47 protein-coding genes and 2 pseudogenes (1 of these 49 running past the window's edge) are annotated in these 57671 nt (G+C 65.8%); 26 read left to right on the forward strand and 23 right to left on the reverse strand.

Going from position 1 to position 57671, the window contains the following annotated elements; all coding sequences use genetic code 11:
- Nucleotides 1-211: 211 nt before the first annotated feature.
- Nucleotides 212-1168, reverse strand: coding sequence for a cyanophycinase (locus tag Q0071_RS00005; RefSeq protein WP_298163890.1), 957 nt, complete (start codon nucleotides 1166-1168; stop codon nucleotides 212-214).
- 130 nt (nucleotides 1169-1298) lie between these two features.
- On the reverse strand, nucleotides 1299-1649 hold the full coding sequence (locus Q0071_RS00010; RefSeq protein WP_298163892.1) for a hypothetical protein: 351 nt from the start codon (nucleotides 1647-1649) through the stop codon (nucleotides 1299-1301).
- 351 nt (nucleotides 1650-2000) lie between these two features.
- Between Q0071_RS00010 and Q0071_RS00015 the strand changes: the two genes are divergently transcribed.
- From Q0071_RS00015 to Q0071_RS00035, 5 genes are read left to right on the forward strand one after another with little or no spacing between them, the layout of a single operon-like run.
- Nucleotides 2001-2678, forward strand: a complete 678-nt coding sequence (locus Q0071_RS00015; protein ID WP_298163895.1) for a response regulator transcription factor — start codon at nucleotides 2001-2003, stop codon at nucleotides 2676-2678.
- A gap of 7 nt (nucleotides 2679-2685) precedes the next feature.
- On the forward strand, nucleotides 2686-4026 hold the full coding sequence (locus Q0071_RS00020; protein ID WP_298163897.1) for a HAMP domain-containing sensor histidine kinase: 1341 nt from the start codon (nucleotides 2686-2688) through the stop codon (nucleotides 4024-4026).
- Nucleotides 4027-4028: 2 nt separating this feature from the next.
- On the forward strand, nucleotides 4029-5363 hold the full coding sequence (locus tag Q0071_RS00025) for a TolC family protein (protein ID WP_298164089.1): 1335 nt from the start codon (nucleotides 4029-4031) through the stop codon (nucleotides 5361-5363).
- Nucleotides 5351-6382: an efflux RND transporter periplasmic adaptor subunit gene (locus Q0071_RS00030; protein ID WP_298163899.1), complete on the forward strand. Its 1032-nt coding sequence runs from the start codon at nucleotides 5351-5353 to the stop codon at nucleotides 6380-6382. The genes Q0071_RS00025 and Q0071_RS00030 overlap by 13 nt, the downstream gene beginning before the upstream one ends.
- Nucleotides 6379-9417 carry an efflux RND transporter permease subunit gene (locus tag Q0071_RS00035; RefSeq protein ID WP_298163902.1) on the forward strand — a complete coding sequence of 1013 codons (3039 nt, stop codon included), beginning with the start codon at nucleotides 6379-6381 and terminating at the stop codon, nucleotides 9415-9417. The genes Q0071_RS00030 and Q0071_RS00035 overlap by 4 nt, the downstream gene beginning before the upstream one ends.
- A 194-nt stretch (nucleotides 9418-9611) precedes the next feature.
- Here Q0071_RS00035 and Q0071_RS00040 read toward each other — a convergent pair whose 3' ends face one another.
- The 3 genes from Q0071_RS00040 to Q0071_RS00050 all read right to left on the reverse strand — a co-directional run bounded on the left by Q0071_RS00040 (nucleotide 9612) and on the right by Q0071_RS00050 (nucleotide 11606).
- Entirely contained in the window at nucleotides 9612-10370 is a 759-nt protein-coding gene (locus Q0071_RS00040) for a spermidine synthase (RefSeq protein ID WP_298163904.1), read from the reverse strand.
- Between the two features lie 3 nt (nucleotides 10371-10373).
- A complete protein-coding gene (locus Q0071_RS00045; RefSeq protein WP_298163906.1) occupies nucleotides 10374-10682 on the reverse strand; it encodes a DUF6481 family protein in 309 nt (102 codons plus the stop codon).
- Nucleotides 10683-11093: 411 nt separating this feature from the next.
- Nucleotides 11094-11606: a cytochrome c family protein gene (locus tag Q0071_RS00050; protein WP_298163908.1), complete on the reverse strand. Its 513-nt coding sequence runs from the start codon at nucleotides 11604-11606 to the stop codon at nucleotides 11094-11096.
- Here Q0071_RS00050 and Q0071_RS00055 point away from each other — a divergent pair.
- The 3 genes from Q0071_RS00055 (at nucleotide 11605) to Q0071_RS00065 (ending at nucleotide 14769) form a co-directional block, all read left to right on the forward strand.
- Nucleotides 11605-11790, forward strand: coding sequence for a hypothetical protein (locus Q0071_RS00055; protein ID WP_298163910.1), 186 nt, complete (start codon nucleotides 11605-11607; stop codon nucleotides 11788-11790). The two genes, Q0071_RS00050 and Q0071_RS00055, sit on opposite strands and share 2 nt — an antisense overlap.
- A 79-nt stretch (nucleotides 11791-11869) precedes the next feature.
- Entirely contained in the window at nucleotides 11870-13435 is a 1566-nt protein-coding gene (locus Q0071_RS00060) for a GtrA family protein (protein WP_298163912.1), read from the forward strand.
- A gap of 38 nt (nucleotides 13436-13473) precedes the next feature.
- Nucleotides 13474-14769: a PLP-dependent transferase gene (locus Q0071_RS00065; protein ID WP_298163914.1), complete on the forward strand. Its 1296-nt coding sequence runs from the start codon at nucleotides 13474-13476 to the stop codon at nucleotides 14767-14769.
- Nucleotides 14770-14905: 136 nt separating this feature from the next.
- Here Q0071_RS00065 and ggt read toward each other — a convergent pair whose 3' ends face one another.
- The 7 genes from ggt to Q0071_RS00100 form a co-directional block, all read right to left on the reverse strand.
- The gene (ggt, locus tag Q0071_RS00070; protein ID WP_298163917.1) at nucleotides 14906-16627 is read right to left on the reverse strand and encodes a gamma-glutamyltransferase; all 1722 of its coding nucleotides are present in this window, start codon (nucleotides 16625-16627) and stop codon (nucleotides 14906-14908) included.
- A gap of 4 nt (nucleotides 16628-16631) precedes the next feature.
- Complete coding sequence (locus Q0071_RS00075; protein ID WP_298163919.1) at nucleotides 16632-17033, reverse strand: MAPEG family protein; 402 nt, start codon at nucleotides 17031-17033, stop codon at nucleotides 16632-16634.
- Between the two features lie 25 nt (nucleotides 17034-17058).
- The gene (locus Q0071_RS00080) at nucleotides 17059-17484 is read right to left on the reverse strand and encodes a DUF4442 domain-containing protein (RefSeq protein WP_298163922.1); all 426 of its coding nucleotides are present in this window, start codon (nucleotides 17482-17484) and stop codon (nucleotides 17059-17061) included.
- Nucleotides 17485-17494: 10 nt separating this feature from the next.
- Nucleotides 17495-19234 carry an amidohydrolase gene (locus Q0071_RS00085; protein WP_298163924.1) on the reverse strand — a complete coding sequence of 580 codons (1740 nt, stop codon included), beginning with the start codon at nucleotides 19232-19234 and terminating at the stop codon, nucleotides 17495-17497.
- Nucleotides 19235-19309: 75 nt separating this feature from the next.
- A complete protein-coding gene (locus tag Q0071_RS00090; protein WP_298163925.1) occupies nucleotides 19310-21085 on the reverse strand; it encodes a hypothetical protein in 1776 nt (591 codons plus the stop codon).
- Nucleotides 21082-22788: an Hsp70 family protein gene (locus tag Q0071_RS00095; RefSeq protein WP_298163927.1), complete on the reverse strand. Its 1707-nt coding sequence runs from the start codon at nucleotides 22786-22788 to the stop codon at nucleotides 21082-21084. The genes Q0071_RS00090 and Q0071_RS00095 overlap by 4 nt, the downstream gene beginning before the upstream one ends.
- Before the next feature lie 84 nt (nucleotides 22789-22872).
- Nucleotides 22873-24309: a glycosyltransferase gene (locus Q0071_RS00100; protein WP_298163930.1), complete on the reverse strand. Its 1437-nt coding sequence runs from the start codon at nucleotides 24307-24309 to the stop codon at nucleotides 22873-22875.
- Nucleotides 24310-24407: 98 nt separating this feature from the next.
- On the opposite strand from Q0071_RS00100, the gene Q0071_RS00105 reads away from it, so the two are divergent.
- Complete coding sequence (locus Q0071_RS00105; protein WP_298163932.1) at nucleotides 24408-24962, forward strand: cytochrome b; 555 nt, start codon at nucleotides 24408-24410, stop codon at nucleotides 24960-24962.
- 88 nt (nucleotides 24963-25050) lie between these two features.
- Nucleotides 25051-26775, forward strand: coding sequence for an amidohydrolase (locus tag Q0071_RS00110; RefSeq protein ID WP_298163934.1), 1725 nt, complete (start codon nucleotides 25051-25053; stop codon nucleotides 26773-26775).
- A gap of 7 nt (nucleotides 26776-26782) precedes the next feature.
- Here the strand turns inward: Q0071_RS00110 and Q0071_RS00115 are convergent, their stop codons facing one another.
- Entirely contained in the window at nucleotides 26783-28066 is a 1284-nt protein-coding gene (locus Q0071_RS00115; protein WP_298163936.1) for an NADH:flavin oxidoreductase/NADH oxidase family protein, read from the reverse strand.
- Between the two features lie 112 nt (nucleotides 28067-28178).
- Here Q0071_RS00115 and Q0071_RS00120 point away from each other — a divergent pair, with 112 nt between their 5' ends.
- On the forward strand, nucleotides 28179-29513 hold the full coding sequence (locus Q0071_RS00120; protein WP_298163937.1) for an FAD-dependent oxidoreductase: 1335 nt from the start codon (nucleotides 28179-28181) through the stop codon (nucleotides 29511-29513).
- Complete coding sequence (locus Q0071_RS00125) at nucleotides 29510-31918, forward strand: penicillin acylase family protein (RefSeq protein WP_298163939.1); 2409 nt, start codon at nucleotides 29510-29512, stop codon at nucleotides 31916-31918. The genes Q0071_RS00120 and Q0071_RS00125 overlap by 4 nt, the downstream gene beginning before the upstream one ends.
- A gap of 123 nt (nucleotides 31919-32041) precedes the next feature.
- Here Q0071_RS00125 and Q0071_RS00130 read toward each other — a convergent pair whose 3' ends face one another.
- The 7 genes and pseudogenes from Q0071_RS00130 to Q0071_RS00160 all read right to left on the reverse strand — a co-directional run.
- Complete coding sequence (locus Q0071_RS00130; RefSeq protein ID WP_298163940.1) at nucleotides 32042-32401, reverse strand: EthD domain-containing protein; 360 nt, start codon at nucleotides 32399-32401, stop codon at nucleotides 32042-32044.
- 29 nt (nucleotides 32402-32430) lie between these two features.
- Nucleotides 32431-32892: an Lrp/AsnC family transcriptional regulator gene (locus Q0071_RS00135; RefSeq protein ID WP_298163942.1), complete on the reverse strand. Its 462-nt coding sequence runs from the start codon at nucleotides 32890-32892 to the stop codon at nucleotides 32431-32433.
- Between the two features lie 14 nt (nucleotides 32893-32906).
- A complete protein-coding gene (locus Q0071_RS00140) occupies nucleotides 32907-33509 on the reverse strand; it encodes a TetR/AcrR family transcriptional regulator (protein ID WP_298163944.1) in 603 nt (200 codons plus the stop codon).
- A gap of 51 nt (nucleotides 33510-33560) precedes the next feature.
- The gene (locus Q0071_RS00145) at nucleotides 33561-33965 is read right to left on the reverse strand and encodes a DUF6379 domain-containing protein (protein WP_298163945.1); all 405 of its coding nucleotides are present in this window, start codon (nucleotides 33963-33965) and stop codon (nucleotides 33561-33563) included.
- Nucleotides 33966-34000: 35 nt separating this feature from the next.
- Nucleotides 34001-34906, reverse strand: coding sequence for a TIM barrel protein (locus tag Q0071_RS00150; RefSeq protein ID WP_298163947.1), 906 nt, complete (start codon nucleotides 34904-34906; stop codon nucleotides 34001-34003).
- Nucleotides 34907-35091: 185 nt separating this feature from the next.
- Nucleotides 35092-36900 (reverse strand): IlvD/Edd family dehydratase, encoded by a 1809-nt coding sequence (locus Q0071_RS00155; RefSeq protein WP_298163949.1) that lies wholly within the window; start codon nucleotides 36898-36900, stop codon nucleotides 35092-35094.
- Nucleotides 36901-36932: 32 nt separating this feature from the next.
- Nucleotides 36933-37061: pseudogene (locus Q0071_RS00160) on the reverse strand (galactose-1-epimerase); the annotation flags it as partial.
- 179 nt (nucleotides 37062-37240) lie between these two features.
- Here Q0071_RS00160 and Q0071_RS00165 point away from each other — a divergent pair.
- From Q0071_RS00165 to Q0071_RS00200, 8 genes and pseudogenes are all read left to right on the forward strand, one after another.
- Nucleotides 37241-37615: pseudogene (locus tag Q0071_RS00165) on the forward strand (MFS transporter); the annotation flags it as partial.
- Nucleotides 37616-37678: 63 nt separating this feature from the next.
- Nucleotides 37679-38680: an AraD1 family protein gene (gene araD1 / locus Q0071_RS00170; protein WP_298163951.1), complete on the forward strand. Its 1002-nt coding sequence runs from the start codon at nucleotides 37679-37681 to the stop codon at nucleotides 38678-38680.
- 379 nt (nucleotides 38681-39059) lie between these two features.
- Entirely contained in the window at nucleotides 39060-40508 is a 1449-nt protein-coding gene (xylB, locus tag Q0071_RS00175; protein WP_298163952.1) for a xylulokinase, read from the forward strand.
- 7 nt (nucleotides 40509-40515) lie between these two features.
- Nucleotides 40516-41823 (forward strand): xylose isomerase, encoded by a 1308-nt coding sequence (xylA, locus tag Q0071_RS00180; protein ID WP_298163954.1) that lies wholly within the window; start codon nucleotides 40516-40518, stop codon nucleotides 41821-41823.
- Between the two features lie 148 nt (nucleotides 41824-41971).
- A complete protein-coding gene (locus tag Q0071_RS00185; protein WP_298163956.1) occupies nucleotides 41972-42712 on the forward strand; it encodes a FadR/GntR family transcriptional regulator in 741 nt (246 codons plus the stop codon).
- 266 nt (nucleotides 42713-42978) lie between these two features.
- Nucleotides 42979-44031 (forward strand): LacI family DNA-binding transcriptional regulator, encoded by a 1053-nt coding sequence (locus Q0071_RS00190; protein WP_298163958.1) that lies wholly within the window; start codon nucleotides 42979-42981, stop codon nucleotides 44029-44031.
- Between the two features lie 259 nt (nucleotides 44032-44290).
- The gene (locus Q0071_RS00195) at nucleotides 44291-45403 is read left to right on the forward strand and encodes a class II histone deacetylase (RefSeq protein WP_298163960.1); all 1113 of its coding nucleotides are present in this window, start codon (nucleotides 44291-44293) and stop codon (nucleotides 45401-45403) included.
- A gap of 199 nt (nucleotides 45404-45602) precedes the next feature.
- Nucleotides 45603-47111, forward strand: a complete 1509-nt coding sequence (locus Q0071_RS00200; RefSeq protein WP_298163961.1) for an NAD(P)/FAD-dependent oxidoreductase — start codon at nucleotides 45603-45605, stop codon at nucleotides 47109-47111.
- A gap of 18 nt (nucleotides 47112-47129) precedes the next feature.
- On the opposite strand, the gene Q0071_RS00205 is transcribed toward Q0071_RS00200, so the two are convergent.
- On the reverse strand, nucleotides 47130-48176 hold the full coding sequence (locus Q0071_RS00205; protein ID WP_298163963.1) for an AraC family transcriptional regulator: 1047 nt from the start codon (nucleotides 48174-48176) through the stop codon (nucleotides 47130-47132).
- A gap of 302 nt (nucleotides 48177-48478) precedes the next feature.
- On the opposite strand from Q0071_RS00205, the gene Q0071_RS00210 reads away from it, so the two are divergent.
- From Q0071_RS00210 to Q0071_RS00220, 3 genes are all read left to right on the forward strand, one after another.
- Complete coding sequence (locus tag Q0071_RS00210) at nucleotides 48479-49405, forward strand: alpha/beta hydrolase (RefSeq protein ID WP_298163965.1); 927 nt, start codon at nucleotides 48479-48481, stop codon at nucleotides 49403-49405.
- 53 nt (nucleotides 49406-49458) lie between these two features.
- Complete coding sequence (locus Q0071_RS00215; RefSeq protein WP_298163967.1) at nucleotides 49459-51870, forward strand: TonB-dependent receptor; 2412 nt, start codon at nucleotides 49459-49461, stop codon at nucleotides 51868-51870.
- 93 nt (nucleotides 51871-51963) lie between these two features.
- Nucleotides 51964-53526: a fatty acyl-CoA synthetase gene (locus Q0071_RS00220; RefSeq protein ID WP_298163968.1), complete on the forward strand. Its 1563-nt coding sequence runs from the start codon at nucleotides 51964-51966 to the stop codon at nucleotides 53524-53526.
- Between the two features lie 131 nt (nucleotides 53527-53657).
- Here Q0071_RS00220 and Q0071_RS00225 read toward each other — a convergent pair whose 3' ends face one another.
- Nucleotides 53658-54398 (reverse strand): SDR family oxidoreductase, encoded by a 741-nt coding sequence (locus Q0071_RS00225; RefSeq protein WP_298163970.1) that lies wholly within the window; start codon nucleotides 54396-54398, stop codon nucleotides 53658-53660.
- Nucleotides 54399-54410: 12 nt separating this feature from the next.
- Nucleotides 54411-54728 (reverse strand): EthD family reductase, encoded by a 318-nt coding sequence (locus tag Q0071_RS00230; RefSeq protein ID WP_298163971.1) that lies wholly within the window; start codon nucleotides 54726-54728, stop codon nucleotides 54411-54413.
- A 143-nt stretch (nucleotides 54729-54871) separates the two neighbouring features.
- Between Q0071_RS00230 and Q0071_RS00235 the strand changes: the two genes are divergently transcribed.
- The 3 genes in view from Q0071_RS00235 to Q0071_RS00245 are tightly spaced (at most 7 nt apart) and all read left to right on the forward strand, a layout consistent with a single transcriptional unit that may run on beyond the window.
- Entirely contained in the window at nucleotides 54872-56092 is a 1221-nt protein-coding gene (locus tag Q0071_RS00235; RefSeq protein WP_298163972.1) for a cytochrome P450, read from the forward strand.
- Between the two features lie 7 nt (nucleotides 56093-56099).
- Nucleotides 56100-57635 (forward strand): AMP-binding protein, encoded by a 1536-nt coding sequence (locus tag Q0071_RS00240; RefSeq protein ID WP_298163974.1) that lies wholly within the window; start codon nucleotides 56100-56102, stop codon nucleotides 57633-57635.
- Nucleotides 57632-57671, forward strand: partial view of a thiolase family protein gene (locus Q0071_RS00245; protein WP_298163976.1) — the start only. The gene runs 1211 nt beyond the window's last position; 40 of the gene's 1251 nt are visible here — the first part of the coding sequence; it begins with the start codon at nucleotides 57632-57634; its stop codon lies off the right edge, out of view. Before Q0071_RS00240 ends, Q0071_RS00245 begins: the two co-directional genes overlap by 4 nt.

The raw sequence follows: 57671 nt of genomic DNA on the forward strand, positions 1-57671 counted from the left end.
CACGGCAGCCTCAGTCACCCCGATCCACACCAAAGCCCTTTTACCCATAGACCATTGGATGGGGCCCGCGGGTTCCTCCATGTCAGGATTCCGTACGCAAGCGCCCGAAATCCTTAGACTTACCGGACGTTTCCACCCGTCATTTCGAACGGCAGCTTCCATACAAGGCCGACATTCAGCGTTGCCCAGCCCTTCTGACTAACAATCCATGTCAAGGCAGCTGCGTGATCGTCCCGCCGCCCGCGCTGTAGTCCTGCACCCGGTCCGGCTTATCGACATAGCCCGCAGGCAGATGGACCACCGATTGCTCTCCGGCAAAAGTCACCCGCACGCGCGCGGCCTGCAACGGTCCGGGCACTTTCACGCGGCCGATCCCTGCGCCTGACACGATCGAGACGCCGGTTCCTGCCACTGTCGGATAGACATGGCCCGTCCCGTCGGGCTCGACCGCCAGCGATGCACCTTCGTCGACACCCACTCCGATCAGCGGCGGGGCATCGGCCGGGCGACTTGCCTGCGCCTTGGCGATGAAGGCGAAGAGACGGCCGAGCCGGCCGCGCTCGGTGAAGTGACTGTCAGTGATGACCGCCTTGAGCAGGTCGAGATGGAGGAACCCCGTTTCTATCGTTGTGCCTTTCCCGTAGGGGTCGGCAAGGCCCTCGGGGCTCGTCAAGCTGTGTCCATCCATGCAGCCATAGAGATACTCGCCCAGCATCGCGAGACCTGCGCTGGTGCCCGCCAGTGGCTTGCCCGCCCGCACATGGGCATCGAGCGCCTCGGCAATCGGTGTGCCACGCCAGCGCCGCACATAGCGCGCCTGATCACCGCCTGCGATGAACACGCCGTCCGCCTTGCGCAGTGCTTCGAGCAGATGCTTGTCATAAGAGGCGGAGCGGCGGTGGGTGACGAACGTCTCCGCTGAAAGCACGCCGCCGAGTTCTCGATAGAACTCGGTGCTCGCCTCGCCATGCTGCGAGGCGCGCAGGATCACGATATGACCGTGTCCAGCCTTGGCGATGAACCAGCGCATGGCGTCGATATCGTGGTCGCCCCCGCCCATCAGCAGCAGCCCGCCCGAAACCGATGCAGGAGCCGGGCCGGAAGGATCGCCCTCGAGATAGACGTCCAGCGCCTTTGCCTGCACCGAACCCGCTGAAAGCGGCGCCAAGCCCGCAATGGCCAGCAAACCAATGATGCTCCGCTTGCGCACTTGCCCATCCCCTAATCCATTGATGCAACAGCCATTAAATATACAGTCGCCTGGCTTGCGAACGTCGGGCTCACCGCGGGGGCCCGCATCAGGTCGCCAAAAGTGTCTGATAAAGGCGCGATCCAGTCAAATCCTTGAACTCGAGCGAAAGGCCGGCCTTCCCGACCGTCATGGCGGCAAAACCCGATCGCGCGGCGACATTGCGGGCGATCACGCTGTCGACCTCGTCCCGGTACTTGTGGACGGTCGGCGAGGTGTCGATCACGAACAGGTCGAGCTGCGGCACGCCGGATTCTGCGCCGGAGACCTGATAATGGCGCTGCGGCATGCGCCAGCGCGGGCTGGTCCGGGCATAGTCGAGCTGCGCCTGCGGATTGCCGCGATAGTCGTGGTTGCCGATCGCGCTCGAATACGTCGCACGCGCGATGAGGGCCGGCAATCGAGCCGGCAATCTCGTAGGACGGCGGCGGCGCCGCAGCGACCAGCCCGAGCGAAAACGCGGCGAGGGACATCTGGGAGATGCGAATTCGGCGCATGGGGCAATTCGCAATCAGGGAGGGCGGGACCCCGCGTGAATGCCCTGCCCCTGCCGCGCTTGCCAGCGGCGATTGCCCGGGTGGGCAGTACATTGGGAAGATACAAGCTTGCGGTCCTGCCGCAGCGGCCGTTCATGTACATTGGGATTTTAGAAGACCATTTCGATGCATCGCCAATCTATAGCGGTGCAACACTCTGCCGGACCGCACCACCTGCGACTTCGCGGAGAACTCACATCACGAGAAAGGGGCCGGTGCGAGTTCTGATCGCCGACGATGACAGCGGAACCGCCGAGCTCGTCGCCATGACGCTTGGCGACAAGGGCCATGTCGTCGCCTGCGCCGCCACGGGCGATGCGGCTTTGCGCCTGGGCCTTGCCGAAGGCTACGACGTCATCGTGCTCGACCGCATGATGCCGGGGCTCGACGGGCTGGAGGTGCTGCGGCGATTGCGCGGCGATGGAGTCGGCACGCCGGTTCTGCTGCTGACCGCGCTAGGGGGGATCACCGACCGGGTTGCGGGGCTGGAAGCCGGGGCGGATGATTATCTGGTCAAGCCCTTTGCGATGGCCGAACTGCTTGCCCGGCTCACCGCGCTGATGCGCCGCCTACCGATCAACGAGGCGACCACGCGGCTCGAAGTGGGCGCAATCACGCTGGATCTGCTGAAGCGCGAAGTGCGGCGCGAAGGCCGCGAGGTCCATCTCCAGCCGCGCGAGTTCGCCCTGCTCGAACAGCTCATGCGCCATGCAGGCAAAGTGGTCACGCGGACGATGTTTCTCGAGAGCATCTGGGGCTTCCACTTCGACCCGCAGACCAACATCGTCGAAAGCCATCTGAGCCGCCTGCGTTCGAAGCTCAACGAAGGGTTCGGCAGCGATCCCATCGAAACCTTGCGCGGGATCGGCTACCGCATGCGTGCCCGTGGCTAGACGGCTGATGGCAAGCGCTGCCTACCGCGTGGCCTTCACCTATTCGGCGGCCTTTGCGCTGGCGATCCTCCTGCTCGGCGTGGCGGTCTACTACGCCGCCGATGCGGACTTCAGGAACCAGCAGGATATCGGCATCGCCGAGGAAACCGCAGGGCTGCAGCGCGAATTCGACGAGGGCGGCATCGCCGATCTCGCCGCCGCCGTCGCCAAGCGAGAGGCGATGAACCCTGAGGACGGATATCAGTATGCCCTGGTCGACAAGGCCGGGCACAGGCTTGCCGGCACTCTCGCGATCAACGAGGTCCGGGTGGGTGCCCAGGATCTGATGCTCGACGACCCTAGCGAAGGCCCCGACCCGGCACGGGCGCTTGTGAGTGCCTTGCCAGACGGCTCGCGGCTGGTCGTTGCCATCGACAGCGAAGGTGTCGAGCGGATCGACCGCACGATCCTCACCCTGTTTGCCGCCGCCTTCATGCTGGTGATTGCGCTCGGGGTGATCGGGGCGCTGCTGCTCGGCGGTTATCTGCGCCAGCGGCTCGCGCGGATCAGCGGCACGGCGCAGACGATCATGGCTGGCGACCTTGCCCCGCGCATTCCAGTGGGGCCGCGCGGCGACGAGTTCGACCAGCTCGCGATCGCGCTCAATGCCATGCTCGACCGCATCGGCGCGCTGCTCGACAATCTGCGGCAAGTCTCGACCGACGTCGCGCATGATCTGCGCACCCCGCTCGCACGCCTGCGCAGCCTGATCGAGGGCGCGCTCGACGGCAGCGCCGATCCACAGACACATCGCCAGGCGCTCAAGCGCGCACTAGCGCAGAGCGATGATCTGCTTGCGCTGTTCGCAGCAATCCTGCGCATCTCCGAGGTCGAGGCTGGCGAGATCAGGCGGCATTTCCGCCCTGTCGACATCTCTGACCTCGCAGCCGACCTTGCCGAAAGTTATGCGCCCGCGGTGCTCGACGGCGGACGCATCCTGACTGCCGAGATCACACCGGCGCTGGCCATCATGGGGGACCGCGAGTTGCTGGCGCAGGCCGCGATCAATCTCCTCGACAACGCCCAGCGGCACACCCCGGCCGGAACTGCGATCAACATGGTGGTCCGTGCCGAGAGTGACACCATCCTGCTTGCCGTCGCCGACAATGGCCCCGGTGTTGCCCCCGGCGATCATGCGCGGATCGCCCGCCGTTTCGCCCGGCTCGAAGCGAGCCGCACCACCCCCGGGCATGGGCTGGGGCTGAACCTTGTTGCCGCCATTGCGGCAGCGCACGGCGGCCAGCTGAAGATCGAGGACAACCACCCGGGCTTGCGGGTCACGCTCGTGCTGCCAAAGCTTGCCGCGTGATCATGCGGCCGCCTTGGCCTTTCGCCGCCGTCCTGTTGCTTTCGGCCTGTGCCAGCTACACGCCTCATCCGCTGAACTCCGCGCTGGACGACTCGGCTACTCAGCAGGCGCTGACGCGCGATGCCGCGAGCCTTGGCAGGCCCGATCTTGCGCCGGCAGCCATCGATCTGGCCAGCCCGCTCGACAAGAATGCCATCGCGACGATTGCCGTGATCGCAAACCCCGATCTCAAGGCCCTGCGCGCGCGCGCCGCGATTGCCGATGCGCAGGCCTTTGCCGCGCGCCTGCTGCCCGATCCCAGTTTCAGCCTGGGCGCGAACAAGGTGCTTTCAGGGCCAGACCCCTTCCTTGATCTCGCTGGTGCGCTCGGCCTGGATATCAATGCCTTGCGCACCGCCAGAGTGCGGCACGAAGGAGCCGAGGCGCTGGCGCGGCAGGTCCGGCTCGATCTCGCCTGGGCGGAATGGCAGATTGCGGGGCAGGCGCGACTTCAGGCCGTGCGGATCAGCAGCCTTGAGCGCTTGCTGCCGATCGTCAGTGCGTCAGAGGCAACTGCGCGGTCGCAACTGGAACGCGCAATGCGCGCCGCAGGCCGGGGCGATCTCGCCGCAGATCAGGTGCAGGCCGCCCGGATTGCCGCCTTCGATGCGCTCGACCGCCAGCGCACCACCGCGCGAGACCTGGCCGCCGCCCGGCTCGAACTGTTGCGCCTGCTCGGCCTGCCGCCGTCTACCGCGCTCGTGCTCGCGCCGCCCCAGCTGATGGCGAGCGCGCCCGAACCAGGGCGCCTGTTCGATCTTGCCAAGGAGCGCCGTTTCGATCTCATGGCCCTGCTGGCGGGCTACGGCGCGCAGGAAGCCGCGCTGCACAAGGCGATCCTCGATCAGTTCCCCAACCTCCAGCTCACGATCAACGCCGGGCGCGATTCGGGCGGCAACCTCTCGCTCGGCCCGGCGGTGAATTTCGACTTGCCGGTCTGGAACCGGGGCCGCGGCGCGATCGCCACCGAACGCGCGACGCGCGAGGCGCTGCGGAGCGAATACACGGCGCGCCTGTTCCAGACACGTGCCGACATTGCGGCGGCGGTGAACGGCCTTGCCATCGCGCGCCAGCAACGCAGCGCGGTGCTCACCGATCTGCCCGCCCTGACACGCTTTGCCGAAGCCGCCCGCAGCGCTGCAACGCGCGGCGATCTGCCGCTCGCCAATGCAGAGACCGCCGAACAGGCACTGCGCGATAAGCAGGTGCTGCTGGCGCAGGATGATCAGGCCATCGCCGAGCAAACGATCGCGCTGGAACTGCTGACCGGCACCCTGAACGAGACATGGACCCGATGATCCGAATTGCTGCACCTTTCGTTGCCCTCCTGTTGTTGGCCGGCTGCTCCACTGGCAGCGATGGTGAAGTCGCGACCGATCCGGTCGCGCTCGTTACTCTGGCACGCGCTGAACCCGGCGCCATCGCCGCCGAGGTCACGCTGTTTGGCACGGCGGAGAGCGGGGCCACCGGCAGGCAGGGACTGACCGCCGCCGCAGATGCGGTGGTGACGCGGATTGTCGCCCCTGTTGGCACGCGCGTTTCGCGCGGCGATCTGATTGCCGTGCTGACACCCGCGCCTGCCGCGCGGCTCGATCTCGCCAAGGCGGCGACCGATGCGCGCACCGCCGAGGCGGCACTGGCACGGGCGCTGCGTCTGCGCAGCGATGGCCTGTTGAGCGATGCCGACGTCGAGGCCGCACGCGCCGCTGCGGCGAGTGCGCGCACGACACAGGCGAGCCTTGCCATCCGTGCCGGGGCACTCACCCTGCGTGCGCCCACCGCCGGTTTTGTCGAAACGCTGGCGGCAAAACCGGGTGACATGGTCACAGCGGGCACTCCGATCGCAACGATCGGCAGCCTCGAGGACGTGCGGGTGCGCTTTGGAGCCGATCCTGCCACCGCGCGCGCATTACGCCCCGGAACGCCGATTGCGATCATGCCGACAGCTGGCCGGTCGGCACTGTCGGTCCCCGTCACATCGGTAGATCCCGTCGTCGATCCGCAGATCAGGTTGGCCGCGGTCTTCGCCCGCCTGCCGGCCGGCACCGGCATCGCCACTGGCGAGACGGTGCAGGGCAGGGTTCGTGTCGGCACCGGTGTAAGCGGCCTGACCGTGCCTTATGCCGCGTTGCTCGATGATGGCGGGCAGCCGTTTGTCTTCTTGGTCAGCGGGGGTATCGCGCATCGCCGCGATGTCGAGACCGGGCCGGCGACCGCTGACCGGATCGCCATCGTCAAGGGCCTTTCCGCCGGTGATCTGGTTGTGACGCAAGGCGGCACCGCACTTGAGGACGGCATGAAGGTGCGTACCAAGTGACGCGCTTGCTGACCAACCACGCGCGTGCGTTGTTGCTGGCGCTCGTGCTGCTGACCGCAGGCGGCCTTCTTGCCGCGACGCGCCTTCCGGTCAGCCTGTTCCCGCCGATCGATTATCCGCGTGTGACCGTCGCGATCGATGCGGGCGAGCGCGATGCCGCGCAGATGGCGGCTGAAATCACCCGGCCGATGGAAATCGCGCTGCGTGCGGTTCCCGGCGTCTCGCATATCCGTTCGACCACGAGCCGCGGTTCGGCCGAAGTCGCACTCACCTTCGACTGGGGGCATGACATGGCAGCCGCCACGCTCGCCACGCAGGGCGCGCTGGCGAACCTGCTTACCGATCTGCCGCCCGGCACCCATTTCGAAGTGCGCCGCTCCGATCCGACCCTGTTTCCCGTGGTGGGCATTGCACTGACCTCGCGCTCGCTCGACAGCGCCGCGCTGCGCCAGATTGCCGAACTCACCATCCGCCCTGCGTTGACTGCGGTAACCGGGGTCGCGGGCGTCGATGTGCTGGGCGGCGGACCGCGCGAATTTGCCGTTGATGTTGACCCTGCGCGGGCGCAGGCGATCGGGCTGAGCTTAGCCGATATCGCTGCCGCCATCGGCAAGGCCAACGACGTGCGCGGTGTCGGCAAGCTTGAGGACCGCCACCGGCTCTATCTCGTGCTGGCGCAAAGCCGGATAGCCGCGCTTGCCGACCTCGCCGCAACGCCGCTCAAGGCAGGGCCGACCGGCGTCGCCACGCTGGGCCAGATTGCGACGATCCACCCTTCGGTGGAACCCAGCTTCATCCGCGTCACCTCCAACGGGCAGCCTGCGGTGCTGATCAATATCCGCCAATCGCTTGCCGGGGACACGGTCAAGATCGTTCACGAGGTCGAATCCCGGCTCAAGGCGATAGGGCTGCCGCCCAGCGTCACCGTCAGCACATTCTACGATCAGTCGGAACTGGTCACAGGCGCCGCTGAAGCTGTGCGCGACGCTATCCTTTTGGGGGCGGTGCTTGCTGGCCTCGTGCTGTTCGCGTTCCTGCGCTCGGGCCGGCTCATGATCATGACCGGGTTGATGCTTCCCGCGGTGCTTGCGGGCACCTGCCTCGTGCTCGCCAGCATGGGCATGGGCTTCGACATGATGACGCTTGGAGGGATGGCGGCAGCGGTCGGGTTGGTGGTCGACGATGCGGTGGTCATGCTCGAACATATCATGCGGCGCATGCAGGACGGGACGGCGAAAGGCCCGGAAGGCCTGCTCCATGCCTCCGCCGAGATGGGCCGCCCGCTGATCGGGTCGACCCTCGCCACCATCGTCGTATTCCTCCCGCTGGCATTCATCACCGGCGTGACCGGCGGGTTCTTCAAGCCGCTCGCGCTCACGATGGTCGCGGCGCTCGGCCTTTCGCTCGTCTATTCCCGGCTGGTGATCCCGCTCGTCGCCGCCCGCTGGCTGCGCGACAAGGATGCCAAGACCGCCGAGCGGGCGGGCGGTTTCCAGCTATGGCTCGCGCGCGGCTACAGCCGCGCCGGCGACCGGGCCTTTGCGCGGCCTGCCCTGTTCGTCGCGGTGCTCGGGATCGGCATGGCCGCGCTCGGCCTTGCCGCCTGGTCGCAGGTCCCTTCCGGCTTCATGCCCGCCATGGACGAAGGCGGATTCATCCTCGACTACAAGGCGCAGAGCGGCGCTGCGCTGAGCGATACCGACCATCTTCTGCAACAAGTCGAGGCGATCATCATCGCGACGCCGGAAGTGGCGAGCTATTCGCGGCGGACCGGCGTCCAGCTCGGTGGTGGGCTGACCGAAGCGGATGAAGGGGACTATTTCATCCGCCTCAGGAACGGCTCGCGCCGCCCGATCGACGAGGTGATGTCAGATATCCGGCGCCAGATAGCCACCAATGTCCCGGGGATCGAGATCGAGACCGCACAGCTGATGGAGGACCTCATTGGCGATCTCACCGCCGTGCCCCAGCCGATTGAAGTCAAGCTCTTCGGCGATGATCCCGCTTCGCTCGAAGCCGCCGCAAGGCGGGTGGGCGAAGCCGTCGGCAAAGTTGACGGTGTGGTCGAGGTGGTCGACGGACTGCGTGTTGCCGGCGATGCGCTCAGCATCAAGCTTGATCCCGGCAGCGCAGCACAGCACGGGCTCGATCCGGACGCTGCAGCGACCCAGCTCGAGGCGCTGATCGGCGGCACCCGCGCCACGCAGGTGCGCATCGGCGAGCAGCTAGTCAGCGTGCGGGTGCGCACGCCTGAAGACCTGCGCCGGCGGGCGGCGGACCTTGGGCGGATGGTACTGACCGCGCCTGATGGCCACGCAGTCTACCTCTCCCAGATCGCGGGAATTTCGGTCATCGCCGGCCAGAAACAGCTGACGCGCGAGGACCTTGCGCCATTCATCGCCGTCACCGCGCGGCTCGAAGGGCGCGATCTCGGCTCGGCGATGAAGGATGTCCGGGCGGCCGTGGCCGGGCTGCAGCTGCCGCGGACGATACGCGTGGACTTCGGCGGGCTCTACGCACAGCAGGAGCGCAGCTTTGCCGATCTCAGCCTCGTGTTCGCCGCTGCGCTGCTGCTTGCCGCGCTGCTGCTGACCTTCCTCTTCGAACGCATGGTCTGGACGATCGCGGCCATCGCCACCGTCCTTCTATCGGCAGCGGCGGTGATCTGCGGTCTGTGGCTGACGGGTATCGAGCTTGATATCTCCGCGCTGATGGGCCTGACCATGGTGGTCGGCATGGTGGCCGAACTCGTCATCTTCTTCCTCGCCGAAATCGACCCGGCCGCGCCTGTCACGCTGGAGCGGCTCCGTGAGGCGGGCGCCCGCAGGCTCCGGCCGATCCTTATGTCGGCGCTGATCGCCATCCTCACGCTCAGTCCGCTTGCCCTTGGCGTCAGCCGCGGTGCGGGCCTTCAGCAGCCGCTCGCGACGGCGATCATTTTCGGACTGCTGGCGGCAGTGCCATTGGTGCTGCTGTTCCTGCCGGCGATGATCGCTGCAATCGGATCAGTGAGCCTGCGCGGCGTTCAGCGCTAGAACCCGGCCGCAGCGCGCTTTGTGCGCCGCGATTTCGGCCTTGGCCCGACATTGCAGCATGAGCAATCCTGGCGGCCTTCAAAGCAGCGACGCTGGTTGCGAATGGAGATGCGGCCTAGCATCATTTGGCTCCAGCGTCCGATGGCGGAGCTACGCTGCCGCAGCCATGCGCAACTTCTGTCAGGAACAGACGTTCACATTGGCTGATCCGAGCGACCGGTCTGGTCGTTACCGCGCTTGACTGCCATGATGATCACATGCTGTTCGCCGTGCCCGGTCGGGGACGCACCCGGCCCCCGATCGGTCTCGATCACCGTGACAGCGAAGCCGCTGCGGGCGAGTGCTCCAGCAAATCTGTCGTCGTGCGAGGCAGACCAGACGCCGAGAATTCCGCCCTCCTTCAAGGCAGACCATGCGGCCGCTACCCCTTCCCGGGAATAGAGCCAATCGTTCGCCCGACGCGTGAGGCCTTCTGGTCCGTTGTCGACATCGAGCAGGATGCAATCGTAACCTTGCGCCGCGGATTCAATCAAAAAGGCAACGTCGTCCTGCACCAGTTGCACGCGCGGGTCATCGAGGCACCCATCGGTGATGCGCGCCATGGGCCCTTTCGCCCACTCAACGATCTTCGGCACGATTTCCGCAACTGTCACTTCAGCATCGCGTCCGAGCGTCCGGAGAGCGGATCGCAGCGTGTAACCCATGCCGTAGCCGCCGATGAGCATGTGAACCGGGTCGCGGCCGCCGAGTTCGGCGCAGACCGCGCTGGCGAGCACACCTTCCGAGGCCGAAAGGTCGGTGCTCATCAATTCATTGTCGTCGAGCAGGATCGCAAAATCAGTCCCATTCCGGATGAGGCGGAGCCTGCTCCCATCCGGAACGAAAGCGGTGTCGACGAGGTGCTCGCCGGCATTCAAAGCGGATAGGCCGCTGGCGTTGGCAAGATGCTTCAAGCGCTACTTCTTGCGTGCCTTGCGGGCCGCATACTTTGCGTCCCGAGCCGCCTTGCGCTCCGCTTCGGTAAGTGCTGGCGCTACCTTGGCAGCGCGCTCGGCCTTCTCGGCAAGTTCCTGCGCCTTTTTCGCGGCGAGCAACGCGCGCTTCTCGGCCTGGATTTTCTCACGCGCCTCAGCCGCGGCAATGCGTTCGGCCTGCGCTGCGGGATCCAGCGGGGCTCGTGCCTTGAGCTTTGCGAGTGCCTGTTCTCGCGCAGACGCTGCCGCCGCGCGCCGGGCCTCGAGCCCGGGTTCCTTGTAACCTGCCATAAACGGGGTCGTCTCCGAAGGGGGGCGCTTGCTTTCCCGTGCGATGGGATCGCAATCCGCCAGGATGCATCTGATGGCGAGCGACGCCCACGCCTGCAAACACAACCGGCGTGGCGGCGTGGCTGCACCGACATCGCGGCGCCCTACGCCGTGTCTCGGCCTATGTCACGGATTGTTGTTCAACGGGATCCAAGCGGTGTGTACGCGCAGAGCGCGTGGTATGGCCCGTGTTGCCATAAACAGAGTTCCGACGCTGAGACTGGAATGTCGATATCTGGGGGAAAGCGGCCACCGAACCACGCATGCTCGCGAGCGGAGGTAACGCCCACATTAGCCCCTTCCAAACCCGCAACAAAAAAACGCCGCCCCCTTCCGGGAGCGGCGCTCTTTCTGTGCTGAAAGCAGCGAGGCTTACTTCGTCGCGCTGGTCAGGTAGGCGATCACGTCCGCGCGGTCCTGGCCCTTGGCGAGGCCGGCGAAGGCCATCTTGGTGCCGGGGACGACGCGGGCCGGCTTTTCCAGATACTGGTAAAGCTTCTCGGGCGTCCAGGTGATGCCGCTTTCCTTGTTCGCGCTCGAATAGGAGAAGCCGGCGATCTGACCAGCCTTGCGGCCGATGATACCGTGCAGCGACGGACCGATGCGGTTCACGCCCGGATCGATCACGTGGCAGGTCTTGCACTGGGTGAACACCTTCTCACCCGCAGCCGCATCGCCCTTCATGTCGGCGAACTTGGTGCCGTCGAGGGTGTCGGTCGCGTCGGCAGCAACCTTGGTTGCAGCAGCAGGTGCAGCAGCATCAGCAGCCGGTGCGGCCGCCGCAGGAGCTTCGGCAGGCGCCGCAGCTTCTTCCTTCTTGCCGCCGCAAGCCGCCAGGGCGGCAGACAGGGCGATCAGACCGAGGTATCCTCTCAAATTGCTCATGGCCACTCCTCTACGAAACTGGGACAGTTCAAAACTGCCGAACGATTATGACGAAAAATCCGGACCGGCAACCGACAAACGCGGCTTGGCGGCCATGGACAGGCTTCCTTACACACATTTAATCTTCACCCGGATCAGCGCCCGGGCAATTGTCCTCAAGGGCATGTCGCGCGGGGCCGCCTGATCTGCCATCGCGCCGCAGTTTTGCGCGGTGCCCAGCACCCTTTGACAGCAGCGCCGGAGCGACCGTAAAGGCGGATGGGATGAGGGTATGGCCGTTCTCGGTACTGGTTGATACGCGCACCGCAGCGGCGCGCGAAAAGCCCTTGGGCGAGCTGGCGGTTATTCTCCTGCTCAGCGCGCTGGCCGCCCTGCCCGCGATTGCAGCGCCGGTGCTGCCGCTGATCGATCTTGGCGGACACATCGCGCGCTATGCGGTGCAGCTCGATGCCGGCCGATCCGAAGTACTCCGCAATTGGTACAGCTTCGAATGGGGGCTGCTGCCCAACCTCGGCGTCGATCTGCTGGTGCAGCTGCTCGCGCCGGTCATGGGGCTGGAGCCGGCGGTGCACCTCATCGTCGGATCGATTCCGCCACTGACGGTTTCGGGCATGCTGCTGCTTTCGCGCGCAGCACACGGGCGGATCGGAGTGAACGCGCTCTATGCGCTGCCGCTCGCGATCTCGCTGCCCTATCTCTACGGTTTCGCCAATTTCGCACTTTCGATCGCGCTGGCCTTCCACGCCATGGCACTGTGGATTGCGCTGGAGCGGCGGCCGGTGCTGCGCACGGCGCTGTTCGTGCCGATCGGGTTCCTGCTGTGGGTGTGCCATCTCGTCGGCTGGGCGGTGTTCAGCCTAGTGGCGGGGATGACCGCACTGGTGGCGAACTGGCGCAGCGGTCCGGGGGGCCGCAAGGGTTTCGCAACCACGGTGATCGCGACGGGCCTGATGACCGCGCCGCTGCTGCTTGGCCCGATCATCGGCGTGCTGACGCAGCGGCCGGGCAAGGAAGCCATCGCGCTGCTGGCCAACAATGATGCGCCGCGCAAGATCGTCTGGCTGATCATGGCGATGGCGGATCGCTGGCTGGGATGGGATGCAGCCTGCGCGGGGGTGATCGCGCTGGTGCTCTATATCAGCCTGCGCACGCGCGGCTTCGTTGTGAACTGGGGGCTGATGGCCGCGGCGCTCGCGCTGCTGGGGCTCTATCTGCTGATGCCCGATACGATCATGGGATCGCGCTTTGCCGACATGCGGCTGGGCCCGGTGATTCTGGCGCTGCTGGTGCTGGCCAGCGCGCCGGGCGAACACGTCGATCCGCGGCTGACGCGCTGGCTGCTGATCGGCGGTCTAGTATTCTCCGGGGCGCGGCTGGCCACCAACACTGCGAGCATGGCGCTGGCCGGCCACCAGTTTGCCGAGACGCTGACCGCGATCGAGGCGGCACCGCGCGGGGTGAACCTCGTCTCGCTCTATATCGACGAGTGCAACGGCTGGAACACCGACCGGCGGCGGCACATCATGGGTTATGGCCTGGCGCGGCGGCACTTGTTTGACAACGGGCAGTGGCAGCTGCCGAGCGGACAGCTGATCAGCATCCACAATCCGCGCCTTGCCCCGTTCGACCGGGACCCTTCGACGATCACGTTCATGGAGCCCTGCGGCGATTCGCCCGCCCTGCCCGAAGTTGTCGCCGCGATCCCGCGCGCGGCGCGCTTCCTGTGGGTGATCCGGATCGATCCGGCGACGCGCCTGCCCGGCTGGGAACCGCTGCGCAAGACGGCGGACAGCGTGCTCTATCGTCGCTTGAAAACTCCACCAAATTGATTGACTATAATCATAACCTTCCAGAGCAGGATGCCCCGATGACCGACCTCAGCAAAGCCAAGCCCGAAACCCTCGCCCTCCACGCCGGCTGGCGCGCCGATCCGACGACCGGCTCGGTCGCGGTGCCGATCCACCAGACGACCTCGTACCAGTTCCATTCGACCGAGCACGCCGCGAACCTCTTTGCGCTCAAGGAACTGGGCAACATCTACACCCGGCTGATGAACCCGACGACCGATGTGCTGGAACAGCGCATGGCCGCGATCGAAGGCGGCGTGGCGGCGCTGGCAGTCTCGTCCGGCCAGTCGGCGACGACGCTTGCCATCCTCAACCTTGCCAAGGCGGGCGACAATATCGTCGCCTCGACCAACCTCTACGGTGGGACCTGGAACCTGCTGGCGAACACGCTGCGCGATCTGGGCATCGAGACGCGGTTCGTCGATCCGGCGGACGTGGAAGGTTTCCGCCGCGCGACCGATGACAAGACGCGCGCCTACTATGCCGAATCGCTGCCCAATCCGAAGCTGGAGGTCTTTCCGATTGCCGAGGTGGCCGCGATCGGACGTGAATACGGCATCCCGCTGATCATGGACAACACAGCGGCGCCGCTGCTGATCAAGCCGTTCGAGCATGGCGCGGCGGTGGTGGTCTATTCGGCGACCAAGTACATCGGCGGGCACGGCACCTCGATCGGCGGGTTGATCATCGATGGCGGCAACTTCGACTGGGAAGCCTTCCCCGAACGCCAGCCGCACCTCAACACGCCGGATGCGAGCTATCACGGCGCGGTCTGGGCGCGCGACATCAAGCCGCTGGGACCGATTGCCTACATCATCCGCGCGCGGGTGGTACTGCTGCGCGATCTGGGCAACGCGCTCTCGCCGATGAGCGCGTTCCAGCTGATCCAGGGGCTGGAAACGATGCCGCTGCGCATCGAGCGGCACTGCGAGAACGCGGTGAAGGTGGCGGCGTTCCTTGCCGCGCATCCCAAGGTGGCTTCGGTAATCCATCCTTCGGTTGCGACAGGCCGGGCGGCGGACCTTGCCGCCAAGTACCTGACGCGCGGCCAGGGCGGGCTGGTCGGCTTCGAACTCAAGGACGGAGCCGAAGCGGGCAAGCGCTTCATCGATGCGCTGGGGCTGTTCTACCACGTGGCGAACATTGGCGATGCGCGCAGCCTTGCGATCCATCCCGCCTCGACCACGCATTCGCAGCTTTCGGTGGAAGAGCAGGCCGCGAGCGGCGTGACGCCGGGCTATGTGCGGCTTTCGATCGGGATCGAGCATATCGACGATATCCTCGCCGATCTGGGCACAGCGCTGGACGCGGCGTAAGGGCTGCCTGCCCCCACTATCGTCATTGCGAGCGTAGCGGAGCAATCCAGAGCGTCAGGCACGACCGCTCTGGATTGCTTCGTCGCTTAGCTCCTCGCAATGACGAGGTTTGGAGGTGGGTTTGGGGTCCGCGCTCCTAGTACCCCACCGCCATGCCGTCCTTGCGGTGGTCCGAACCGGCGCGGTAGGCGCCGGTTTTCGGATCGATCATGATGCCCTGATAGCCGCCCATTTCCGAACCATCGTCGCGCATCACCTTGTGGCCGCGCGCGGCGAGATCGGTGCCGACGAGATCATAGAGGCCGCTTTCGAGGCGCAGCACGTTGGACTGCTGGCTGTGGTTGAAACGGGCGGCGTCGCTGGCGCTCTGCACATTGGCCCCGAAGGCGAGGAGGTTGGCGAGGACCTGTGCCTGCCCCTGCGCCTGCTGGCCGCCCTGCATCACGCCGAACGAATAGTAAGGCTTGCCGTCCTGCGTCACGAAGCCGGGGATGATCGTGTAGAACGGGCGCTTTCCCGGGGCCAAGGCATTGGGGCTGGCGGGATCGAGCGAGAAAGCATTGCCGCGGTTGCTCAGCGTGAAGCCGTAGCCGGGCACGGTGATGCCGGAGCCGAAGAAATCATAGACCGAGTAGATCAGCGAGACGACGTTGCCGTCCTTGTCCGCCGTCGTGATATAGGCGGTGCCGCCCAGCGCGGGCGCATCGGGGCCAATGGCGGCGGCCTTTTTCATGTCGATCCGGCTGCATTGCTGCGCGGCGTATTCCTTCGAAACGAGGCGGGCGACGGAGATCGCGGAATAGTCCGGATCGCCATTGAAGCGCTTGAGATCGGCGTAGGCGAGCTTCTTGGCCTCGACCATCAGGTGCCAGTAATCGGCGGAGCGCGGGCCGAGTTTGGCGGGATCGAGCCCGAGTTTGGCCGGGCAGACTTCGAGCATGTTCATGATCTGGAGCACGGCGAAACCCTGCGTGCTCGGCGGCATTTCGTGGATGGTGTAGCCCTTGAAGGTGGTGCTGATCGGTTCGACCCAGCGAGCGTGGATCGTATCGAAGTCCTTCAAGGCAAAACCGCCGCCAAGGCTCTGGGATTTGGCGACAATCGCATCGGCAATCGGCCCCTTGTAGAAGGCATCGCGCCCGCCGCTGGCGATGAGGCGGAAGGCCTTGGCGAGATCGGGATTGCGGAAGATATCCCCCCAGCCGAGCGACTTGCCGCCGGGCATGTAGGTCTTGGCCGAGTCCGGATCCTTCGCCAGCAGCTTCGCGCTGACCTGCCATTCGCCGCCGATCCGTTCGGTGAGCGGGAAACCCTGCTCGGCGATGCGGATGGCGGGCTGGAGCGCTTGCGCCATGCCGAGCTTGCCATAGCGGGCGAGCAGCACAGACCACCCATCGACCGCGCCGGGGACAAGCGCGGTGTGGATGCCTTCCTCCGGCATCGCCGCGCCGAACATCTTGCGGTAGCGTTCAAGGCTGGCACCGCTGGGCGCACGGCCCGCGGCATCGAGCGCGACGAGGCGCTTTTCCTTGGCGACCCACGCAATCACGAACATGTCCCCGCCGATGCCGGTCGCTTCGGGCTCCACCACGTTGATTGCGGCGGCAGTGGCCACGGCGGCATCGAAGGCATTGCCGCCAGCATGCAGCACTTCAAGCCCGGCTTCGGCGGCGAGCGGCTGGCTGGTCGCGACCATGCCGTTCATCGCCATGACTTCGGAGCGGCTTTGCGCGGTCCAGCCCCCTGCCCGGTCGCCGCGCACGGCGTCGAAGGGTACGGGATCGGCGCGGCTGGCAAGCGGGGTCAGCGCGAGCAGCGCGGTTCCAGCAAGAAGGCGAAGGTTGAGGCGAAGGGCCATCGGATCAGGCCTGCGCCGCAAGCAGCAGGCACCAGCCGGCAAGCACCAGCATCGTCAGCCACGTACCGATCACGCCGAGCGAGCGCGGCAGCGGCGGCTTGGTATCGACCGGCGCGTAGAGGCCGACGATATGCGCAGCGCGCGCGGCGAGAAACAGCCCTGCCACGACCTTGAGCCCGAGCGGCGAGGCATGCGCCAATTCGAGCACGCCGAGCATCAGAATCACGATCGGCGCATGCTCGGCCAGATTGGCGTGCGAGCGGCTCGCGCTGATCAGTTTGGCATCGCCCTTGTCACCAAAGGCGGCGCCGATCCGCATGCGCTGGCGCACGGTATCGATAGCGGTGATCAGAAGCATGATCGCACAAACGGCAGTGACGAAGGCAGTAACGGGCAGGATGATCATGCAGTGTTCCTTGTGGCGGTGCAGGTCAGGCCTTGGTCCAGCCGTGCGAGAGCAATTTTACGGTGACTTTGCCGGTGGCGACGGTGACGCCGTCTGCGTCCACCATCGGAAATTCGGCAAGATAGCCCGCGCTGCCCTTGCGTTCGAGATCAGCGAGGAGGCCTTCAAGCGCGGGTTCGTCGAGGCTGAATTCGGCGAAGACGTCGGTCGCGGCCATCTTGTGGAAGGCAACCGCGATATCCTTGATGATCGGGTAGAAGCGCTCAGGTTCGAGGATCGAAATGCCGGGGATGGCGGCAGTCGCTTCGGCCAGTACGGTGAAGGCGCCCATGTACATCACGCCGACGTGGTTCTCGTTGCCCGCAAGCGGCATGCGGTAGCGCGCATGGCCGCGCCCGGATTCGAGGAGTTGAATGCCGGTGCGTTCGACGAATTCGACGCGGTAGGTCATTTGGAGGTCCTTATGCCTTGTACTTCACGTCGCCGCCGACAAGCGTTTGCTGGACGCGGATATCCTTGATTTTTTCGGGATCGACGGCGGCGGGATCGCCATCGAGAATGACCATGTCGGCCAGCTTGCCGGGGCTGAGGGTGCCCTTGAGGTCTTCCTCGAACGAGGCGTGCGCGCCGTTGCTGGAGAGGACTTTCAGGCCTTCCATCACGGTGATCTTCTGGCTGGGGCCCCAGATCTCCCCGTTCCAGCCCTTGCGCGTGACCATGCCCTGGAGGCCCATGAGCGGCGCGAACGGCCCGGGCGGAAAATCGGAGCCGGCGCAGACCGGGACGCCCGCGTCTATCATCATGCGGTAGGCCATCATGTGTTCCATCATCTCCGCGCCGTAGAAATGGAACTTGTCGGCATTGTAGTAGGCGTAGCTGGTGAACAGCGCCGGGACCGCGCCCAAGGCCTTGATCCGGCCGACAAGTTGCGGCGAGACATTGGTGCAGTGGGTGATCTTGGGGCGGCGGTCGGCGGGGCCGAGCAGCTTCATGCCGCGTTCGTAGGCGGTGAGCACCATGGCGATGGCGACATCGCCGTTGGCGTGGAAATTGGGCTGGATCCCGGCGCGCATCTGCTTTTCGACGAGGGCATCGAGGCCCTCCTGCGTCTGCATGATATTGCCGTAATAAGCCGGCGTGCGGCCCGGATAGGGCGTGGCGCGCGACATCGTGCGTTCGGAGAAGGAGCCGTCGGAGAACTGCTCGGCAGTGGCGCCGAAGCGGATCCATTCATCGCCGAAGCCGGTTCGCACGCCATTGGCGATCATGGCATCGAGCATGGCGCCCGAGGTTTCATAGGTCACGCGGTGGTTGAGGCGGCCCTCGCGCCGGATTTGCTGGATCGCGGCGAAATCGTCGGCAAGGCCGGTACTCCCGCCGACGAGGCCCGGAGCGGTGTGGCACACGCTGGTGAGGCCGTAACGGACGAATTCGGCGCTGATCTTGGCCTGTCCGGCAATGGCGCGGGCGCGCAGCTGTTCGGGCGTGAGGTCGGGCTCCTTCGCGGCATCGCGCACGAAATTGAGTGCGGCATCGGTGAGGCGGCCAGTGAGATTGCCATTGGCATCGCGGTCATAGGTGCCGCCGAAGGGATTGGGCGTATCGCGGGTGATCCCGGCGTTCTTCAGCGCAAAGCCATTGACCACGCCGGTGTGCCCGCCGCGGTGGGTGACGATGACCGGATGCGTGGTGGAAACGCGGTCCAGATCGGCCATGACGAGCGGGCGGCCGTCCTTGATCTTGGTATCATCGTAGAATTCGCCGCGCACGAGGCGGCCCGGCGGGGTTTGCAGGGCGCGATCGCGCAGCAGCGTGATGATACGGTCGATGGTGAAGAACTCGACCTCGAACGGATTGCCGACAAGCACATCGCCAAGGAGGCTTTCACCGACGGCGTGGAGGTGCGCATCGTTGAAGCCGGGGACAATGGCTTGCCCTCCTAGATCAATCACTTCGGTGCGGGACGTGGCAAGCGACTTGAGCTCGGCCCAGGTGCCGACGCCGACGATGCGGCTGCCCGCGATGGCGAGTGCATCGGCGGACTGGATCGCGGGATCGAGCGTGTGGATGCGCGCACCCTTGTAGATGCGCGTGGGCGCGGGATCGAGCACGGCGGCCATGGCGCGGGGCGAGATGCCGGCCAGCGTAAGCGCACCGCCGGACCCGATAAAACCGCGCCGCGTGATTGCCAGTGATGCCATGGACTGCCCTCCCCCAATAAGCCTCCACATCGTGCGGGGTTGAGGCGCTACTGGCAAGGGGGATGGTGGCCGCCGCTAGAGCACGCGCAGCAGTGCAGTTCCTTCGGCGCCGCCTTGCCCATCGAGCGCGGCGCGCAGCAGGGCTCGGGTGACCTTGCATTGATCCGAGGGGCTGCCGCTGTTGCTGATCGCATCGCGCACGCGCTTTTCCGGCAGGCCGGTTACAGTGATGACCTTGCCGATGAGCGCCCCCGGAATCCGCGCGCTGGTGACCGAGGGCGGCTTTGGCGCCGCGAGCAGGCCCTTCTCGACCATTTCGGCCGCCAGGGCGCGTTCCCTGGTGCGGATTTCATCTGGCACGACGAGGTCTTGCATCTTCTCCATCTTGAGCACGCGCATGCACAGATCGGGGCCCTGCTTGCTCGCGGCGTCGAGCATCGCGAGGCGAAGGGCGACTGTCTTGCGCAGGATCGGGCCTTGCGCATTGCGGCCATCGAGCTGGGCGCGCAGCCGGACATATTCGAGCACATCGGCCATGACACCAGCTTCGCTGCGGCCTTCCCGGCGCGAGGCGCGGATGCGGTCTTCGAAATCCGAGGCGAGGCTGGCCTGCTGCTCGCGCAGTCGCTCGATCGTGGTGCCCTGACCGAACACTTCTGCAAGCGCCCTGTCGCGGATCGTGATGAACTGCGGATCGGGCGATGCGAGGGCAGCTGGCGGGCCGAACACGTTGGCGGGCGGCGCAACAGGATCGGGCGCGATGCCGCGCAGCACGGCCATCAGGATCTGCAAGCCGACGACCACCGAGATCGCGTAGCCAGAGTTGAAGGTGAAGCCGGTGCCAAAGATGCGGAACACGCCGAAGCCCTGCCCACGCGCCGCCGCGCCGTCGTCCCACGAAACCACGCGTTCGCGCGGGAAGTGGTTTTCGAGTTCGGGGAAGTGCTTGCGCACGCCTTCCAGAAGCTGGTTGATTTCGGCGCGTTTGACCCGGAACCTGTCGATCACGGTGGCGCTGCCCGGGCGCGTCAGTTCGGTCCAGGCCTTGTGAAGCTGGTGATCGGGCTCGGTCACCTTGTCCTGGAAGCGCAGCCCGCGCAGGCGCGCGTTGAGCCAGGCGATCGAGGGTCGCTCGGTGATCTGGCCGCGTTCGTTCTCCCAGCCAAACGCTTCGGCACTGGGGCGCAGAAGCGGCGCGCTGCGGGGCCAGGTTTCGGCGAGGAGATCAGCGAGCCACTCCTCGATCCGCGCATGGCGGGTAAGATCGGCGGTGGCCGCTTCGGCGAGCAGCACTCGCAAGCAGCGCTGGGCGAAGGCATCCTGCTCGTCGGTCAGCGGGCCAAGCTCCGCCTCAGGATCGTGGAGCAGCCGCGCCAGATCGCCATCGGGGTGGGCGAGATAGCCGACATCGGCGCGCAGCGGCTGGGCGCTTTCGATGAGCGGCGGACCGGCGATCGCGCGCAGGGCGGCTGCGGGGGTCGCGGGGGCGTGGATCGGCTGCGGCGCGAGCACAGCGGGTTCGGCATGGGGCACCGCCCCTGCATTGAGGAGCGGCAGGTCCGCCGCCTGCGGGTGCGCCAGCGTGGGCGCTCCATAGAGCCACGGCTCGGCCGGGTGCGCGGCGGTTTCTTCGGGCACATCCGCAGCTTCGACCGGCTGCTGAGGCGGCGGGGCAGCGGCGACCTTGGCGGCGCGCAGGGCAATGTCGCGGGCCTGACGCAGGCGCGCGTAGCCTTCCGGATCGGCATCCGGGTCCATTGCCTTGTAGAGCGCGGCATAGGCCTTGCGGATGGCGGGGACATCCGCGCCGGCGCGAAGCCCAAGGTGCCGGAGCGCGGCGGACGGCGTCACAGCAGCGAATTTCCGCTGGCCGCCTCCAGCTGCTGCTGAAGCAGGCCGCGCGCCTCGGCGATGCGGCGGGGATCCTGGCTATCGAGCGCGCCGGCGAAATCGGTGATCCACTGGCCGATCATCCGGCGCTCCTCGCCCACGAAATCTTCGTAGATGCGTTCGGCGCGGGCCATCAGCGCAACGTTCTCGGCATCCTCGCGCGGATGGAACTTGAGTTTGGCCAGCGCATCGCGCCGCGCGGCAACTTCGCGGTCGGTCAGCGTCTCTGCCTCGCCCGCGATCACCAGAGTGCGGGTGACGCCGGTTTCGTGGACAGTCACATCCACTTCGAGCAGGCCGCTGCTATCATAGCTGAAGCGCACGTCTGCCCCCGCTTCGCCCGCCGGGCGCGCCGGCACCGGTACCTTGATCGCGCCGAGGTGGATATTGCCCGAAACCTCGCGCGCCTCGCCCTGATAGATGTTGAACAGGATTTCCTTCTGGTTGTCCTGCACGGTGCGGTAGTTGCTGACCCGGCTGACCGGGACGGGCGTGTTGCGATCGATGATCGGCGAGAATACGCCGTGCTGCATGCCGCCGCGCGAATCGCGTTCGACCGAATCGACGCCGAGCGTGAAGGGGCAGACATCGGCGATGCGGATCTCATCAAGCGCGGCATCGCGGCTGAGCAGGCCCGCCTGGATCGCGGCACCCAGCGCCACCGCGTGATCCGGGTGGACATTGCTGTTGGGGAAGCGGCCGAACATGCGCGTGATCGCCTTGCGCACGATGGGCATGCGGGTCGACCCGCCGACGAGGACGATATCGCCCAGTTCCGCCACATCGAACGCACAATCGCGCAAAGCCCGCGCGACAGGCTCGCGTAGGCGGCGCAGCAGGTCTTCACAGGCAGCCTCGAACATGTCGGCAGAGACTTCCGCGGTCAGGCGGTCTTCGCCGATCACGACAGCGAAGGTGGCCTTGTCCTCGACCGAGAGCTGGCGCCGGGCGGTTTCGGCAGCGCGGTGGAGCATCGCCTCGCGCTGGCGGGCGTCGAGCTTTTCCAGCCGGCCTTCGGGATCGACCAGCGGGCGCATGCGCGCGGCGAGCGCAGTGTTGAAATCATCGCCGCCGAGCCGGTTGTCACCCGCCGAGGCGCGCACTTCGACAACGCCTTCGAACTTTTCGACGATCGAGACGTCGAACGTGCCGCCGCCGAGATCGAAGACAAGGAAGGGCTCGCGGTCTTCCTGATCCTGCAGGCCGAAGGCGAGCGCGGCGGCAGTCGGTTCATTGATCAGGCGGCGCACGGTGAGGCCGGCAAGCTCACCCGCATGGCGCGTTGCCTTGCGCTGGCGGTCGTTGAAATAGGCCGGGACGGTGATCACCGCTTCAGTCGGGCGGCTGCCGAGGTAGGCCTCCGCATCGTCGCACAGCGCGCGCAGGACGAGCGCGGAGAGGTCCTCCGGCCGCCAGTCCTTCTTGCCGAGCCGCAACTTGCGCTCTGTCCCCATGTAGCGCTTGAAGCTGGTCGCGGTGCTTTCTGGCTGAGTCGCCAGCCGGTCGAGCGCAGCAGCCCCGACATAAGTCGTGCCGTCGCGGCCGACCGAGACCGCCGAGGGCGTGAGCATTTCGCCCAGCGCATTGGGGATCAGCTGCGGTGCATCGTCCTGCCAGACGGAAATGGCGCTGTTGGTAGTCCCGAGATCAATTCCGACGATCATGCCGCGCGCTTGCCCCTGTCCCCGCATCGGCCAAGGACTTGCCCAAGGGCGGCGGTCAGCGCAAGCCCGCGGTGCGCCCGCTCTTCAGGCCTGATGCTCCAGCGCGCTGCGGGTGGCGCGGGTCCAGGTTTGGCTGCCGGTGAGGAAGGCGTACCAGCCGAGCGCGGCGCCGGCGTGGCGCAGGAGCTGGAAGCTGAAGGGTTCAAGCAGCGCGGCGACGAGTGCGGGGCCGAAGCGCAGGCCCTCGGGCCGGCCGGTCCAGCGCTTGTAGATGCCGAGCGACCAGAGGTGGAAGGTCAGGTCGATCACGATCTTGGCGATCATCACGAGGAGGATCGGGAAGGCGAGATAAAAGCGGCCCGTCACCACGAGAAAGATGAGGATCGCGAAGGCGGCGAGGCCGTAGATCGGCTGCAGCGTATCGAGCGCTTTAACCGGCAGCATGCGCGTGCCGACGAGGCCGTAGCGGCTGTTGCCGACCATATCGCGGTTCCAGTACTGCGTTTGCAGGAAACCGCCGAACCAGCGCTGGCGCTGCTTGAGGAAGCCGCGGATGGTGGCGGGGGCATCGGTGCGGGCGAGCGCGCCGCCGACGACGCTGACCTGCCAGCCAAGGCCGTGATCGTTGGAATGGCGGTGGAGGCGGTGGATGAGCTCGTAATCCTCCACCATGCAATCGGGATCGAACCCGCCGACGCTGAGCACCGCCTCGCGCCGGAAGGCGGCGAAGGCGCCCGAGATCAGCAGCAGTCCGTTGAGTTGCATCCACGCGTGGCGCGAGAGGAAATTGCGCACGTATTCGTAGGACTGGAACCATTCGAACAGGCGGCCCGGGAGCGACGGCCCGCAGATCGGCTGGAGCACGCCGGTGGCGGCGACCAATGCGGGATCGCGCAGGAAGGCGGTGCGCATGGCGGCAATCGCGCCGGGCTCCAGCAGGGTATCGGCATCGACGGTGAGCACGACATCGGTGCGCGCGTGCTGCAGCGCCTGATTGAGCGCGCGGGCCTTGCCGCCATGGGGCAGGCGCAGCCATTGCAGGCGGGTCGCGCCGATCACCGTCTCGGCCATGCCGCCGATGCAGGGCGCGGGGAGGCCGTAAGTCTCGAGCATGACCGCGGGGGTGGTGTCGGTGGAGCCATCGTCGGCGATGAGGATCGCCTCGGGCGGCTGGGCCTGCGCGAGGAGGCGGTTGATCGTGAGGTGGATGACGCCCGCTTCGTTATGCGCGGCGACGATGACGCCGAGGGAGGGCGCGTCAACCGTGTGGGGCACCGGGCGGCTGGAATCGGCCACCAGCTTGCGGATCTGCCACGCGGTGAACAGCAGCAGCGCGGTATCATAGAGGATATAGGCCACACCGACCGACCACATGCCGAGGCCCTGCCGATAAAACGCCTGCGCGGTGAGCAGGATGAACAGCAGCGGCGCGGCGATCCCGATCAGGCGGCTGACGAGCGGAATGGGGCGCGGGGTGAAGCGCGGGGACTCGGCGAGGAGAACGGCATTGAGTGGCGGCATGGGTGCGGGCCATAGCCTTGCCAACCTGAACCGGCTATTGCGTTTGAAGGGCAAGTACGTGAACAATCGGCAATGGTCCGATCGGAGCTGAGACTATCATGATCAAGAAATACAGCGGCGTAGCCATTGCTCTTCACTGGATCATCGCGCTGGGCATTCTGGTGAACCTGCTGCTGCCCAACATCTGGGAAGCGGTGGGCGACGAGAACGTGCGGCCGCTGATCGATGCGCACAAATCGATCGGGGTGACGGTGCTGGGCCTTGCCGTGATGCGGCTCTTGTGGCGGCTGACGCATACCCCGCCTGCGCTCCCCGCCAGCTACAAGCCGTGGGAAGTAAAGGCGAGCCATGTGGCGCACTGGGCGCTCTATGCCTTCATCTTCGCGATGCCGCTGACGGGCTGGATCATGGATTCGGCATGGAAGGACGCCGCGACGCATCCGATGCAGTGGTTCGGCCTGTTCGAATGGCCGCGCATCAGCATGGTGATGGGGCTCGACGAGGTGACCAAGAAGAGCGTGCACGACAGCTTTGGCGAAGCGCACGAGATCCTGGGCTATGCGCTGTGGGCGCTGTTTGCGCTGCACGTGATCGGCGCGCTGAAGCACCAGTTCCTCGACGGCGAGAAGGAATTGCAGCGCATCATGCCGTGAGGGGCGGCCCGCACAGTCCCGTCGCTGCTTGACAGCGCGGGGCGTGGGCGTACCCCTTGGCGCATCGGGTGGCTGAGGGGGCATTGTGATGCGGAAGATCGCGGTTTCGGGCGCGCTGGCGTTGGTTCTGGCGGTGTCGCCAGCGGGGGCGAAAACTGCGCCGGCTGATACCGTGCTGCGCGGCGGGACGATCCTGACAGTCGATGCCAAGGACCGCGTGGTGGAAGCCATGGCTATCCGGGGCGGGCGGATCGTCGCGCTGGGGAGCGACAAGGCCATCCGCGCCTACATCGGCAAGCGCACCAAAGTGATCGATCTGGCGGGCAAGACCGCGACGCCGGGGATGATCGATGCCCATGCCCATGCGCTGGAAGGCGGGATCGACGAGGTTGCGAACCTGCAATTGGGCGAGGCTTCCTCCGTCGCCGATTTCCTCGCGCGGGTGAAGGCGCGCGCGGCGGAATTGCCGGCGGGCGCTTGGGTGACAGGTTCGGGCTGGAACGAGAGCCGCATTGCCGAGCACCACCCGCCGAGCCTTGCCCAGCTGGACGCCGTTTCGGGCGGGCATCCGGTCGCGCTGGGGAACACGACGGGGCACTATACGCTGGTCAACAGCGCGGTGCTCAAGCTGGCGGGGGTTGACGCCAAGACGCCCGATCCTGCGGGCGGGCGCTTTGACAAGGACGCCAGCGGCGCGCTGACGGGTGTGATTTATGACAGCGCGCAGGACGTGCTCGACAAGCTGGTGCCACCGGTAGATGCGGCGACACGGACCAAGGGGCTGACCCATGTGATCGAGGGCGCGCTGTCCGAAGGGCTGACCGGCTTCAAGGACCCGCGCACCGGGCGTTTGCAGTGGGATGTCTATGCCGCTGCGGCGAAGCAGGCGCCGCTGAACGTCCATGTCTGCACGCTGACGTTCGCGCAGACCGACATGACGGCGGCGCGGGCGGCAGTGGATGACTATCGCCAGCGTAAGCGGGAATTGCTCGCGCTCAAGGGTCGCAACCTTGATGTGTGCGGGGTGAAGATCTTCCTTGATGGATCGGGCGCGGGGCGCACGGCGTGGGTTTATCAGCCGTTCGAGACCGATGCTTCGCATGCTAATCCGGGCACGGGCTTTCCGATGATGGGCACCGATGTCTACCGCCAGATGGTGGACCTGTTTACCAGGGAAGGCATGCCGATCGGCACCCATGCGATTGGCGACCGGGCGATTGATACGGTGGTCGATGCCTATGCCGAGGCGCTGAAGAAGTGGCCGAAGCAGGGCCTGCGCCACAGCCTGATCCACGCCAACTTGCCGACCGACCACGCCATCGACGTGATGGCCGACCTGCAGAAGAAGTACGATTCCGGCTATCCCGAAGCGCAGGCGGAATTCCTGTGGTTTCTGGGCGATGCGCTGGCCGCGGGATGGGGGCCGGAGCGCAGCGTCAAGATGATGCCCTACGCGACCTACGTGAAGCGCGGCATCCTCTATAGCGACGGATCGGACTATCCGGTGACGCCTTATGCGCCGCGCTATGGCCTGTGGTCCTCCGTGGCGCGTGAACCCGATGGCAACCGCTTTGGCAAGGCACCGTTTGGCACGGCAGAAGCGGTCGATATTCACACGGCGATGAAGAGCCACACGATCTGGGCGGCGCGGCAGCTGTTCCTCGAGAAGGAGACGGGCTCTCTCGAGGTTGGCAAGCTGGCGGACGTGGCCGTGTGGGACCGCAATCCCTATGCGGTGCCCACGGCGAGCCTCAAGGACATGACCTGCATTATGACGCTGTTTGGCGGAAGGGTTGTGTTTGTGAGGAAGTGAGGCTCCCTCATCTGCGCGCCTTGAGCCACGCCTTCCCGGCATTCTGGATCGTAAGCAGCGCCTTGAAGGGCGAGATGCCGATATTGGCCTTGCCGGTGCGGGCGATGGCATCGATCTGGGCGTAGTACCAGTAGGTGACGGCAAAGCCCTCCACGGCGCGCATCATCTTGAGGCCGCCGAGGAACGAGAGCCACGGGGGCAGCAGCTTGAGCTTGTTTTCCCAGCGGTCGAGTTCGTCCGCGCCTGCGAGCAGCTTGGCGGGGCCGGCGGTATCGACGCAGAGCGGGCGGCCGAGGCCGATGACGTCTGCCCCGCCCTGCTCCAGCGCGGTGTTCATGGCGCGGCGGGTGCGGAATCCGCCGGTGACCAGGAGGGGCATTGTGAGCGAGGCGCGCATGGTCTTGGCGAAATCGACGAAATAGGCCTCGCGCGCGGCGGTTGAGGCCTTTTGCGGAGGCGCATCAGGGGCTTCCATGCCCTGAATGTCCATCATCGCGGGCTGTTCGTAGGAGCCGCCCGAGATTTCGAGGAGATCGACGCCCGCATCCTGAAGCCAGCGGGCCACGATCACGCTTTCCTCGAAGGCGAAGCCGCCTTTCTGGAAATCGGCGGAATTCAGTTTCACGCCGATGGGGAATTCCGGGCCAACCCCGGCACGGACGCGCGCGACGACGGCCATCAGCATGCGCGCGCGGTTTTCGAGGCTGCCGCCCCATTGATCGCTGCGCAAGTTGGAACGCGGGCTGAGGAACTGCGAGAGGAGATAGCCGTGTGCGCCATGGATCTGGACGCCGGTGTAGCCGGTGGCCTTGGCGATTTCTGCCGCCACGCCGAAGCGTTCGATGAGATCGAGGATCTCCGGCTCGGTCAGCGCTTCGGGCAGGCCGAATTGCTTGCCGGGGAGGCCGACGGCGACGGCGGAAGGCGCCTTGGGGTGCGGGTTGACGGTGACCTGCGTCTGGCGGCCGGCGTGGCTGATCTGCATCCAGATGTGGCCGCCCGCGCGCGTTCCGGCGCTCGCCATGGCGCGAAGGCCCGCAAGCGCGGCTTCGTCCTGCGTGCCGTGGATGATCACGTTGCCGGGGCGCTCAAGGTGGTCGCGGTCGATCTGGACGTTGCCGGTGATGAGCAGGCCAGAGCCGCCATCGGCCCACAGGCCATAGAGCCGCGCGAGTTCAGGGGTGGCGCGGCCTTGCGGATCGGCCAGCCCCTCGGTCATCGCGGCCTTGGCGAGGCGATTGGGCAGGACCGCGCCGCAGGGGAGAACGAGGGGTTCGGCGATGGACGGCATGGCTGGGCTCTCCGGATAGGCCTCACTCGCGGAGACCTTGCGCGCACTCTTTAAGCGCGGTTGCGCCAGACCGACAATTCGCGTTTGCTGTGCTTGAACAGGTTTCGGGGGAATGATGGTGCGGCAGTTGCGGGCTGATGTGCTGGTGATCGGCGGGGGCACGGCGGGTTTTGGTGCGGCGCTGGGCGCGGCGCGGCAGGGGGCGCAGGTGCGGCTCATCGAGGGGACCAGCAAGATCGGCGGGGTGATGGCGTTCTGCCCGGGGATGCCCTGGGGCGGCGGCTATCCGACCGGGCGGAGCATCGGCGGCGTGTTTGGCGAGTTGACCGACCAGTTGCTGGCGATGAACCCGCCAAAGGCCGAAGTGCGGCCCTCCACGCTGGAAAACTTTGGAGCCGAAGTGATCTACGACCACGAAGCGGCTGTTTTCGCGATGTTCCAGATGCTGGAGGATGCCGGCGTCGAGGTGCATCTGGGCACCTTTGCCGGCGCGCCGGTGCTGGAACAGGGGCGGATTGCCCGCGTGGAATGCACCGACCGCACCGGGCCGATGGTGATCGAGGCCGGGATGGTGATCGACTGTTCGGGCGACGGCGATACCTCGGCGCGCGCCGGCGTGCCCTTCATGGTGGGCGACGGGCGCGGGAACATGATGGGCGTGACGCTTTCGTTTTCGATGGTGGGCGCGGACTGGGCGCGCGTGTTTGCAAAAGGCGATCCCTATTTCGAGGAAGAGGCCGCTGCCGGGATCGCGGCGGGGCTGCTCCATCCCGATCTCGCCAAGCTCTATCTGATGAAGGGTTTTCACCGCGACGCGGTGTTCTGCAATTCGGTGCATATCCGGGGGGTAGACGGGACCGACCCGCAAGGCGTAGCGCGCGCGACGCAGGAGGGGCGGCGCAGGTGCCATCAGCTGGCACAGTTCCTGGTGGGCCATGTGCCGGGGTTTGAGCGGGCGCGGATGAGCGAACTGGGGCCGACCGTGGGCGTGCGCGAGACGCGCAAGCTGGAGGCGGTTCACCGCATACTGGCGCGCGATCTGCGTGCAGGGGCCAAGCCCGCGGACGGCATCGTGGCCTGCGACAATCCGATCGATGACGTGATGCGCGGGGATGCGGACATGACCCACGATGCGATCGTGGCCGATGGCGATTACTACACGATCCCCTTCCGCGCGATGGTGCCGGAAGCGCCCGCCAACCTGCTGTTTGCCGGGCGGCTGGTCTGCGCCGATCCGGCCGCCTTCGCCTCGGTACGCGGGATGCCGCAGTGCATGGCGATGGGGCAGGCAGCGGGGACGGCGGCGGCGCTGGCGCTGGCGGAGGGCATCGCGGTGCAGGCGCTTGATCCGGCGCGGGTGGTTGCCTCGCTCGCCGCGCAGGGGATGCGCGGGATCGGCGGGGATGCGCTGGTGCGGCATGCGCGCGCGCTGGAGGACGTGGCATGACGCGGCGGCGCTGGATGCTGGCGCTCGCGCTGGCGGGGCTGCCGACCGGAGCGCCGGCGCAAGAGGCGCCCTCCCCTGCCCTTTCCGTGCGGATTGACCGCGACGGGTTTGGCGTGCCGCACGTGTTTGGCGAGACTTCGGAAAGCGTGCTCTTTGGCGCGGGCTATGCCGAGGCGCAGGACCGGCTGGCCGATATGGAGCAATCGCGGCGGCGGGCCTTGGGGCGGCTGGCCGAAGTGCTCGGACCTTCGGCGGTGGCTTCCGACGTGGTTTCGCGCCAGCGGTTGCCAGACAAGGCCGAGCTTCTGCGCATGTATGGTGCGCTGGGGGGCGAGTATCAGCGGATGATCGCGGCCTATGTGGCAGGGGTGAACCGCGCGATTGCCGAGATCGAGGCCGACCCGTCGAGACGGACGCCGTATGAATTCACCCAGTGGGGCGTGAAGCCCGAACGCTGGGTGCTGACCGATTTCCTCGCCATGATCGCAAGCTTTCCACGCGGGCGCGGCGGATCGGAAGTGACCAACCTCGCCTATCTGCAGGCGATGACCCTGCAGCATGGCGAGGCCAAGGGGCGGCAGCTGTTCAACGATTTGGTGCCGGTGCGCGATCCCGAGACGCCGACGGTGATCCCGCCGGGCGAGGATCTGGCCCCTGCCCAGCCCCTGCCGCAGGCCACATTCCTGACGCTGGCACCGCGTGCCAAGCCTGCCGAGCCGATCCCCGCACCGGGCAAGGATCACAGCCGCTGCCTCGTGCTAGGACCGCAGCGCACCGCGAGCGGCAAGGTGATCATGATGGAAGCGACGGCGGACGGGCCGGAAATCCATCTGCACGGCGGGGGGTTTGACAGCGCGGGGTTCACGATCCCGGCCTTTGGCGTGCCGATCATGGGGCGCGGGCCGCATCATGGCTGGCTGGTGACATCGGGCCATGGCGACACGACCGACACCTTCGCCGAGAAGCTCGATCCGAAAAATCCGGACCGCTACTGGTTCAAGGGCCAGTGGCGGCAGATGGTGCGGCAGACACAGACCATTGCCGTCAAAGGCGCAGCGCCGGTTGTGCGCGATATCCGCTGGACTGTGCACGGGCCGGTGGTGAGCGAGGACCGGGCCGGCGGCGTTGCCTATGCCCAGCGCTTTGCGATGCGCGGGCATGAGCTGGAGAACTGGGCAGCGTTCGTTGACATGCAGCGGGCGCGGTCCCTGGCCGAGTTTGGCGCGGCGATGGGCCGGGTCTCGACCAATTTCGGCATTTGCTATGGCAATGAAGGCGGCGAAATCGGGTTCTGGGAGACGGGGATGATGCCCCGGCGCGCGCCCGGCACCGATCCGCGCCTGCCCACCCCCGGCACCGGCGAGTACGAGTGGCAGGGCTTCCTCTCGCCCGCCGAGCGGCCGCACATGGTGAACCCGAAACAGGGCTGGATACACGCGTGGAACAGCAAGGCGACCACGTGGAGCCGCGAGGGCGATGACGCACGGATGGGGGCGACGTTCCGCACCTGGCTGGGAGCCAAGCTGGCGGCGGGATCAAAGGGCGCGACGCTCCTCGACATGGTGGGCTACAACCGCCAGATCTGGAACGCGTTTGGCGCGCGCGACCGGGCCAATGCGCCCCCTGCCATGTTTGCGCCATTCTTGCGCGCGGCCGCGGCGAGCGCGGATGATCCCGAGGTGCGGGAAGCGGTCGAACTGATGATCGCGTGGAACGGACGCTATGAAGACCGCGATGGTGACGAACGCTATGACAAGGCGGGGCTGACGCTGTTCCGCGCCTGGCTCGAGATCGCGCCCGAGGTGCTGTTCGGCCCGGTGATGGGCACGTGGTGGAGGGACATCGACGCCAAGCGCTATCAGAAATACCGCACCGCGCTGCTTTACCGCGTTCTGCAGGGCCCGGTGGCAGGCCTGCCGGTGGAGTTCGACTATCTTGCAGGGCGCCCGCGCGAGGCTGTGGTGGCCGAGACGATCAGGCGCACGATTGCGGCAGTGCGGCCGCAGTTCGGCTCTGCCGCGATGGCCGAGTGGAAGCGGCCGATCTTCTGGAAATACTTCACCGACGATGCCGAGGACCCGGCCCGCCCGCCGCTGCCCGATGATGACGAACGCGGCAAGGCGCTGTGGGGCGAGCTTGGTCTGGGGCCGAAGATGATCCCCCTGAACGGCGGCGAAGGCTGGGTGGGGATGATGGAGCTGACCCCGGGCGCGCCCGCGATCTACACGATCACCGAAGTGGGCGGGCAGAACCAGTTCATCGATCCGGCGGGGCGCGGCACGGTGCACCTGACCGATCAGGTGCAGATGCATGCGCAGAACAGGTTCAAGCGGATCGATCTGACGCCTGAAGCGATTGCGGCGGGGCGGGAAAGTTCGGTGACGCTGACTTACGCGCCCCAATAGTCCTGCCGGAACCCTCCACCACAACCCGCTCACCCTGAGCTTGTCGAAGGGTGTTGGCGCGACTGTTGCGCCTTATGCTTCGACAAGCTCAGCATGAGCGGGGTTGGGAACCCCTGCTCGGAGCTAGAAGATCACGTGTTCCTGACCCAGCCAGAGGGGGGAGCGGGGCAGATCGATGAACTTGCGTTCGTCTTCCAGCAGGAGCGCGCCGGCGGCGATGGCTTCGGGACTGCTGCTGGCGAGGTCTTCGAGGCTGTCCCACCACAATTGCGCGACGCCGTCGTAGGGCTCGGGCGCACCGCGGGCCATGGCGAAGGGGGCGTTTTCGGTATCGGCTAGCGAATGAAGCTGGACGTAGCGCCTGATCTTGAGCGCATCGCGGACGCTGGCAACGAGGGGCCCGTGGGTATTGAGCCAGTAGTCCTGAAATTCGGCGCGGCTGAGGTGCGGCAGGCGGTGGAGGCAGAAGGTGAGCTTGATCATGGCTTTCTCCCGGATGGGCTGGGCGGCAATCACATCGGTGGCAGCGGCAGGCTGGTGGTGTGCTTGATCCGATCAAGCACCACGCTGGAGCGCACGCTGGCGACATCGCCGTGGCCAAGCAGCTGTTCGTTCATCAGCTTGGAATAGCTGGCGAGATCGCGCGCGACGATGCGCAGGAGATAATCGGAATCGCCAGTGGTGGCGCGGCAATCGAGCACTTCGTCAAGCGCGGAAATGCGGTTGTGAAAACCGCGCACGACATCGGGCGCGTAGCTGGCCATCGCAACGGCGACAAAGGCTTCGACCTGCAGGCCAAGCGCCGCTTCGCTGAGCAGCGCGACGGTGGCGCGGATATAGCCTTCCGCTTCAAGCCGGGCGATGCGGCGGGAGACCTGGCTAGGGGAGAGATTGACCAGCTTGGCAATGTCGGCATGCGCGCGCGAAGCATCGACCTGAAGCAAGGCGAGCAGCTGGCGATCAAGTTTGTCCATGCGCAGGGTCCTTCCTAGCCGGCCAGCGCGGCGACAATGGCGCGCTCGACAATCGCGCCGGCCAGATCGGCAGTGGTCATGGCGCCGGGCATGGGGCGGATCACGCCCTTGCGGCGCATCGAGGCGAAACCGTAGATCGCGGACCAGAATGCAAGGGTGCGCAGGTCTGCCGCTTCGCCATCAAGGCCGGGCATGCTGGCAGCGACTGCCGCGCGCACAGCGGCGTGCCCGATCTGCTGGAACGCAAGAAGATCTGGATCGAGCGCGGGGGACGTCAGCTCGCTTTCATACATCAGATCAACGAGATGCGGGTTCTCTTCGGCAAAGCGGATGAATTGTGTGCCGAGCGCGCGCAGCTTGTCCGCAGGGTGATCGGCAGTGGCCGCAACCGCGTCCGACCGGGCGAGCATTTCGCGAAAGCCATCGAGCGCGAGCGCGAGGAGGAACGCGCGGCGATCCGGGAAGTGGTGATAGGGCGCGCCGGGCGAGACACCGACCTGCTGCGCAAGGATGCGCATCGAGAGGCCGAGATGGCCGTGCGCTTCCACCCAGGCGCGGCCGGCCCTCAGCAGATCGCCCCTCAGGTCTTCCTTGTGGTACGGCTTCTTCGTGGACATGCGCCTTCCCGGTCGTGACGCATCCGTACCATGTTTGCAGCGAGGCGCCAGTCAGGCCACGCAGAGCGTCGCGAGGCGGGCCTCGTGCATCGGGAACACGTGTACGTCGGGCGGAAAATAGGAATAGCGGATGCGGGCGAGCACTTCGACCTTGTGAATGCCGGGTTCGAGGCCGCCGGGCTTGTCGACGAGGATTTCGCCCCATTCGAGCAGGCCCCAGCGCGCGGTGGTTTCCTCGCGCATTTCGGCGAGCACATAGACTTCATCGCGGATACCGAGGCGGTTCTGCTCGAAGCCGTAGACCTCGCCATCGACGGTGACGGTGAAGCCATCGAGCTGCGAGAGGCGAGTGCCGTGGTAGTTGGGGATGCGGATGCGGACCGCAAAGCCGGTGCGCGCGCCGACAGGGCCGATGTTGCGGAAGCCGGTGCTCTGGATGAGCTGGTGTTCGAGCATCTTGATGTTCCTATGGATTGTGCCGAGGGGTGCGCTCAGGCGAGCAGACCGAGATCGTATTCGCGCTCCAGCTTGCGGAGCAGGACCTGCTGGCGGCGGACCTGATCGATGGCGCGCCAGGGGCTGCGCAGGCCTTCGTATTCGCTGGAGAGGTAACCGGAGTAGCCCGAGCGCTTGATCGCCGCGATGACCGGGCGCCACGGGATGTTGAGGTCTTCCAGAGTGTCGTCGATATCGTGGAACTTGGCCTGAATGAACACGACGTACTGCGCGATATCGAGGAACTGTTCGGGCGGCACCTTGATGCCGTTCAGGAAAGCCATGTGCTCGCGCATCTCGTCGTTGATCTGGTGCGAGCCCCAGTGGGTGAGCGGACGGTCCTGAAAGATGCCGGTATCGATCATCAGGCCGAAGTTCCTGGTGCCGGTGCGCTCGATGAAATCGATATAGCCTTGGGTGACGCGGTGCTTGATCGGCGTGGGCGCGTGGATTTCCGGGCAGATGATGATGCCAAGCTGGTGCGCGAGATCGAGGTTGCGCTCGACATAGGCCTGCCATTGCGGATCGGGATCAAGCTCGTGCGAAGTGACGCCGAACTTGGGGCGCAGGAACTTGAAGCCGAGGCGGTGGGCGAGCCGCAAGTCCCGCGCCAGCTCGGCCGCGCCTTCCGCGATGGTGAGATTGCGGGTTAGCGTGATGCGGGTATCGACCCAGGCACAGAAGTTGGTCGGTTCGAGCTTGTAGCGATCGACGAGCGCGAACCATTGATCGAGCCACGCCGATGACGGCTCGGGATAGCCTTCGACTTGCCCTTCGCCAAGGATCTCGATGCCGGTCGCGCCGGTATCGGCGATGTGATCGAACGCGTCTTCCAGCGTCATCACCGAACCGTAATCGTTGACGTAGCTGTAGACCGAGACGCCGTATTGGAGAGAGCCCATTGCCTGCAAAACCCCTGCGCGCACGAGGGCGCGATGTGTGGACGGCAAGGTGCCGTCGGCGCGACATCTAATCGCTGATTAAATTGCGCGCAAGCCCTGCCATTCGGGCGCTGTGCCGGAAAAACAGCCCAACTCCGTCTGAAGCACTGCGTGACGGAAAGCCGATCCGCGTAAAGTCGTCAGGCTCAGTGATTGTCGCGCGGTAGACCCATGGTCTGCGCGATGCGCTGGTACTTTTCCGCGCCTTCGAGGATGCCGCCGGCTTCGAGCTGGCCAACGCGCTCGCGGTAGATTTCCTGCCATGGCGTCTGCGAAGGGGGATAGGGATAGCCCCCGGCTGCTTCGAGTGCGGCGCGGCGGGAGGCGAGTTCGCAATCCGGCAGCAGGATATCCGCCGTGCCCTTGCGAAGATCGATGCGCACCCGGTCGCCCGTCCGCAGCAAGGCAAGGCCGCCCATCGCGGCGGCTTCGGGGCTGGCGTTGAGGATAGAGGGGCTGCCCGACGTGCCCGACTGGCGCCCGTCACCGATGCAGGGGAGCGCATTGACCCCGGCCTGGATCAGATAAACCGGCGCGCGCATGTTCACGACTTCGGCCGAGCCCGGATAGCCGATGGGGCCAGTGCCGCGCATGAACAGCACCGATTCCGGGGTGATCCCGGTCGCCGGATCGTCGATGCGGGCGTGGTAATCCTCCGGCCCATCAAACACCACGGCGGGGCCTTCGAAGGCTTCGGGATCATCGGGGTTGGAGAGATAGCGCGCGCGGAATTCCGGGCTGATCACGCAAGTCTTCATGATCGCCGAGTTGAACAGGTTGCCCGAAAGCACGATGAATCCGGCATCGTGGACCAGCGGCTGATCGAACGGACGGATCACGCGCTCGTCCTCGATCTCCGCGTCGCGGCAGTTTTCGCCGATGGTCCGGCCATTCACGGTCATCGCACCTTCGGCGATCAAGCCCTGCGCCATCAACTGCGCGACGACGGCAGGGACACCGCCGGCGCGGCAATAGTCCTCACCGAGGTATTCGCCCGCCGGCTGGAGATTGACCAGTAGCGGCACCTTGTGGCCGAGCCGCTGCCATTCGGTGAGCGGGAGATCGACGCCAACGTGGCGGGCAATCGCGGCCAGATGGACCGGCGCGTTGGTCGAGCCGCCGATGGCCGAATTGACGACAATGGCGTTGTGGAAGGCCTCCAGCGTCATGATGTCGGACGGCTTCAGATCTTCATGCACCATTTCGACCGCGCGCTTGCCGGTGCGCCAGGCGCATTCCTGCCGGTCGCGGTAGGGAGCAGGGATGGCGGCTGAACCGGGCAGCATCATGCCGAGCGCCTCCGCCAGGCTGTTCATCGTGGTCGCCGTGCCCATCGTGTTGCAATAGCCGGTCGAGGGCGCGGAGCTGGCGACGAGCTTGATGAAGCCCATCTCGTCGAGTTCGCCCTTGGCCAGCAGCTCGCGCGCTTTCCACACGATCGTGCCCGAGCCGGTGCGCTCGCCCTTGAACCAGCCATTGAGCATGGGGCCGACCGAGAGCGCGATGGCGGGAATGTTGACCGTCGCTGCGGCCATCAGCAGCGCGGGCGTGGTCTTGTCACAGCCGGTGGTGAGGACGACGCCGTCGATGGGATAACCATAGAGCGCCTCGACAAGGCCGAGGTAGGCGAGATTGCGGTCGAGCGCGGCGGTGGGCCGCTTGCCGGTTTCCTGGATCGGATGGACCGGGATTTCGAGCGCGATGCCGCCCTCCTCGCGGATGCCTTCGCGCACGCGCTCCGCGAGCACGATATGGTGGCGGTTGCAGGGTGAAAGGTCGCTGCCCGTCTGCGCGATACCGATGACCGGCTTGCCGGAGCGCAATTCCTCGAGGCTTAGCCCGAAGTTCAGATAGCGCTCGAGATAGAGCGCGGTCATGTCGATGTTGGACGGATTGTTGAACCAGGCCTGCGAGCGCAGCTTGCGGGTGGGCGGGACGTCATGCGTATCGGTCATGGCAGCTTTCCAGGGTCTTGATGCAGCAGGTATCAGCGGGCCTTGGCCGCCTTGCCGACGCGGAAGATCATCACGTGGCGATAGGGCTTGCTGGGATCGACGCGGGCAGAAAGGAAGCCCGGCTGTTTGGGCGCATCGGGGAACTTTTGCGCCTCCAGTGCGCTGGCAGATACGAAGAGCCTTGCGCCGCAGCGCGGTCGGCCTCTGGATTCCATCCTGGTGTCCCTCTTCAACCCGCGCCGCAAAGCACCATTGACGCTTGCTTATCCCGAATATAGTCTGACAAATGGAATGCGCGCAAGACCGATGCTCTTCGCCCCGCGCAAGGACCGAGCAGAGGATGCGACCGCCCATGCCGCCTGCGGCCCCAGCCCAGACTAATGCCCAGATAACCGAGGAATCCACCCAGAACTCCGGCCCGGCGCTGACATTGCTGGCGAGCCTTTTCTTCATGTGGGGCTTCATCACAGTGATCAACTACACGCTGCTGCCGCACCTGCGCAGCGTGTTCGATCTCAACTATACGCAGACAATATTGATCAAATCCATGTGGTTCATCGCCTACTTCGTCGCGTCGATCCCTTCGGCTCGGCTGATCGAACGGGTGGGTTACAAGAAATCGCTGGTGATCGGCCTTGCCATCATGGCGGCGGGCGCGCTGGGCATGGTGGTGGCGGCCTCGATCCCGTCCCACGACGTGACGCTGGCGATGCTGCCCAGTGCGACGGCGCGCCGCGCCTGATCGACGGCATGCTCACACTCTGAAGGACTGCACACCATGGCAAATCGTCTGCTTCAGCACCGCGCCGAGGACGGCACGAGGTCGGTCGTTTTCGCCGAGGGTTCGGCGGCTCATGTGCTGCTCGGCGTGGGCTCGGTGCGCGAGCTCGCGCTCCGTGCGATTGCGGGCGGCATCAGCCTTGCCGCAGCCGCGCGGGCCTGCGGCACGGGCGCGGTGGTCGATCTGGCGGCGGAGTTTGCCTCGGGGCGCTTTCTGGCACCGATCGACCATGAGGACCAGGCGCATCTGGTGCTGAGCGGCACCGGTCTCACCCATCTCGGTTCTGCCGAGGGGCGCGACAAGATGCACCGTGAGGCGGCGGTAGCGGCGCACCAGACCGATTCCATGCGCATGTTCCTCGAAGGGCTGGCGGGCGGGAAGCCCGCTGATGGCGGCGTCGGCCAGCAGCCCGAGTGGTTCTACAAAGGCGATGGCGGCCAACTGGTGGGGCCGGACGAAGCGCTGGAAATGCCGTGCTTCGCGCAGGATGGCGGCGAGGAACCGGAGCTGGCGGGGATCTACCTGATCGGGCCGGACGGTACGCCCTTCCGCCTGGGCTTCGCGCTCGCGAACGAGTTTTCGGACCATGTGACCGAGCGGCACAACTACCTCTGGCTCGCGCATTCCAAGCTGCGCCGCGCGGCGCTTGGGCCGGAACTGCTGATCGGTGAGGCGCCTGCAGATATCCGCGGCACCAGCCGGATCGTGCGCGGCGGCGGGGTGATCTGGGAGAAGCCGTTCCTCACCGGCGAGGCGAACATGAGCCACAGCCTCGCGAACCTTGAGCGCCATCACTTCAAGTATGGCCTGTTCCGCCGGCCCGGGCAGGTCCACGTGCATTTCTTCGGCACCGCGACGCTCTCTTACAGCGACGGCGTGCGCACCGAGCCGGGCGATGTGTTCGAGATCGCGGCAGCGCCGTTTGCGCTGCCTTGCCGCAATCCGCTGACCCGCGCGGCGGGCGATGCGGCGGAGGTGCAAGGTGTGACGGCGCTTTGAGGCGATGATGCGGATTGGCGTCATCGGGCGGGGCAAGATCGCGCGGGATCAGCATCTGCAAGTGATTGCCGCGAGCGAAGCGGACTTTCGCCAGCGTCGAGGCCCTGCTGGCAAGCGGCATCACCATCGCTTGCCGAGCAGAATAGGTAGCGCTATCATAAATCGGCAATCGAGCGGCATACCGCAAGAAAAAGTGCCGGATACGAGGAGGGATGCGGGGCAATGAAGGCAGGACTCACCCTGGCAGCGCCATGCCCTTCCCGCGCTCTGGCCGCTGCTGCGTGCACGCAGGCCGCAACACCTGCCCCGGGCCCTGCCCCGAGCAATGCGGACGGCACGATCCAGACGATCGATCCGCTGAAAGCGAAGTAGGCCGCGCATGCACCTTGGCATCGATATCGGGACGAGCAGCGTAAAGGCGGTCGTCACGGCCGAAAGCGGCGAAGTCCTCGCGCAATCGAGCGCGGACCTCACTGTTTCCCGGCCCCATGCCCTGTGGTCCGAACAGGCACCGGCGGACTGGATTTCCGCCACGCACAAGGCCGTGCTCGGGCTCGATGCTGCGTTGCGCGCGGGAGTGCGCGGGATCGGCCTTGCCGGGCAGATGCATGGTGCGACCTTGCTGGGATCGGACGACAAGCCGCTGCGGCCGGCGATCCTGTGGAACGACGGCCGCAGCTTCGCCGAATGTGCGACGCTGGAGGCGGACGAACCGCGCAGCCGCGCGATCACCGGCAATATCGCAATGCCCGGCTTCACCGCGCCCAAGCTGGCGTGGGTGCGCGCGCACGAGCCCGACGTCTTTGCCGCGACGCGAACGGTGCTGCTCCCCAAGGACTATGTGCGGCTTGCCCTGACCGGCGAGAAGGCGAGCGATATGTCTGACGCGGCGGGGACGCTGTGGCTCGATGTGGCGGCGCGGGCATGGTCTGGCGAAATGCTGGCGGCGACGGGCCTCGATGAGACCCATATGCCGCGCCTTCACGAAGGACCGGACGTGACCGGAGTGCTGCGCGAGGATGTGGCGCGCGACTGGGGCATGGAGCGGGTGCCGGTGGTGGCGGGTGCGGGCGATAATGCGGCGGGTGCACTCGGCGTCGGCGTGCTGGGTGAAGGCCAAGGCATGCTTTCGCTCGGCACTTCGGGCGTGATCTTCGTGGCGAACGATGCGTTCCGGCCCAATCCGGCGCAGGCGGTGCATGCCTTTTGCCATGCGCTGCCCGGGGTCTGGCACCAGATGAGCGTGCACCTGTCGGCGGCCTCGTGCATCGATTGGGCCGCGCGCGCGTGCAACGTTCCGGGTCCGGCGGAGTTCTTTGCGCTCGCCGAACAGGCTGGCGCTGCTTCAGGGCCGGAGCTCTTCCTCCCTTACCTTTCGGGCGAGCGCACCCCGCACAACGACCCGCATATCCGCGCGGCGTTCCTCAGCCTCGACAACGAAAGCACGACACCGCGCATGGCCGCAGCCGTGCTCGAAGGCGTGGCCTTCGCGCATGCCGACGGAATCGACGCGCTACGCAGCGCAGGCACGGTGATCGAGGAGCTTTGCGTCATCGGCGGGGGTTCGCGCTCGGCGCATTGGGGCCGCATCCTGGCCAGCGTGCTCGGCGCGCGGCTGGTCTACCTCCACGGCGGCGAAGTCGGCCCCGCGCTTGGCGGTGCGCGGCTGGCGCAGATGGGCATCACAGGTGCCAGCGCCGCCGAAGTCTGCACCCGCCCACCCGTTAGGGCCGTGATCGAGCCCGATCCCGATCTCGCCGCCCGTCTCGCGCCAAAGCGCGCCCGTTTCCGTGCTGCCTATCGGGCGCTTCGCGCCATCCAGGAGTAACTCCGCCATGTCTGCTGCCTACTTCGATGCCTTTCCGACCATCCGCTACGAAGGCACTGATTCCACGAATGATCTGGCCTACCGCTGGTACGACAAGGACCGCGTGGTCTTCGGCAAGCGCATGGAGGACTATCTGCGCTTTGCCGTGTGCATGTGGCACACCTTTTGTTGGCCGGGCAGCGACGTGTTCGGCGCGGGCACTTTCGATCGGCCCTGGCTGAATGGCCCGCAGGACGAGGCAGCAGCGCGGGCCAAGCGCGAGGCCGCGCTAGCCTTTGTCGAAAAGCTCGACCTGCCCTTCTACTGCTTCCATGATGTCGACGTGATGGCGCCTGCCGAAAGCATCGGCGCGTTTCGGGCCAGCTTTGCCCGCGCGGTCGATCATCTGGAGGAACTCCAGGCCGCGCATGGCCGCAAGCTGCTGTGGGGCACGGCGAACCTGTTTGGCCATCCGCGCTATCTGGCGGGTGCGGCGACCAGCCCGCGCCCCGAAGTCTATGCCTGGGGCGCGAGCCAGGTGCGCGATGCGCTTGAGGCGACGTACCGGCTGGGCGGTGCAAACTACGTCTTGTGGGGCGGGCGTGAGGGTTATGACACGATCCTCAACACCGACCTCAAGACCGAGCAGGACAACTTCGGCCGCTTCCTCAGCCTTGTCGTCGAGCACAAGCACAAGATCGGGTTTGCCGGGACGATCCTGATCGAGCCCAAGCCGCACGAGCCGACCAAGCACCAATACGATTTCGACACGCAGACGGTCTACGGCTTCCTCAAACGCTACGGGCTGGAGGACGAGGTCCGCGTCAATATCGAGGCGAACCACGCCACGCTTTCCGGCCATACCTTCGAGCACGAGATCGCGATGGCCGGCGCGCTCGGCATTTTCGGTTCGATCGACGCCAACCGCGGCGATCCGCAGAACGGCTGGGACACCGACCAGTTCCCCAACTCGGTCGAGGAGCTGACGCTCGCCTGCATCGAGATCGAGCGCGCGGGCGGGTTCACCACCGGCGGCTTCAACTTCGATGCCAAGGTCCGCCGCCAGTCGGTTGATGCGGAAGACTTGTTCCACGGCCATATCGGCGGGGTGGACGTGATCGCGCGGGCGCTGCTGCGCGCCGAGGCGGTGATCGCGGATGGCCAACTCGATGCCTTCCGCGCCGCGCGCTATGCCGGCTGGCAGGGCGAACTGGGCCAGACGATCAAGAGCGCGAGCCTCTCCGAAATCGCCGACCTTGCCGTGGCGCGCGATCTGGCGCCGGGGCCGGTTTCGGGCCGGCAGGAGTGGCTGGAGAACCTGCTGGGCCGCTTCTGATACATACGATTCTGGCTGCGGCCAGACCTGCCGCCCGCACCGGTTGTGCCTCGTCGGTACGGGCGGCTTGAACCGGCCCGATATCCCTGCAAGCGCTGGACTTTGGCGAATTTGCGCCCAAATAGAGCGAGGGCGCAAGGAGCACAGGGTGTCGCGTAGCAAGGAACAGGGCGGAGACGGGATCGACCGGTCTGACAAATCGCTGCGCCTGCACGGGAGCATCGCGCGCGATCTTGGCATCGCGATCGTCACCGGCGAATACCCGCCCGGCCACGTGCTGAGCAGCGAGCTCGATTTTGCCGAGCGCAACCAGATCTCACGCACCGCCTACCGCGAGGCGATCCGGATTCTGGCAGCGAAAGGTCTGGTGGAAAGCCGGCCCAAGGCGGGCACGCGCATCACCGATCCTTCGCGCTGGCATATCCTCGACCCCGATGTGCTGGCCTGGACTTTCGCGGGCGAGCCGAGCGTGACGGCGATCAACGACTTGTTCGAACTGCGCATGATTATCGAACCGGCAGCGGCGGAACTCGCGGCAAAACGGCGCAATGGCGCGCAATTGGCGCAGATGGGGCATGCGCTGGAGGAAATGGCGAAACACACGCTGGCCTCCCCGCTGGGGCAGGCGGCGGATCAGGCGTTCCACACCACGGTGCTCAAGGCGACCGGCAATGCGGCGCTGATCGCGCTCGCCAGCACGATTTCGGCAGCGGTGCGCTGGACCACGATCTACAAGCAGCGCAAGCGCAAGCTGCCGCGCGATCCGCTGCCCGATCACCGCGTGCTGTTCGATGCCGTGGCCAATGGCGATGGCCCCGGCGCACGCACCGCGATGCACAGGCTGATCGAGCTGGCCCTTGCCGATATCGACTTGCCCGAACGACAGTAGATCCGGTGCATCGGACCGGGCTTTCGGCAGTATAATCGTACTTATTCTGCAGGGGCGCGGAGTGATCCACCTAGTGCCCGGCTGAGTCCTGTTTCGGCAGATCGACCACCGAGATCGGCGGGGCGGAATTGGGCGAGGAATCGTTGCCGCACAGCACGCGCGTCGCATCGCCTTGCGGGCCGCCCATGCCCGTCATTCCTGTAGCAATCGCGCTTGCCAAGGGGCGGCGGCACAGTCAGGAAATCGCCAGCCGGAGCTCTTGCAACATGAACGAACCCCGATCGCGCCGCCGCCAGTCTGGCCGCCCCACTGTCAGCGATGTGGCGCGCCTCGCGAAGTGTTCGCAGATGACGGTGAGCCGCGTGGTCAACGGCGGCGCGGGGGTGCGAGAGGAGACGCGGCTGGCCGTGGAGGCCGCGATCAAGGAACTGGGCTACGCACCCAACCGGGCTGCGCGCAGCCTTGCCGGCGCCTCGCAGCTGCGGATCGTGCTGCTCTATTCGAACCCCTCCGCCGCCTACCTCAGCGAACTGCTGATCGGCTGCATGGATGCGGCAACCCGGCTCGATGCCAACCTCGTGGTCGAGCGCTGCGATCCGGAGCGCGACCAATCGCGCATGATCCAGCGGCTGATCGAAAGCGCCGTGGACGGCTTTCTGCTGCCGCCGCCGCTGTGCGACGACACCGCGCTGCTGACACGCCTGCGCAGTGCAGGCACCCATGCCGTGCTGATCGGGCCGGGGCAGGCCGAGGCGCACCACGGTGTAGTGATGATCGACGACTATCAGGCCGCGCACGACATGACGCGGCATATCCTCGGACTAGGGCACAAGCGCATCGGCTTCATCATCGGCAACCCGCAGCAATCCGCCAGCGCGCTGCGCCTTGCCGGTTTTCGCAATGCCATGGCCGAGGCGGGTGCGGATGTGGACGAAGCGCTCGTGCGGCAGGGCCAGTTTACCTATCGCTCCGGCCTTGATGCAGCGATCGACATCCTGGCGCTGCCCACCCCGCCAAGCGCGATCTTCGCCTCGAACGACGACATGGCGGCGGGCTGCATTGCCGCCGCGCACCGGCGCGGGCTCGATGTGCCGCGCGATCTCACTATCTGCGGGTTCGACGATACCGCGCTCGCCTCAACCATCTGGCCCGAGCTGACCACGATCCGCCAGCCGATCCGGCAGATGGCAGAAACCGCGCTCGATCTGCTGGCGCAAGAGATCCGCAGCGACCGCGCGGCCGATGCGACAAGGCCGCGGCTTGCAACGCTCGATTACGAGCTGGTGCAGCGCGATTCCGACGCACCGCCGCGCACCTGAATCAAGACGCGACGGGCAACTGGAAGCCGGGAACAGGCAAGACCCGCTAAGTCGCTTCACCCGCCGCATCGCAGATTGGCCACTGCGGCCAAGCCAGAGCGCCGGGTGCCCCGTCCTAATGCCAGCCCAGACAGATTCGGCAGGACCATCCACGCGCCGAAAGCTGATAAGCATGCCGGTGGGCACAATCACCGGACCAAGGTGCTGGCACCACATACGGCGGGGACCAAGGCGTGCTCCGCGAGCGAGGGGAAACCGAATGAGCGACGCGACACTGTTCCTGACCGACGAGCGTACCTTCTGGCATTGCACCGGGGTGCAGGCGCTGTTCTTCCCGATCGGCGACTGGGTCGAGCCGCCTTCGGGCAGCTACGGTGCCGATACGCCGGCCTCGAAGCGCCGCCTGCTCAATCTGGTGCGCGCGGCAGGCCTCGATCAGCATATGGAAGTGCGCAGCGCCGCACCGGCCACGCGCGAGGACCTGCTGCACATCCATCCCGCCAGCTATATCGACGAGTTCAAGCGGGTGAGCGATGCCGGCGGCGGCGAGCTTGGCCTGTTTGCCCCCTTCAGCAAGGGCGGCTTCGAACTTGCGGCGCTCTCTGCCGGGCTTGCCATCGAGGCGGTGGACGCGGTCGTGACGGGCCGCGCGCGCAATTCCTATGCTCTGTGCCGTCCGGCGGGGCACCATTGCCTTGCCGATCAACCGATGGGCTTTTGCCTGCTGGCCAACATTCCCATCGCCATCGATGCGGCCAAGGCGCGGCACGGGCTCGGCAAGGTCGCAGTGGTCGATTGGGACGTGCACCACGGCAACGGCACGCAGAGCATTTTCTATGATCGCGGCGATGTGCTGACGATCTCGATCCATCAGGACCGCTGCTTCCCGCCGGGCTACACCGGCCATGAGGATCGCGGGACAGGCGAGGGCCTGGGTGCCAACCTCAACGTGCCGCTCCCCGCCGGTAGCGGCCACGAAACCTACCTCAGGGCGCTGGACCGCGTCGTGATCCCGGCGTTGCAGCGCTACCAGCCCGATCTGATCGTGATCGCGAGCGGGCTCGACGCCAATGCCGCCGATCCCCTCGCCCGGCAGATGCTGCATTCGGAAAGCTTCCGGGCAATGACCGAACGCATGATCGCGGTGGCAGACGAACTGTGCGGCGGGCGCCTCGCGGTGGTCCACGAAGGCGGCTACTCGGAAGCTTATGTGCCGTTCTGCGGCCTTTCGCTGCTCGAGGCGCTGACGGGCGTGAAGACCGAAGTCGTCGATCCCGAAATGGATTTCTTCGGGCCGCAGCAGCCGGATGAGCGCATGCTGGCGTTCCACTTCGAACTGATTGAGGAAATGCGCGCGGGCGCAGGGCTGTAGAGCCCCTCACCGCTGCCGCGCCGGGCCGGTTCACCGCATGGGGACCGGCCCGGCGCAGCAATGCCGCAAGGCGAATGGCAGCCCCGGCCAGTTAGTTGGCAGGCTGCGACGTTGCATCGCGCGTCATCTTGGCGAAATTCGTGACCATAGCCGGAGCGATACGTGTCGCGACCGGACTCAGGCCGAATGGGAGCGTGATGTGACCGATGTAATGGAAAAGCCGCAGCTGGATACGAGCGCGGCAACGCAGGATTTCGACGTCCTGATCGTGGGTGCCGGTATTTCGGGCATCGGCAGCGCCTATCACCTCAAGACCCAGAACCCCGGCAAAAGCTTCGTGATCCTCGAGGCGAAGGACGACATCGGCGGCACGTGGCACACCCACAAGTATCCGGGCGTCCGATCGGACTCCGATCTCTATACCTTCGGCTACCGCTTCAAGCCCTGGATCGGCCCGCCGATCGCCACCGCCGAGGAAATCCGCAAGTATCTGCGCGATGTGCTGGCCGAGAACGATCTGGACACGGCCATCCGCTTCGGCACACTGATCACGCGCTGTTCGTGGTCCACGGCCGAGAAGCTGTGGACCGTGGAAACGCGCAAGACCGATGGCTCGGCCGGGCCGACCTATCGCGCCAACTTCCTGTGGATGTGCCAGGGGTACTATGACCACCACAACCCCTATCTGCCCGAGTGGCCGGGCATGGCGGACTACAAGGGGCAGCTTGTCCACGCGCAGTTGTGGGACGACAGCATCGACTATGCCGGCAAGGACGTTGTCGTCATCGGTTCTGGCGCGACCGCTGCAACGGTGATCCCGGTGCTGGCCGACAAGGCGAAGCACGTGACGATGCTGCAGCGCTCGCCCACCTACTTCTACTGCTATCCCAACCGCAGCGATCTGGCTGACAAGCTGCGCGAGATCGGCGTGGACGAGGATACCGTGCACCGCGTTGTGCGGCTCGATTATCTGCACAACCTCAAGATGCTCGATCACCGCGCGCGGGCCGAGCCCGATCTGGTGTTCGAGGAACTGAAGGAACTGATTCGCCAGTATGCCGGGCCGGACTTCGAGTTCGAGCCGCACTTCACCCCGCGCTATCGCCCTTGGCAGCAGCGGCTGGCATTCATCCCCGATGGCGACATGTTCGAGCGCATCCGCGACGGCAAGGTCTCCGCGATCACCGATACCATCGACCATTTCACCGACAGCGGGATCAAGCTCGGCTCGGGCGACGAGCTCAAGGCCGACATCGTCATGGCGGCAACCGGCTTCAAGCTGCTGATGATGGGCGGCATCGAATTCCAGGTGGACGGCAAGACCATCGATTGGTCCGAGAAGGCGACCTATCGCGGCATGATGTTCGAAGGCGTGCCCAACATGGTCTGGGTCTTCGGCTATTTCCGCGCGGCGTGGACGCTGCGGGTCGATCTGCTCGGTGATTTCGTCTGCCGGATGCTGCGGCACATGGACGAGAAGGGCACGTCCGAAGTCAACATCGTGATCCCGCCCGCGCTGGCGAATGAGCCGCTCATGCCGTGGATCGAGGACGACAACTTCAACCCCAGCTACCTGATGCGCGACATGGACAAGCTGCCCAAGCGGCTTGGCGAGCAGCCGGAATGGCGCCACACGCAGGATTACTGGCGCGAGGCGGAAGACATCCCGGCTATCGATCTGGAAGGCGCCGAGTTCGCCTACAGCTGATATCCTCGGCGGCAGGCCTCAGGCGAGACGTGTGTTGCTCGTCTGGGACTGCCGCCGGAATTCCAGGGCGCCCATGCCCGACCAGCGCTTGAACGCGCGGGAGAAGCTCGACGGTTCGGCGAAGCCGACCGCAACGGCGATCTGCTCGATCGCCATGTGCCCTTCCATCAGCAATTCACGCGCGCGGCAGTAGCGCGCTTCGTCGATCATCGCCGAAAACCGGGTGCCTTCCTCCGCCAGCCGCCGGTGCAGCGTGCGTTCGGAAAGGGCGAGCATGCGCGCCGCCTCACCGGCGGTCGGAAAATCGCTGTCGCTGCGGCTAAGCCGCGCGGCGAGCCGGCCCTTGATCGTGGCATCGGTCTGCGCGCGGCGCAGCATGGTGTCGCACCGCGAGCTGTAGAGCGTGACGAGATCGCTGTCGGCCATCGGCAGCGCCAGGTTCGCCGCGCCCGGCAGGAACAGCCACTGCGTCTGATCCGCGTTGAACTGCACCGGGCAGGGGAAATGGTGCTGCTGCTGCGCCCAGTCCGGCGGGGGCGGCGTGGTGAGGGTGACGCGCTCGAGCGGCAGAACGCCCCCCATCAGATCGGCCACAAGCGTGCGGATCGCGCCAAGATCGCGGTAGTGGGTGAAATCGTGCAGCGGCCCCGCCAGCTTGCTGCAGCTGCCGATCAGCGCGAGAGCGCCATTGGGCGCAGAGGCATAGCGATAGTTGATCAGCGAATACGTGAGCGACTGGCAGCGGCAGGCGATCTGCATGGCTTCGCCCAGCGTACGCGCCGTCATCATCGCAAGCCCAAGCTCGCCATACTTGATCGCCCGGTAGCGCAGGCCGATATCGAACCAGATGTTGCGCGCACCCGCCGTGCAGGCCGCGAACGACTTCTGCAACTGCAGTTCCTCCTGCGCGAGAAGCTGCCCCGAATAGGCGTCGAAACGCACGGGCCGGACATGGCTGTTGCGGCAGAAATCATCCCAATCGACCCTGGTTTCGCTCGCCAGGGCGCTGCGCATGATCCGTGCGCTCAGATCCGGCAACGTCGCGTAGAGTGCATTGGAGTCCATGCTCCATCCCCTCCTCTTTACCCTTGTGCTGCCTTTTTTGGAGGAACGTAGCGGGCGCTGGCCACATCCGTCAATAACTTGGCGCGCAGCGACATGGTGCCCAGCCGCCCATTCGCCTAGCTTTCCTGATACATGCATGTAGCTTTTGGAGTTACTGTTATTTTTCAGATGTTTGCCGCAAGACCCGATCAGATGGACTCCTTCAGTCCAAAACCGGCCGGGATGCGGCAATTCATCCTCGGTGCCCGCGCGCCTCTCCGCAGCGGGCTGAACGTGTTTTTGCAGATGGCAGGAGCCTCTTGATGGAAGAACCCTTTGTCTTGCCCGAGACGGCGGCTGTGCTGGCGGGAATTGCCGAACAGGGCGGCCCGCACCTGGCCGATCTCTCGGCGGCGGACATGCGCGCGACCTACCTGCAGATGGGCGCGCTATTCGATACGCCGCCCGAGGAAGGGGTGCGCTGGAAGGATATTGCGGGTCCCACCTGCATGCTCCGCGCCTATTTCCCCGGTGAAGCGGCAGCGGGGCCGGTCGTGCTCTACATGCACGGCGGCGGCTGGGTGATCGGAGACCTCGAGACCCATCATCCCGTCTGCACGACGATTGCCGCGATCACCGGGCTGCGCGTGGTCGCGGTCGATTATCGCATGGGGCCGGAAGCCCCCTTCCCCGCCGGCCATGACGACTGCGTAGAGGCCGCGCGCTTCGTGCTCGGCAGCCCGGCGGACATGGAAGCGCCGGTCACCGGGCTCGCCACAGCGGGAGACAGCGCGGGCGGCAATCTGGCATTCTACGTGGCAGCCGCGCTCGGCTCCGCTGCGGTCAAGGCGCAACTGCTGGTCTATCCCTGGCTCGATTGCACGGCCCCGGATCGCGGATCGTACAAGGCCTTCGGCGAAGGCTTCATCCTCGATGCCAAGCTCCTCGCCCGGTTCGCGGCGGATTACCTGCCCGGCGAAGGCATGACCGCAGGCGCGGCTGCATCGCCGCTGCTGCACCCGCTGCCGGCAGACCTTGCCCCGGCGGTCATTCTCACCGCCGGGCTCGATCCCTTGCGCGATCAGGGCCGGGCCATGGCCGGCCGCATGGCAGAGGCCGGGATGGAAGTTCATTTCATGGAAGCGAAGGGCCTGATCCACGGGCTTGCCACGATGCGGGCCGCCTTCCCGACCGCCGATCGCATCCTGCGGCGCGCCATCGGCGTTTTCGGAGATCTGGTGAACGGCTGACCACAACAACAACTGACCACAACAAAAAAACGACAACCCAAAGGAGAGGGAAAATGAGCAAAATCAGGCGCACCGTTCTGGTGGCATCCACGGCAATCGGCTTGGCCGCCATCGCGCAGCCGGCATTCGCGGCTCCGGCGGCGGAAACCGCTGCCGCCGCAGAGGAAGCCCCCGTCGGCGAAATCATCGTTACCGCCAACAAGCGCAGTGAAAGCATCAGCAAGGTCGGCGCGAGCGTCGCCGCGTTCGACACCACCTTGCTCGACAAGCGCAACATCGTGCGGCTGGACGAACTCGCCAAGGCCGTGCCGAACCTCGCGCTCGCCCCGTCCACCCACGGCACGCCGGTGTTCACCTTGCGCGGCATCGGCTTCAACTCTGACTCGCTCGGCGTCTATCCGGCGGTCAGCCTCTCGCTCGATCAGGCACCGATGCCCTTCCCGGTGCTGGCAGGCCACTCGCTTTATGATCTGGAGCGCGTCGAAGTGCTCAAGGGTCCGCAGGGCACCCTGTTCGGCCAGAACTCGACCGGCGGTGCAATCAACTTCGTCGCGGCCAAGCCAACCAAGGAGCTGCAGGCCGGCTTCAACCTTGATTACGGCCGCTTCAACGAAGTCCACGGCACGATGTATATCAGTGGCCCGGTCAGCGAGACCGTCGGCATGCGCCTCGCGGTCGATGCGATGCACCGCGATGACTGGCAGTACAATTTCACGCGCAAGGACTCGAATGGCGAGCAGAACTACATCGCCGCCCGCCTGATCACCGATTGGCAGGCCTCCGACAAGCTGAAGTTCGAGCTCAACCTCAATGGTTCGGTCGACCGGTCTGACCCGCAGGCGCTGCAGATCATCGCCTCGCTGCCGTCGAACCCCGCCGCCCCGACGCCCGAGGAGCTCAATGCGCCGCTCGCCCCGCGCGATCTGCGTGCGGCCAACTGGTCCAATTCGGGCCGCCGCGGCGTGGGCACGCAATCGGATACCGAATCCGCCCGCCCGCGCGGCAACCGCAAGCTGTTCCAGGCTTTCCTGCGCGCCGACTACAACGTGACCGACGATGTCGCGCTGACGTCGATCACCACCTACAACCACCTCAAGCAGAACATGGCGTTCGACCTCGATGGCTCGCAGTACGAACTGGTCGACAACCCGCGCGGTGATGGCACGATCAGCGATTTCAACCAGGAACTGCGCCTCTCGAACGCTTCGGCGCCGGGTGCGAAGTTCCGCTGGACCGTGGGCGCAAACTACAACCACAGCAAGGTCGACGAACTTCAGATCATCACTTACGGTGCCAACTCGCTGAGCAATGCCGGCACCAACTTCATCCACGAATCCAACGTGCAGAACCGCGGCCGGATGGACAACTACGCCGCCTTTGCCAACGGCGAGTACGACCTGACCGACCAGCTGACCTTCAAGGCCGGCATCCGCTACACCAGCTCGAAGAACAAGAACCGCATGTGCGGCTCGGACACCACGGGCGACCAGCAGCTTTCCTCGCTGTTCCGGCTGCTCGGCAATCTGCTGGGCGGGAAGGACATCCCGATCGGTCCGGGCGATTGCATCTCGCTCAACGCGCAGAACCTGCCGGGCGATCCGATCAACATCACGCTGAAGGAAGACAACGTCTCTTGGCGCGCGGGGCTGGACTTCAAGCCCAACTCCACCACGCTGCTCTATGCGAACATTTCGCGCGGGTACAAGGCGGGCGCGTTCCCGGTGATCACCGGCGCGACGCAGGAAGTGTTCACGCCGGCCAAGCAGGAATCAGTGACTTCGTATGAAGCGGGCGTGAAGACCCGCCTGATGAACAACGCCATCTCGCTCAGCGGCGCGGTGTTCTATCAGGATTACCGCGACAAGCAGATCCAGGGCACGGTCAACACCGCGCTGTTCGGCCTGCTCCAGCGGCTCGACAACGTGCCCAAGTCGCACATCTTCGGCGTCGAGGCTGAAGTGACCATTCGTCCGACGGCAGGCCTGACGCTGTCGGGTTCGATGAGCTACCTCAAGACCAAGGTCGACGAATACTCGGGCATCACGGTGTTCGGCGATCAGCGCAACTTTGCCGGCAGCCGCCTGCCCTTCGCGCCGTCGTGGTCGCTGGTCGGCGATATCGACTACCGTGTGCCGACCAGTGCCGGCGGCGAAATCTTCGTGGGTGCGGGGATCAACTACCGCACCTATCAGGATGCCTACATCGCCGGCAGCCAGTTGCAGATCCCCGACAACGGGGTGAACCGCTGGATCGACCGCACCGCGTTCCGCATCGAAGGCTATGCGCTCGTCGATGCCCGGATCGGCTACGTCTTCCCGGGTGAGAAGCTGACCGTTTCGGCCTGGGGCAAGAACGTGTTCAACACGTTCAACGTGCAGAACAAGATCTCGTACAACAACATCATCACCCAGGCGACCGGCATGCCGGCCACCTATGGTGTCTCGCTCAAGGTGCGCTTCAAGTAAGCACCGGCTTCAAGGGGGGAGCAGTGCCGCTGGCGCTGCTCCCTTTTTGCTGCTTATCGCCCCCCTCTCCACCAGCCATTTCAAAGGGTTCCCATGTCAGCGGAAGCGCATTCTGATCCGGTTATCGCCCGCGCGCGGGCGCAATCGCTTTCGGCCATGCTCACCCGCGCGGCGGAGCGACATGGCGCAAAGACCGCGATCATCTGCGGCGATGTAACGTGGAGCTATGCCGGTTTTCACCGCGAAGTGGAGCGGCTGGCTTCAGGCTTGCGCCGGCTGGGGCTGCAGCCGGGCGACCGCATCGCGATCCTCGCGCGCAACAGCCATGCCTTCATCGCGCTGCGCTTTGCGATTGCGCGGGCCGATGCCGTGCTGGTGCCGATCAACTTCATGCTGAACGCAGAAGACGTGCGCTATATCCTCGATCATTCGGGCGCGCGGGTGCTGTTCGTGGATGAGACCACGCTGGCGACGGGCCTTGCCGCGCGCAGCGCTGCTGTAGAGCACATGTTCGGCATGGCGGGTGAGCTTGTGTCACCGCCGGCGGGCCTTCCTGCCTGGACCGAACTGCTGAGCGACGAACCGCTCGCCCCGCAGGAGCGCGGCGGCGAGGACCTGTTGCAGATCGTCTATACCAGCGGCACGGAATCGCGGCCCAAGGGCGCGATGCTTTCGCACAACAGCGTGCTGTGGGAATATCAGAGCTGCATCATCGATTGCGAATGGACGGCGGGGACGGTCGCGCTCCACGCCATGCCGCTGTTTCACTGCGCGCAGCTCGATTGCATGATCGGTCCCGCGCTACATGTCGGCGCGACCAACGTGATCACCGGATCGCCTGCTGCAGACAACGTGCTGCAGCTTCTGGCGCAGCACAGGATCACCTCGTTCTTCGCACCGCCGACAGTGTGGATCTCGCTTTTGCGTTCACCGCTGATGGAGACCTGCGATCTCTCGGCGCTCGAAAAGGGCTACTACGGCGCCTCGATCATGCCGGTCGAAGTGCTGCGCGAAATGAACGCGCGGATCCCCCAGCTGCGGCTGTGGAACCTCTACGGCCAGACCGAAATCGCCCCGGTCGCCACGATCCTGTTTCCGGAGGAACATGCCGCGCGGCTGGGTTCGGCAGGGCGGCCGACGCTGCATGTCGAGACGCGCATCGTCGATGACGTGATGGAACCGGTGGCGCCCGGCGAAGTGGGCGAGATCGTCCACCGCTCGCCGCAATTGCTGAGCGGCTACTGGAACGATCCAGAACGCACCGCAGATGCCTTTGCGGGCGGCTGGTTCCACAGCGGCGATCTCGGTGTGGCGGATGCCGAAGGCTACATCACCGTGGTCGATCGCAAGAAGGACATGATCAAGACCGGCGGCGAAAACGTCGCCTCGCGCGAGGTGGAGGAAGTGCTCTACCAGCACCCCGCAATCAGCGAAGTGGCGGTGATCGGGATGCCCGATCCCAAGTGGATCGAGGCAGTGACCGCCGTGATTGTGCTGCGCGAAGGGCATGCGCTGGAAGCCGAGGCCGTGCTGGCCCACTGCGGCGAGCACCTCTCCGCCTTCAAGATCCCCAAGAAGGTGGTGTTCGCGCAGAACCTGCCGCGCAATGCGAGCGGCAAGATCTTGAAGCGCGAACTCAGGCTTTCGCTGCTTTAGCGAACTATCCCTCCACATTCGTCACCCCCGCGAAGTCGGGGGTCCAGAGCGGCTTGCGCATTGGTTGCGGCTCTGGATTTCCGCCTGCGCGGGAGTGACGAAGGGCTTTGAGGGCGAACGGCGGTCAGACGCTACGCCGCGAGATATTCCCCGCCCGTAACGAACACCACCTGCCCCTGGATCATCGCCGCCGAGGGGCTCGCGAGGTATTCGATCAGGCTGCAATAATCGTCATGCGTCACGTTGCGCCCGCTCGGGCTGGCGGCGGCGGCGGCGGCAAGGATTTCCTCGGTCTTCTCGCCGTAAACCTGCCGGAGCGCCTCGGTATCGACCGCGCTGGGGGCGACGCAATTGGCCCGCACGCCGAGCGGAGCCAGCTCACGCGCGAGATAGCGGATCAGGCTTTCCGCGAGCGACTTGCCTGCGCCGACCGCAGCATAGTTCGGAATGACCGTGCGGCTGCCCCGGCTCGACAGGAAGAACACCGTGCTGCCCCGGCGGAACAGCTTCACGGCGGGCTGCACCAGATAGACAAGCGCCGTGCCGTTCAGATTGATTGCCTCGGTAAAGGTCACCGGATCGACCGTCAGCAGCGGTTCGGGCAGCACTTTCACCGCGCAATGGACAAGCTGGTCGAGCCGGTCCGTCTTCGCTGCGACCTCAGCCACTACCGCCTGCGCCCCTTCCGGCGTGCTCACATCACCCTGAATCAGATGGCAGCGCGCGCCGAGCGCCTCGATCTCCGCCTTGGCGCTATCCGCCGAGGCCTGATCGGCGCGGAAGTTCAGGAACACATCGGTATCGGGCTTCGCAAAACGCTTGGCGATGGCAAGCCCGATACCCTTCGTGCCGCCGGTGACGAAAATGGACATGGCCCCAGCTCCTTAGCCGACGTTGCCGATGGAGGACGTCAGCGTCACGCCGAAACGCTCGATCATCCCGCCGGCATCGGTGCGCAGCGCGAGCCATTCCGGCGTATGCTCATCGCGCTCCATCGCGGCCTTGTCCGCCCAGGTCATGATCGCGAAGCGGTAGGCCCCGGCCTCGGCGCCTTCGAGGCCTTCTGCCACCAGAATCGTCTCAAGGCTGGTGAGGTTCGGCAGCGCCCGAGCGAGCGGCGCGTGGACATTGGCATAGGCGGTTTCGAAGGCCTCGCGGTCTTCCGGCTTGGGCGCCGACCACACGGCAACGAGCTTGAGCATCTGTTCTCTCCCGCGGCGCATGTCGCTGATAGGGCACTTTGCTGCGCCCCTTGCGCCTTCGGCCGGAGGCTACCAAACAAGTGTTTGCTATGGCAAGGGCGCAATGATAGCAAACCGTCCTGCCGGGAGCTTTTTCGAACGCCATGTCCAATACCGCACTCGTCTTCGATCCGCGCGATCCGGACGTCATCCAGCGCCCGCTGGAAACGTTGCTGCGCTTGCAGGCGCAAGATCCGGTGCACTGGTCGCCGCTGCTCAAGGGCTGGGTGCTGACGCGGCACGACGACGTGAAGTCGGTGCAGATGAACAGCGGGATCACCTCGGACCGGTTGACCCCGTTTTTCGAAAGCCAGCAGGGCGAAGAACGCGCGCGGCTGAATGATCTGATCCGCTATCTGAACACCTGGGTCGTCTTCAAGGATCCGCCCGATCACACCCGCCTGCGCACCTTGCTCAACAAGGTGGTGACGCCCGCGGTGATGCGCGATCTGGAAGGCGGGATCACCGAACTGGCCGACGGCCTGCTCGACCGGATTGCAGCACGCGGTGATGGCCGCTTCGAATGCATCAGCGAGTTTGCCAATCCCCTCCCCGCCAGTGTGATCATGGATCTGCTCGGCGTGCCGCGCGAGGATATGGAGAACTTGCGCGACTGGTCGATGCAGTTGCAGCCCTTCCTCGGCAATGCCACCAGCACCGGCGACAAGTATGAGACCGGGCGCGCAGGCATTGTCGCGATGGCGGATTACTTCCGCGATGCGGCGAAGGACCGGCAGGCCAACCCGCGCGGCGATGTTATTTCGCACTTCGTGATGCTGCAGCAAACCGGCCAGATCACCGAGGATGAGGTTCTCGGCTCGTGCATCCTTTTCCTGTTCGCCGGGCATGAGACGACCACCAACCTCATCGGCAATGGCATCCGTGCGCTGCTCGAAAACCCTGACCAGAAGGCGCGGCTGCTCGCCGATCCTTCGCTTTCCGCCAGCGCGGTAGAGGAAATGCTGCGCTTCGAAGGGCCGACCGGCGCCGTCGTGCGCGTGGTGAAAGAGCCCTTCGAAATGCGCGGCAAGACGCTCAACAAGGGCGACCGGGTCTATGCCATGGTCAATGCCGCCAACCACGATCCCGCCGTGTTCGAAGCTGCCGCGCATTTCGATATCGGCCGCACGCCTAACCGCCACCTTACCTTCAACCACGGCATCCACTTCTGCCTTGGTGCACCGCTGGCCCGGGCCGAGGCCCGCATCGCGATAAGCCGCTTCTTCGCGCGCTTCCCCGACGCAGCCATGGCGAGCGATACAGTGGAATACATGGACACGCTGACCATGCGCGGCGTGCGCGAAATGCCGATGGTGACCGGATAAAAGCACGATGATCGAAGCCCCCGCCTTTGGCATGGCCAGCATCTGGGCCGCCCACGCCCGTTTCGCGCCCGATCGGATCGCGGCAATCTGCGGCACCCGGCAGCTGACCTGGGGCGAATTCGACCGCGCGACCTGCCGGGTGGCCAATGCCCTGCGCGCGATCGGCGCAGCGCATGACGAGCCGGTCGCGCTGGTCATGACCAATTCTCTCGAAATGCTGGAAGTGATGTTCGGCATCGTACGCGCCGGGGCCTGCATGGTGCCCATCAGCGGCATGCTGACAGGTGCGCAGATCGCGACGATGATGGCCGACAGCGGCGCGCGCACCGTTTTCGTCTCTGCCGGAAACCGCGCGTTGGTTGAAGCTGCGGAGCTTCCCGTCAGCGTGCGGCGCATCGCCATCGGCTTTACGGGCGAAGGCTGGGAAGCGGGCGACGCGCTGCTCGCCGCCGCGCCGGAAACCGACCCCGGCGTGCGCAACCGCCCGGAAGACCGCTTCAACATCATCTACAGCTCCGGCACCACGGGCCTGCCCAAGGGCATCGTGCAGAGCCACGGCGCGCGCACGCATTTTGCGTGGTCCAATGCGCTGGAGCTGGGCATGTCGCGCGACAGCATCGCGCTCGTCACCACCGCGCTCTATTCGAACGGCACGATGTTCATGGTCCTCCCGCCATTGCTGCTGGGCGCGACCGTGGTCATCATGGAACAGTTCAGCCCCGCCGGCGCGCTGGCGCTGATCGAGCGGCAGCGCGTGACCCACGCGTTCATGGTGCCCACCCAGTGCATCGTCACGCTCGATGATCCCGCGCTGGGCACGCATGATCTTTCGAGCCTCAAGGCGCTGCTTTCCGCCGGTTCCTCGCTGCGGGCCGATACGCGCGAGGCGGTGATCGAGCGGATGACCCCGCATGTCTACGAGCTCTACGGCTTCAGCGAGGGCTTCGCGACGATGCGCAAGCCCGGCGACGCGCCCGCGCGGCCCGGTGCGGTCGGGCGGCCGGTGATCGGCTTCGACCTGCGCATCGTGGGCGGTGACGACCGGGAATGCGCGCGCGGCGACGTGGGCGAAATCGTCGGGCACGGCCTTGGCGTGATGGCCGGATACCACAATCGCCCGGATCTCGACGAGGCGATCCTCTGGCACAGCCCATCGGGCGAGGCATTCCTGCGCAGCGGTGATCTGGGTTATGTGGATGAGGAAGGCTTCCTCCACATCGTCGATCGCAAGAAGGACATGATCCTCTCCGGCGGGTTCAACATTTTCCCGGCAGACCTCGAAGCCGTGATCGGCGAGCACCCCGAGGTTCAGGACGTGACCGTGATCGGCATTCCGCATCCCAAATGGGGGGAAACGCCGCTCGCGCTGGTCATCCCGCGCGGGAACCCCGATCCGGCGACGCTGCTCGAATGGGCGAACGCCCGGCTGGCGCGCACACAGCGGCTGGCGGGGCTGGAACTGAGGACCGAGTTTCCGCGCAATGCGCTGGGCAAAGTGCTGAAGCGCGAACTGCGCGCACCTTGGTGGGATAACGCGAAATGACGGACGCCTACATCGTCGGCAGCTATTCGAGCAGCT

Origin of the sequence: Novosphingobium sp., assembly GCF_027486195.1 — a bacterium.
GTDB lineage: Bacteria > Pseudomonadota > Alphaproteobacteria > Sphingomonadales > Sphingomonadaceae > Novosphingobium.

Bases quoted from the DNA above. Each gene is read 5' to 3' on its own strand.
- Q0071_RS00110 (WP_298163934.1), top strand. From the start codon at position 25,051: ATGCGGAAGATCGCGGTTTCGGGCGCGCTGGCGTTGGTTCTGGCGGTG.
- Q0071_RS00150 (WP_298163947.1), bottom strand. From the start codon at position 34,906: ATGGGCTCTCTCCAATACGGCGTCTCGGTCTACAGCTACGTCAACGAT.
- araD1 (WP_298163951.1), top strand. From the start codon at position 37,679: ATGGCAAATCGTCTGCTTCAGCACCGCGCCGAGGACGGCACGAGGTCG.
- Q0071_RS00240 (WP_298163974.1), top strand. From the start codon at position 56,100: ATGATCGAAGCCCCCGCCTTTGGCATGGCCAGCATCTGGGCCGCCCAC.
- Q0071_RS00045 (WP_298163906.1), bottom strand. From the start codon at position 10,682: ATGGCAGGTTACAAGGAACCCGGGCTCGAGGCCCGGCGCGCGGCGGCA.
- Q0071_RS00220 (WP_298163968.1), top strand. From the start codon at position 51,964: ATGTCAGCGGAAGCGCATTCTGATCCGGTTATCGCCCGCGCGCGGGCG.
- Q0071_RS00020 (WP_298163897.1), top strand. From the start codon at position 2,686: ATGGCAAGCGCTGCCTACCGCGTGGCCTTCACCTATTCGGCGGCCTTT.
- Q0071_RS00095 (WP_298163927.1), bottom strand. From the start codon at position 22,788: ATGATCGTCGGAATTGATCTCGGGACTACCAACAGCGCCATTTCCGTC.
- Q0071_RS00215 (WP_298163967.1), top strand. From the start codon at position 49,459: ATGAGCAAAATCAGGCGCACCGTTCTGGTGGCATCCACGGCAATCGGC.
- Q0071_RS00055 (WP_298163910.1), top strand. From the start codon at position 11,605: ATGGCCACTCCTCTACGAAACTGGGACAGTTCAAAACTGCCGAACGAT.
- Q0071_RS00115 (WP_298163936.1), bottom strand. From the start codon at position 28,066: ATGCCGTCCATCGCCGAACCCCTCGTTCTCCCCTGCGGCGCGGTCCTG.
- Q0071_RS00085 (WP_298163924.1), bottom strand. From the start codon at position 19,234: ATGGCATCACTGGCAATCACGCGGCGCGGTTTTATCGGGTCCGGCGGT.
- Q0071_RS00050 (WP_298163908.1), bottom strand. From the start codon at position 11,606: ATGAGCAATTTGAGAGGATACCTCGGTCTGATCGCCCTGTCTGCCGCC.
- Q0071_RS00025 (WP_298164089.1), top strand. From the start codon at position 4,029: ATGCGGCCGCCTTGGCCTTTCGCCGCCGTCCTGTTGCTTTCGGCCTGT.
- Q0071_RS00105 (WP_298163932.1), top strand. From the start codon at position 24,408: ATGATCAAGAAATACAGCGGCGTAGCCATTGCTCTTCACTGGATCATC.
- Q0071_RS00210 (WP_298163965.1), top strand. From the start codon at position 48,479: ATGGAAGAACCCTTTGTCTTGCCCGAGACGGCGGCTGTGCTGGCGGGA.
- Q0071_RS00065 (WP_298163914.1), top strand. From the start codon at position 13,474: ATGACCGACCTCAGCAAAGCCAAGCCCGAAACCCTCGCCCTCCACGCC.
- Q0071_RS00145 (WP_298163945.1), bottom strand. From the start codon at position 33,965: ATGCTCGAACACCAGCTCATCCAGAGCACCGGCTTCCGCAACATCGGC.
- Q0071_RS00060 (WP_298163912.1), top strand. From the start codon at position 11,870: ATGAGGGTATGGCCGTTCTCGGTACTGGTTGATACGCGCACCGCAGCG.
- Q0071_RS00155 (WP_298163949.1), bottom strand. From the start codon at position 36,900: ATGACCGATACGCATGACGTCCCGCCCACCCGCAAGCTGCGCTCGCAG.
- Q0071_RS00140 (WP_298163944.1), bottom strand. From the start codon at position 33,509: ATGTCCACGAAGAAGCCGTACCACAAGGAAGACCTGAGGGGCGATCTG.
- Q0071_RS00125 (WP_298163939.1), top strand. From the start codon at position 29,510: ATGACGCGGCGGCGCTGGATGCTGGCGCTCGCGCTGGCGGGGCTGCCG.
- xylA (WP_298163954.1), top strand. From the start codon at position 40,516: ATGTCTGCTGCCTACTTCGATGCCTTTCCGACCATCCGCTACGAAGGC.
- Q0071_RS00235 (WP_298163972.1), top strand. From the start codon at position 54,872: ATGTCCAATACCGCACTCGTCTTCGATCCGCGCGATCCGGACGTCATC.
- Q0071_RS00190 (WP_298163958.1), top strand. From the start codon at position 42,979: ATGAACGAACCCCGATCGCGCCGCCGCCAGTCTGGCCGCCCCACTGTC.
- Q0071_RS00100 (WP_298163930.1), bottom strand. From the start codon at position 24,309: ATGCCGCCACTCAATGCCGTTCTCCTCGCCGAGTCCCCGCGCTTCACC.
- ggt (WP_298163917.1), bottom strand. From the start codon at position 16,627: ATGGCCCTTCGCCTCAACCTTCGCCTTCTTGCTGGAACCGCGCTGCTC.
- Q0071_RS00080 (WP_298163922.1), bottom strand. From the start codon at position 17,484: ATGACCTACCGCGTCGAATTCGTCGAACGCACCGGCATTCAACTCCTC.
- Q0071_RS00135 (WP_298163942.1), bottom strand. From the start codon at position 32,892: ATGGACAAACTTGATCGCCAGCTGCTCGCCTTGCTTCAGGTCGATGCT.
- Q0071_RS00120 (WP_298163937.1), top strand. From the start codon at position 28,179: ATGATGGTGCGGCAGTTGCGGGCTGATGTGCTGGTGATCGGCGGGGGC.
- Q0071_RS00230 (WP_298163971.1), bottom strand. From the start codon at position 54,728: ATGCTCAAGCTCGTTGCCGTGTGGTCGGCGCCCAAGCCGGAAGACCGC.
- Q0071_RS00205 (WP_298163963.1), bottom strand. From the start codon at position 48,176: ATGGACTCCAATGCACTCTACGCGACGTTGCCGGATCTGAGCGCACGG.
- Q0071_RS00075 (WP_298163919.1), bottom strand. From the start codon at position 17,033: ATGATCATCCTGCCCGTTACTGCCTTCGTCACTGCCGTTTGTGCGATC.
- Q0071_RS00195 (WP_298163960.1), top strand. From the start codon at position 44,291: ATGAGCGACGCGACACTGTTCCTGACCGACGAGCGTACCTTCTGGCAT.
- xylB (WP_298163952.1), top strand. From the start codon at position 39,060: ATGCACCTTGGCATCGATATCGGGACGAGCAGCGTAAAGGCGGTCGTC.
- Q0071_RS00225 (WP_298163970.1), bottom strand. From the start codon at position 54,398: ATGTCCATTTTCGTCACCGGCGGCACGAAGGGTATCGGGCTTGCCATC.
- Q0071_RS00030 (WP_298163899.1), top strand. From the start codon at position 5,351: ATGGACCCGATGATCCGAATTGCTGCACCTTTCGTTGCCCTCCTGTTG.
- Q0071_RS00130 (WP_298163940.1), bottom strand. From the start codon at position 32,401: ATGATCAAGCTCACCTTCTGCCTCCACCGCCTGCCGCACCTCAGCCGC.